Here is a 56,252-nt window from a genome sequence, read left to right as displayed (position 1 = left end):
AGGTGTTGCAGCAACTGGCCGATCTCGTCGCGCAGTTCGGGGTGGAGACCGGCGGTCGGCTCGTCCAGGAGGAGTATGTCGGGGCGGCGGGCCAGGGCACGGGCGAGGGCGACGCGGCGCTGCTGTCCGCCGGAGAGGGCGCCGGGGCGGCGGGCGGCCAGGCGTCCGTCATCGTCGAGGAGTCTGACCTCGGTGAGGAGTGCTGCGACGGCTTCCGCGCTGCGGTCCGCGGCGAGTTCGCGGACAAGGTTGCGGACGCGCATACGGGGGTTGAGGCCGGAGCCGGGGTCCTGGCCGACGTAGGCGAGTCGGGTGCCGCGCAGGGTGCGCAGTTCCGGTTCGGAGAGGGTGAGGACGTCGTGGCCGAGGATGTCGACGTGGCCGGCGGTGCGTGTCGTTCCAGGGGGCAGGAAGCCCGTCAGCGCGCGCAGCAGGGTCGTTTTGCCGGCGCCTGAGGGGCCGGTCAGGGCGACCAGTCGGCCGGGGCGTGCGGTCAGGGACGCCTCGCGCAGCAGGAGGCGGCCGTCCGGCGCGGTCACCGTCAGGCCGGTGACCTGGACGGCGGGTGTGTCGCTCGGCGGGTTCCCGGGCTTCGCGTACCGGTCGGGCATGTGGCTCACAGGACGGTCACCGCCTTCCGGCCGGTCTGGGGAGCGAGGACGGCGGTCGCGAGGTTGACGCTGAGGGCGAGGAGGGCCACGGCGATGCTGGGGGCGACCACGGACCACGGGTTGAGGAGGATGCCCGGGGAGTTCTCGCGGATCATCAACGCCCAGTCGGCGGCCGGGGGTTGCGGACCGACCTGGAGGAAGCCGGCCGTGGCGACGAGGTACACGGCGGCGACGAAGCGCAGCCCGAACAGGGCGAGCAGGGTGGCGCGCAGGTTAGGCAGGATCTCCCGGACGACGAGGTACCAGAGGCGTTCGCCGCCCGCTGCCGCCGCCTCGACGTAACCGGTCTCGGCGATGGGGGCCGCCGCACTGCCCGCGAGTCGGACCGCGTAGGGCGTTCCGAGCACGACGGCGGCGGCGATGACGGCGAACCGGCCGCCGCCCGGCCAGGACAGGGTGACCAGGAGGATGCCCAGGACGGCCGGGAGCAGCATCATCAGGTCGGCGGTCCGCTCCACGAGCCGTCCGACGAGCGGGCGTACGGCGCCGATCGCGCCGAGAACCGCGGCTGTGCCCGTGACCAGGGCCGCGACGAGCAGTGAGGACAGGACGAGGTCGCGTCCGCCGGCCAGCAGTCGGCTCAGCACGTCCCGGCCCAACTGGTCGCCGCCGAGCAGGGTGCCGTCCGCGCCGGATTCCGCGTAGGGCACGGTCACCGGGATGTCCACGGCGTGCGGGGCGATCCAGGGACCGATCAGGGCGAGGCCGATCAGGAGGACTGCTGGCGTGACACGCAGGGCGATCCTCGTACGGGAGGTCTTCGTCATCGGCCTTCCCTCGCCGCGGGGCGGCCCCGCCGACGGCCCCCCATCGCTGCGGGGGGTCTTCGCCGTCGGCCCCCCATCGCCGCCGGGCGGCTTCGCCGTCGGCTCGGTGTCGCGGCCGGAGGTCGTCATCGTCGTCCTCCTGTCACCACGGTGCGTATCAGGTCGGCCAGGAGCAGTACGCCGGTGATGACGGCGCCGGACAGGGCCGTGACGCCGGCGATGACGGGGCTGTCCCGGTCGGTGACCGCCGAGGCGAGCACCGATCCGATGCCTGGGTAGTTGAAGATGGTTTCGACGACGACCGCGCCGCCGAGCAGCATGCCGGTGGAGGTGGCGAGTCCCGCGGCGATGGCGGGCAGGGCGCCGGGCAGTACGTGGTGGGTGAGGACGCGGTGGGGCGGCAGTCCGTCGAGCACGGCGGTCTCCACGTGCGGGGCGCGGGCCTCGTCGGCGAGCGCGGCCCGCACGATCATGGTGTTCCAGCCGACCTGGGGGATCGTCAGGGCGAGGGCGGGCAGCACGAGCATGTCCCAGGAGGCGGGGGTTCCGTCGGCGCCGGTGAGGGTGACCGCGGGCAGCCAGCCGGTCCACAGCGAGAGCACGAGGACCAGGGCGACGGCCACGACGAACTCCGGCAGGGCGAGGACCGCGGTCGCCGAGCCCGACACGACCCGGTCCAGGCGTCCGCCGGGCCTCAGGGCGGCCCAGCAGCCCAGGGCGAGGGACAGGACTGCGGTGAGCAGCAGGGCGACGCCGCCCAGGAGCAGGGTGTTGGGGAAGGCGGCGGAGACCAGGTCGGTGACCTTCTCGCCGCGTGCGGAGATGCCGAGGTCGCCGGTGGGCAGGCCGGTCATCCAGTCCCAGAAGCGTTCCAGGACAGGGCGGTTGAGACCCAGCAGCTCACGGCGTGCCGCGAGGTCGGCCGCGCTCTCGCCACGTTCGGAGGTCGCGTTGGCCGCGTCGCCCGGGAGCAGTTCGACGGCGGCGAAGACCAGCGCGAGCAGGAGCGCCAGCAGGGCCGTCCGTTTCAGCAGCGCGCCGCCGACCCGCGCCAGGAGCAGGGCGAGGGCGCGGGCCGGCCGCTTCTCCGGGGCGGGCGGAGAGGCGGCCGGTGCGACGGGGTCGGAGGTCAACTGGCCAGCCATGCGCCTTCGAGCTGCACCCTTCCGTATCCGGGCAGCGTCGGCAGGCCGTGCACCCTGGCGCCGGCGAGGTCGATGCCGTCGGCCATGCCCCACAGGAGGTAGCCGGAGGTGTCGTACTCGATCTGCTGGAGCTGCTGCAGGAGTTGGGTGCGCCGGGCAGCGTCGGCGGTGCCGATGGCCTTCTGGTACGCGGTGTCGAACTCGGTGGACTTCCAGCCGGCCTCGTTGGTGCCGCTGTCGGAGACCATGGTCTTGCTGGCGAAGAAGACCACGGAGTCGTTGGTGCCCCAGTAGGTGGTGTAGAGGTCGCCCTTGAGCCAGGTCTTGTCCCAGAAGACGGCCGACTCCTGCTTGACGACCTTCACCTTGACGCCGGCCTCGCGGACCTGGGTGGCGAAGAGGGTGGCCGACTCGGCGAGGCCGGATATGTCTTCGGTGGTGAGCAGTTCGTAGGTCTTGGAGGTGTCGAACTTCGCCTCCTTGAGCAGTTCCCTGGCCTTGGCGAGGTCGCGGGCGCGCTGCGGAACGCTTCTGTCGTAGGCGGGGTCGCCGGTGCCGAGGATGTCGTTGGCGACGGTGCCGTAGCCGGACAGGACCTGCTTGACCATGGCCTCGCGGTCGACGGCGAGGCGGAGTGCCTCGCGCACCTTGGGGTCGGCGAAGGGGCCGTCGGCGGTGCGCATGACGATCGGCATGGCCATGTCGTTGGGACGGCGCACGGTCTGGATGTCCTTGCGGGACTCGGCGGTCCGGGCGGCGACGGCACCGACGTTGGAGGCGAGGTCGATCTGTCCGGCCAGCAGGGCGTTGGACATGGCCTGCGGGCTCTCGAAAATCTTGACCTCGATGGCGTCGAGGTACACGTCGCCGCCGTACCAGTCGTCGTTGCGGACCAGGCGGGCGTTGCCGGTGCGGAACCAGTCGAGTTTGAAGGGGCCGGTGCCGGGCGCCTTCGCGATGTCCTTGTCGGTGGTGCCGTCGGGGATGACGAAGGTGGTGAGGCGGGTGAGCAGAGGCAGTTCGGCGTTGGCGTAGTCGGAGACCAGGACGACGGTGTCGGTGCCCTCGGCCGTGATGTTCTTCGCCTGGATGCCGGGGAGCCGGGAGGCGCCGGCAGGTGTGGCGCGCAGGCGCTTGAGGGAGTAGACGACATCCTTGGCGGTGACCGGGGACCCGTCGTGGAACTTCGCCCCTTGGGCGATCGTGAACTTCCAGGTCTTGAGGTCCTCGGAAGGGGTCCAGCTCGCGGCCAGGCGGGGCTCGGTGTTCGGCTTCGTACCGGGCACGGTGAGCGTGTCGTATACGAGGCTGATGATCAGGTAGTCGCTCTCGTTGGCCTGGGAGCCGTGCGGGTCGCGGGTGATGGCGGCGGCCCGGCCGAGGGCGCCCACGCGGAGGGTGCCGCCCTTGCGAGGTTTGGCGGAGCCGGTGGCGGACCCGGTCGGTTCGGCGTCATCGCCGCCGCCGCAGGCGGCCAGCAGAGCGGTCGCGCCGACGGCGCCACCGGCCCACAGGAGTTGACGTCTACTCAGGTCCACTTTGTCCTCGATTTCACGTGCGGCTCGTTTGCTTAGGTTTGCCTATCCTGATTTACAGGGGTCGCACAAGAGGGCACGCACTGTGATCCTGATCAACTTAGGTAAGCCTTGCCTGTTTGTTGTGGGTTGGCTATGTTTCCGTTCGGTCAACACGACCTCTTCATCGACTCCATCGACAGAGGCCCACCGCCCGCCCCTCACCCGCACCGGAACGGACGGTTCACCCATGCCGACGGCAGCCACGCCTGTACGTCAGCTCCACCCCCACGCCGTGACCGAACTGCTCACCACGGCCCGCGCCCTGCTCGACGCCTTCAACGGCGTCTCCACCCACCCCGGGCTGCTCGCCCAAGTCCCCGCTGCCGCAGCCGGGTTGCCCGATGACATCCGGCACGCCTGCCGCCCGGTCGACACCGCCGACGGACTGTTCGTACTGCGCGGCCTCCCGGTCGACGACGAGGCGATCGGCCTCACCCCGGGCCACTGGTCGACCGCCGGGAACGCCGGCGCGCTGCACGACGTGGTTCTCCTTCTGCTCTCCACGGTGATGGGCACGCCGCTGGCCTGGGAGGGCCAGCAGGACGGCCGGTTCGTGCACAACATCGTCCCCTCGCCGGGACACGAGGCCGAACAGACCGGCGCCAGCAGCAGCGTGCTGCTCAGCCCGCACACCGAGGACGCCTTCCACCCCGGCCGCGCTCATCTGCTGGTACTCGGCTGCCTGCGCAACCCGGACGCCGTCGCCACCACCGCCGCGAGCATCCGCCAGGTCCAACTGGACGCACGGGACCATGACTTGCTCAGCCGGCCGATACTCCCGATCCTGCCCGACGACGCCTACGCCGAGGCACAGGGCTACGACGGCACCCCGCCACCCGTGCCGACGGTGTGGCAGTCGCCGCACGGGCCGACCCTGCGCTTCGACCCCGCCTACACGCCCCTGGACGAAGCGCCCGAGGAACACCGCGCGGCCTACGGCCGGCTGGAGGCCGAGCTCTCCAGGGTCTCCGTGGCGGTGGCTCTGACGCCGGGAGACGTCCTGGTCGTCGACAACGACCTCGTCGTGCACGGCCGGGTCCCCTTCAAGGCGCGCTACGACGGCAACGACCGCTGGCTGAAACGTTCCTCCGTGCGGGTGCCGGGCCGCCGCACCCGTCCGCAGGCCGAGCGGTTCGAACACGGCTACGGCCAGGCGGCCGTCGAGGCGTTCGCATGACCGGCACCGACGGCACGGGCACCGACACCGGCATTGACACCGAAACCGACTTCGCGAAGACGGGGAGCACCATGGCGTCCGAGTCCGACGACACGACACTGCGGATCCTCAGCACCAGTGATGTGGCCGGCATCGACATCACCTTGGCCGACGTCGTCTCCGTCGTCGAGCAGGCGTACCGCACGCTGGCCGACGGCAAGTCCGACAACCCGCGCAAGCTCACCGTCAAGCCGCAGGACGGCCACTCGGTGGCGTACGCGATGCTCGGCCGTGACGGCGAGCGGGGCGTGGTAGCGGTGAAGACGTCGTACAAACACGGCCTGCACGAGGCCCGCGACAAGCAGCACTACTACACGACGCTGACCCTGTACGACGACGAGACCGGCCTGCCGGTCGCGATGCTGGACTGCGGCCGGGTCGGCGCACTGCGCACCCCAGCGGTCTCGGCGCTGCTGGCCCGCGAACTGGCCGTGCCCGGCGCCCGAAACGCCCTCGTCATCGGCACCGGCACACAAGGGCGCCTCGCACTGCCGTTCCTGCTGACCACACTGCCGGACCTGGAACGGCTGATGCTCTTCGGCACACATCCGGACGGCATCCGGGCGGTACGCGAACGGCTGCACACGCACTTCCCCGACCGCGACCTGGAGATCGTGACCGATCTGCGCGCGGCGGCCGGCGACGCGGACATCGTGCTCGCCACAGCGGGCCCGAACACCCCCGCGTCCGTGGATGCCGAGTGGCTCAAGCCCGCCGCCCTGTCCGTGCTCATCGGGTACGGCATCGCGCCCTCGACCCTGCACCGGGCCGACAGAGTGATCGCCACCAGCGCGGCACAGATGCGCGTCACAGGCGTCGACATGGCCGACGCGGACGGGCAACTGCGCGATGTGGACGCCGAGTTCCCTGAGGTACTCGCCGGCCGGGCGGAAGGCCGTACGGACGCGAGCCAGCGGATCTTCGCCTACAACAGCGGGCTGGTCGTCACCGACATCGCGCTGGGCCACCGCTTCGCCCAACTGGCCCTCGCCCAGGGGCTGGGCACGGCGGTGCCGCTGTGGAGGTGACGGCGCCGCTCCCCTCGCACACGACACCCGAGGTACGGGCCCTGCTCGCAGACCCGTTGCTCGACGAGCTGAGTCATGGACTCGGCGGCCCCTGTCACGTACTGCTCCCCGAGCGTTTCGACGCGAACGCCGCCGCGTTCGAGAAGGTGTTCGCCGAGGCGGATGTGCACGGCCGCGTGTACTACGCGAAGAAGGCCAACAAAGCCGCCGTGTACACCGAACGAGCCGCCGTGACCGGCCAGGGCGTCGACGTGGCGAGCCACGGGGAACTGCGCGAGGCCCTGTCGGCCGGGGTGCGCGGCGAGGACCTGGTGGTGACCGGTCCGGCCAAGACGGACAGACTGCTGCAAGTCGCCGTGCTCCAGGGCGCGTTGATCGCGGTGGACGCACTGGACGAACTGGACCGGCTGATCGCCCTGTGTTGCGAACTCCGGCGTACGGCAAGCGTGTTGCTGCGCAGACTGCCTCCGGAGCAACCGCACAGCCGCTTCGGTCTGGACGACGGAGAGTTGGCGGCAGCCCTGCGTCGATGCGTCGACGCGTCCGTCGGCGTGGCGGGATTCAGCTTCCACCTCTCCGGCTACGACGTCCGCCAACGCACCGACCTGGCCGCCGAGTTGGTCGGCCTGTGCACGCGCGCCCGGGCTCTCGGACTGCGCGCCGACCGGATCAGCATCGGCGGCGGCTTCGCCGTGGACTACGTGGCGGCGGACGACTGGCGGCGCTTCGAGGCGAGCCGCCGCTCCGAGCACTTCCATGCGGGGAAGTCCTTCGGCGGCTTCTATCCGTACCACTCCCCCGTCGCGGGCGCCGATGCCCTGCGTACGATCCTGGCGGCCACCCCGACGGGCCAAGTCACCTCTCTGGCCGAGCTGTTGCGTGCGGCCGGGGTCACCCTTCTCGTCGAGCCGGGCCGGGCGCTGCTGGACCAGGCCGGGTTCACGGTGTTCCGTGTGCAGGGCGTGAAGGAGCGTGACGGGTACGCGATCCTGACCGTGGACGGCACCAGCCTCAGCCTGTCGGAGCAGTGGTTCGACAGCGAGTTCCTGCCGGACCCGGTGCTCGTGCCGGCCGCCGGCCGTCCGGTCGCCGACGCGGGACCGTACCCGGCGTGCGTGGGGGCCGCGACCTGCCTGGAGTCGGACATGCTGACCTGGCGCAAGATCCCCTTCCCGGTGCGGCCGGCCGTCGGTGACCTGCTCGTGTACCTCAACACCGCGGGCTACCAGATGGACTCCAACGAGTCGCCGTTCCACGACCTTCCGCTGCCCCCGAAGGTCGTCGTCGAGCCATCCGGATCCCGTCACCGCTGGCGCCTCGACCGCCCTCCCCACTGAAGACACCGACGACCACTTGACGACCACGTGAAGACCACAGGAGCCCCCATGGACGACCCCCTGTACCGGCCGCCCATCGTGCGACAGGTCTCCGAACTCATCGGCGCCACCCCGCTGTTCGAGCTGGCCCGCACGGAGAGCGACGCCCGGCTGCTGCTGAAGCTGGAGCAGTTCAACCCGACGGGCACAGCCAAGATACGGATGGCCCGGCAGATGGTCGTCGACGCCGAGGAGCGCGGCCTGCTGCGCCCCGGCGGCCGGATCATCGAGTCGACCTCCGGCAACACCGGGCTCGGCCTGGCCGTCGTGGCCGCCGAGCGCGGCTACACCTTCACCGCCGTCGTCGACCACCACGCGGCCGTCGACAAGCTGCGCGCGATGAAGGCGCTCGGCGCGGAGCTGGTGTACGTCGCCGACGACGGGGACGAGGAACTGGCCACCGCCGCCCGCGAGGAGTTCGCGGAGAAGCTGGCCGCCGAGTCGGACAACGCCTACTTCACCGAGCAGCACAACAACATGGCGAACGGCGTGGGTTACCACCCGGTGGCCCGCGAACTCCATGCCGCGCTGGACGGCCGTATCGACATCCTCATCGGCGCGGTCGGCACCGGCGGCGGGCTGTTCGGGACCGGTGGCCCGCTGCGGGAGACGGTGCCCGGGGTACGGATCGTGGGCGTGGAGCCGAAGGGGTCGATCGCGTTCGGGCCGCCCGCGCACGACTACCACCAGTCGGGAACCGGCACGCCCGAGGGCGCGACCATCGGGGCGATGGTCGACTACTCGCTGCTGGACGAAGGCGTGAAGGTCGGCGACGTCGAGGCGTTCGCCACGGCGCGGGCCGTCGCCCGGCGCACCGGCCTGCTCCTCGGCGGCTCGGCGGGCGGAGTCGTGTACGAGGCCCTGGCCCGGCTGTCCGCACTGCCGCCCGGCACGACTATGGTCGCGTTGATCAACGACGGCGGGGAGAAGTACATGGACACCGTCTTCGACGACGACTGGATGGCCGCCCGTGATCTCCTCTCCCCCCAAGTGGAGCGCGAAGTCGACGAGTTGCTGACCAAGCTCCGCCGACTCCCCACCTCGCCGGACACTTCGCGCGACTCTTCGCAGAAACAGGACTGATGCAGCCCGCCCTCGCCCGCCTCCTCACCGACGGCCGTGCCCTCGCCACGCTGGCCGTGCCGCTCGCGCTCACCCAGCTCGCCCAGGTCGCGCTCACCACCACCGACACGATCATGATGGGCCTGATGGGCACCGAGGCCCTGGCGGCCGGCGGCCTCGCCATGGTGATCTTCAACCAGCTGCGCACCATGGGCGTCGGCCTCGTCACGGCCGTCGGCAACCAGGTGGCCGCGGCGGACGCCCGCGCCGAGACGCGAGGCGCGGAGGCGAGAGGCGCCGAGGCGGACGCGGCGCACGAGGAGGTCCGGGATCTCGTCCGGGCGAGCCTGCTGCTGTCCACGCTCGCGGGTCTCGCGGGCGCGCTGCTGATGGTGCTGATCGGGCATGCCGTGGTGTTCCTCGGCCAGGACGCGGACGTGGTCGCCGCGGCGAAGCCGGTGCTGTACACGATGGCGCCCGGTCTGGTGCCCTGCCTGTGGTTCCAGGCGATACGCCAGTTCACGGTCGGTATGCGCCGCCCCCAGGCCCTGCTGCGCATCACGATCGCCTCGATCGCCGTCAACGCGGGGCTCAACTGGATCTTCATCCATGGAACCTGGGGCCTGCCGAAGCTGGGCCTGCCGGGCATCGGGCTCGCGACGAGCTCGGTGTACGCCCTGTCCTTCCTCGCCCTGTACCTCTCCGCCCGCCGCGATCCGCGGCTGGCGCCGGTGCTGTCGCTGAGCATCTGGAAGACCCGCCCGGCCACCCTGCGCCGACTGACGGCACTCGGTACGCCGATCGCCGCCACCTACGGTTCCGAAGCGGGCTTCTTCTCCGTCGTCGCCCTGCTGGTCGGCAGCTTCGGCACGGCCGCGCTGGCCGCGCACACCGCCGTCAACCAGCTCGTCTACATCGTCTTCCAGATCGCCGTCGGCCTCTCCCACGCCGCGTCCCTCGGCGTCAGCCGTGAACTCGCCCTCGGCAACACGGGCGCCGCCCAGCGGCTGAAGGCAACGGCCCTGGCCTGCGCCGCCGCCGTCATGGCGGTCGTGGCGGTCGTCTACGTCGCCCTCCCGGGGCTGGTGCTGGCGCCGTTCTTCGAGGGCGAGAGCCGGACGGCCACCGACCTCGCCACGAACCTCCTGCTGATCGCCGCCGTGATGCAGTTCTTCGACTGCGCCCAGAACATCGGCGTCGGCCTGCTGCGCGGCCTCGACGACACCAAGGGCGGCTTCCGCGTCACCCTCGTCGGCTACTGGCTCGTCGGCCTGCCCGCCGCCGCACTTCTCGGTTTCGCCACCGGCTGGGACACGGTCGGCATCTGGCTGGGCCTGCTCATCGGCCTCGCGACCACCGCGGCCCTCCTGCTGCGCCGCTTCAACCGGGGCGTCGGGCTCCTGCACGGCGTCGCGGCGGCCCGGCCCTGACCCCTCCCTCGACCGGACGCCGCGAACGGTGAGGCCGATGAGGGGTCACGGTTCTCCGAGGTCGGACACTCCCGTACTCGGGGGCCGCACGGAGGGGCGCCGGTCCCGCGAGCCGCTCAGGCCGTCCGCCCGTCGACGCGCCCGGGTTCCGCGACGTCTTTGCGGGTCACCGCCAGGTGCACCACCAGGCCGAGGATGACCGCCAGGAACAGCGCGCTGGTGACAACGGTGCCCAGGCCGATTCCGCCGTCGCCGGTCGGCTGGGAGAGGTAGTCACCGATCGAGGCGCCCAGCGGGCGGGTGAGGACGTAGGCGATCCAGAAGCTCCACACCGCGTCCAGACCCAGGGCGAAGTGCGCGACCGCGACGGCGCCGATGGCCAGGGCGAACAGGACGGCCGCGAGCCAGTAGCCGAGGTCCATGCGCTCGGAGACCAGGTCGCCGGCCGCGGTGCCGAGGGCGAACGTGAACAGTACGGCCAGCCAGTAGAACGCCTCACGGCTGGTGGTGTCGATGCTGTGGATGGACAGGGTCCGCTCACGCCGGTACCAGGCGACGAAGACGACCGCGAGGAGGACCGCGAAAACCGTCGTGGTCGTCTCCAGCGGTACGCCCACGTTGTCGGTGAGGTTGTCGCTGATCAGCGTGCCGACCACGCTGATCAGGGCTACGGCGAGCCAGTAGACGCCCGCGCGGTAGGCGGTCGTACGGAACTGCACGACGAGGACGACCGCGAGCAGCGCGCTCATCAGGACCGACACACCGGTAAGGCCCAGGCCGGCCTTCTCGTTGAGCAGGTCCGCCGCGGTCTCGCCGACCGTCGTGCACAGCACCTTGATGATCCAGAAGTAGGCGGTGACCTCGGGGACCTTGTTCCAGCGCAGGCGGTGGGACGGGCGGGCGGCAGCACTCGTGCCGGGTTCGGCCTCAGGTGTCTCGGAGAGTTCGTAGGTCATGGGACGGGACACTGCCAGCGGTTACCTGAACACATCCTGACTGCCGCGCGGCTTTCCCCGCCTGCCGGAGCTGTCCTGATCACGATGAGTCCATGCACACCCGCGCCGCGTCCTGGCTGCGGCACCGCCTCGGCCGTGCCGTGGTTCTCGCCTATCTCCTCGCTCTGTTCGTGCCCGGACCCGGCCTGTGGCTGCGTCGCCCCCATCTCCTGCCGCTGACCCACCTGACGCTGCACACCGCACCGCTTCTGCTGTCCCTGGTGCTGTTCTCGGCCGGACTCCAGGTGCCCGTCCGCGAGCTGGGCCGCCTCGTGCGGCACCCGAAGGCGCTGCTCGCCGGGCTCGTGCTGCACCTTGCGATCCCGCTGGCGATCGTGCCGTTCGTCGCGTTCCTCCTGCGGCGCACCCCCGACACCGACGGCGGCAGCGGACTGCTCACCGCGATGATCCTCGTCGTGGCGATGCCCGTCGCCGCGGGCGCCACCGTGTGGACCGACAAGGGCGAAGGTGACCAGCCGACGATGGTGGGCCTCGTCCTGGCCTCCACCCTCCTCAGCCCGCTCACCACCCCCTTCCTGCTGGAGACCCTGGCGCCCGTACTGAGAGGCGGCTACGGGCAGGTACTCGTCGACACCGGCAGGCTTGCCCACGGCGGGTTCGGCCTGGCCACCGTGGCCCTGCCCTGCGCGGCCGGCCTCCTGGGCGCACTCGCCCTGCCCGCGCGATGGCTGCGCCGTCTCCACGGGACAGTGATGCCCCTGGCCCTGACCGGCTCGCTGCTGCTGACCTACGTCAACGCCAGTGGCGCCCTCGGAACCGTCCTGACCCGGCCCCGCCCGCTGCTGTTCGCCGCCGCCCTGGCCGTGGCCGCCCTGGTCTGCCTGCTCTCCTTCGCCCTCGGCCGGATCGCCGCCCGCGTCCTGCGGCTGGAGGCGGGTACGGCCTCCTCGCTGACGCTGGCCTGCGGCATGAACAACAGCAGCGCGAGTGCGGTCCTGATCACCGCGTCCCTGCCCGACAAACCGCACCTGCTGCTGCCGGTCCTCGCCTACGGGCTGATGCAGAAGACCGCCGCGAGCCGAATCGTCACCCACCTCCGACCCGATCGCGCTCCCGCTCCGGCAGCCGGCACCTGAACACTCAGCCACGGCCCTCCGGCCCGGCCTCCTCCTGGCGTACGGGGACGAGCAGGGTGAAGGCGGCCGGGCGGCTGCTGGTCAGGGAGAGTCTGCCGCCGAGGGAGACGGCCAGGTCGCGGGCGAGCGACAGCCCGATGCCGGAACCCGCTCCCGCGCCCACCTGACCACGGTCGAACAGCCGGGCTCCCTCGCCCGCCACGGCTCCCTCGTCGGTGACGTCGAAGGCGACCGCGTCGCCCAGGTCGCGTGCCGTGAGGCGGACTGCGCCGTGCCCGTGGACGCGCGCGTTGTCCAGCAGGACGCCGAGAATCTCGGCGACGAGGGCTCCGGGGACACGCAGGTCCTCCGGTGCCTCGCGAGTAGCGCACTCCAGACGTCTGCCGTCGCGGGCGAACAGTCCGTGCCAGCGTTCCTCGGTCTCGTCCAGCAGCCGTGCCACCGACGTGTCCGGCGCGGGCCGGCGCGGCAGGCCACGGGAGCGGGACAGGCGCAGCACCTCCTCCACCGTGGCGTGCAGACGGCGCGTGGTGGCCAGAGCCTCCTCCAGGGCCGGCCGCAGCCGGAAGTCGTCGTCCTGGACGAGCCCCGCTTCCAGGGTGAGCTGGAGTCCGGTGAGCGGGGTGCGCAGCTGGTGCGAGGCGTTGGCGGTGAAGTCCCTTTCGTGACGCAGGAGTTCGGTCAGGCTGTGCAGCATCTCGTTGTGGGTGCGGGCGACCTGGTCGATCTCGGCGACAACGCTGGGTGCCGCCCGGGCGCTCAGGTCGCCGGCGGTGACCGCCCGGCTGTGCCGGGAGAGGTCCTCCAGCGGCGCGGCCAGCGCCCGCGCCTGGCGGCGGGCGACGAGGACGGCCACCGTCAGTGCGAGGACACAGACTCCGGCGAGGACGGCCCAGGCGAGCAGGACCCGGCTGCGTACGGTGGACGCCGGTGAGGAGGCCCGTACGACGCCGATCACCTGCTCGTCGTGTGACACGGGCACGGCGGCGACCAGGTCACCGCCGGCCCGGCCGCGCACGACCTCCGCGGCCAGCGCCCTTCGCACGACTGTGTCACCGGTGCGGGGGCCGGTGCCGGCCCGCAGCCGTAGCGCGGGGTCGTACAGGCCGAGGCGTCCGCCGGCCGGTGGCGCGGGCAGTTCCACGGGGTCTCCGGTCGCGTAGTCCGGGCTGACGCGTACGGCGCCGGACAGGGCCGTCCGTTCCAGGGTGTCGCGCTGGTCGGCGTACAGGGAGGACCTGATGGCCAGGGCCAGTGGGAAGGCGAGGAGGACGACGGCGACCAGGGCGGCGGTGAGGGCGACTCGCACCACGCGCTGTCTCATGCCCCCATCCTGCGGGCTCCCGGCCGGCCCGGGGACGGTCCGCCACGCGCTTTTGCCGTCGCCTAACCGTCGGCGGCCGGGGCGTTAACCGACGGCTCCCTAGCGTCGGAGGCATGACCAGGAAGCAGTTCCCGGCAGTTCCTCGGGAGGGCAGTGGCATGTCGTACGCACGTACTTCCGCCGGCGTCGTCGCCATGACGGTGGTCGCCGCGGTGATCGCGGGATGTTCCGGATCGTCGTCCGGGGCACACTCGGGCTCGGGTTCGGCGGCCCCCGTGCGGGCGAACCCGGCCCCCACCGAGTCGAATCCGCCCGGGGACATCCCCGACAACCAGGTGTTCGTGGCCTATCAGCCCTCGGGCACCTTCACCGGGTTCACGGTGAAGGTGCCCGAGGGCTGGGCCCGCACCGACAGGGGCGGTGCGACCGTGTTCACGGACAAGCTGAACAGCGTCACCATCACGACGGCCACCACCTCCACGGCCCCGACCGTCGCCTCGGTGAAGAACACAGTTGTCCCGCGACTGCGAGGCCAGGTGGTGAAGTTCGCATCGCCGAAGGTGTCGCAGGTGACCCGCAAGGCGGGCCCCGTCGTCCTTCTCACCTACCAGGGCGACTCGACCAAAGACCCGGTCACCGGCAAGGTGGTGCGGGACGCGTTCGAGCGGTACGCCTTCCACCGGCACGGCCATGAGGTGGACCTGACCCTGTCCGGCCCCGTCAACGCCGACAACGTCGACCCGTGGCGAACCGTCAGCGACTCGTTCGCGTGGCGGTGAGTGCGATGCCCGCCGGACCCTCCGCCGACGACGTGGTGCTGGCCGCCCGGGAGCTGTACCGCTTCTACCGGGCCGGTGAGGAGGAGACGCTCGCGTTGCGCGGGGTGTCACTGCGGGTGCGCGGAGGGGAGACGGTCGCCGTCGTCGGCCCGTCGGGGGCCGGCAAGTCGACCCTGCTGGCGTGCCTGGCAGGTCTCGACGAACCGTCGGGCGGCGAGGTCCGCGTGGCAGGCGTGCGCATCAGCCATCGGCCCGAGGCCGAACGCGCCCGGCTGCGCGCCCGGCACGTGGGGGTGCTCCTTCAGTCACGCAACCTGCTCCCGCATCTGGCCGTGCGCGACAACATCCGGCTCGCCCAGCATGCGGTGCGCAGCCGTCCCGCCGTAAAAGCCGAGGCCCTGCTGGAACAGGTGGGGCTGGGGCGAAGGGCCGGCGCGCTGCCGCGGCAGCTGTCCGGCGGTGAGCTGGCCCGCGCGGGGCTCGCCGTGGCGCTGGCCAACTCTCCGGCCGTGCTGCTGGCCGACGAGCCGACCGGTGAACTCGACGGCGGAACGGAGGAGTTGGTGCTGCGGATGCTGCGGGACCGGGCGGCGGACGGCTGCGCGGTGCTGATCGTGACGCACAGCCCGGAGGCGGTGCACGGCTCCGACCGAGTGATCACCCTGGACGACGGCCGAGCCCACGAGGCACACGAGGCACACGAGGGAACCACTCATGCGAAGGAGCACGGCCATGTCCTCCGCTGACCTGCTCGTCTCCTGCCAGGGTGTCGCGCTCACCTTCGGCCAGGGCCCCACCGCCGTGGTGGCGGTGCACGGCGCCGACCTGGACGTCCGCCGCGGCGACCGGCTGGCGGTCGTGGGCCCTTCCGGGTCGGGGAAGTCGTCCCTGCTGCATCTGCTGGCCGGGCTCGAACGCCCCACCGGCGGCACGATCTCCCGGCCCGGACTCGGCGGGTCGCGGGACATCGGCCTGGTCTTCCAGGCCGACAGCCTCATCCCCGCCCTCGACGTCACGGAGAACACCGCGCTGCCGCTCGTCCTCGCGGGACATCCGCCTGCGGAGACCCGCCGTCCGGTCGCCGAGGCGCTGGACGTGGTCGGCGTGGCCGGGCTGGCCGACCGGCTGCCCGACGAGATCTCCGGCGGTCAGGCCCAGCGGGTCGCCGTGGCCCGTGTCCTGGCGCAGGCGCCCCGCCTGATCCTCGCCGACGAACCCACCGGCCGCCTCGACCACGCCACCGGCGCCCGCGTCCTGGACGCCCTGCTCGCCGCCGCCGACCGGACGGGCGCGGCCCTCGTCGTCACCACCCACGACCCGGCCGTCGCCGCCCGGCTCGCCGTACGGCGGAGCATGCGCGACGGCCGACTGCTCGCACCCGAAACGGCGAAAGCGCCGACCCCACCAGGGAGCCCGTCATGATCACCGCCTGGGCGAAGGGACTGACCCGCCACCGCATCGGACGGCTCCTCGCCGCCGTCGCCGGAATCGCCCTCGCCGTCGCACTCGTCGCCGCGCTCGGATCCTTCCTCACCGCGTCCAAGGCGACCATGACCGAGCGGGCGGTCCGCTCGGTCGCCGTGGACTGGCAGGTCGAAGTACAGCCGGGCGCCGACCCGAACGCCGTCGGGTCACTGGTGAGATCCGCCCCCGGCACCCGGGCCGCGCTGCCCGTCGGCTTCGCCCGCACCACGGGTTTCACCGCCACCGTGGGAGGCAGCACCCAGACCACCGGACCGGGGGTCGCGCTCGGCCTGCCGGCCGGCTACCGCAGCCACTTCCCCGACGAACTGCGCACACTCTCCGGCACCGGCACCGGTGTCCTGCTCGCCCAGCAGACCGCGTCCAACCTGCACGCGGCCCCCGGCGACACCGTCGGCGTGCAACTCCCCGGCGCCGGACTGCGGCAGGTGCGGGTGGACGGCGTGGTCGACCTGCCCCAGGCCGACTCGCTGTTCCAGAAGGTCGGCGCGCCCACGCAGTCCCAGCCCACAGCTCCTCCGGACAACGTCGTCCTGCTGCCCGCCGCCCGGTTCGCCTCCCTCACCCGGGGAGCCACCGACGTCACCACCCAGATCCACGTGGCCCGCGACGCGAACCTGCCGCCCGACCCGGCCGCCGCCTTCACCTCGGTCACCGGCGCCGCCCACAACCTGGAGGCCAGATCGGCCGGCACCGCGCTCGTCGGAAACAACCTCGGCGCGGCCCTCGACTCCGCCCGCCAGGACGCCCTCTACGCCCAGATCCTCTTCCTCTTCCTCGGCGTCCCCGGCGCCGTCCTGGCCGCCGCGCTGACCGTGGCGGTCGCCTCGGCCGGCGGCGAACGGCGCCGCCGGGAACAGGGACTGCTGCGGCTGCGCGGGCTGCGCCCCCACCAGATCACCGCACTCGCGGGCCTGGAGGCCGCACTGGTCGGCGTCGGCGGCGGCCTCGCCGGTCTCGGCCTCGCCGCGCTGACCGGACGCCTCGCCTTCGGCAGTACGTCCTTCGGGGCCAGCGCGGGCACCTGGGCGGTCTGGTACGTCATCGCCTTCGTCCTCGGCGTGGTCGTGGCCGCCGGCGCCGTGCTCGTGCCCGCCCTGCGTGATCTGCGCACGGTGACCGTCGCCGACACCAGGCGGGAGCGGCCCGTGTCGCGTTCGCCCTGGTGGCTGCGGTACGGGCTGGACTTCGCGCTGCTGATCGGCTCGTTGCTGGTCTTCCGCGCCTCCTCCGGCAACCAGTACGCCCTGGTCCTCGCCCCCGAGGGCGTGCCCAGTGTCTCCGTCTCCTACTGGGCGTTCCTCGGCCCGGCGCTGCTGTGGCTCGGCGCGGCCCTGCTGCTGTGGCGGCTGACCCTGCTGGCTCTTGCCCACGGCCGACCGGTGCTGGCCCGCCTCGCCAGGCCGCTGACCGCGACCCTCGCCCCGACCACGGCGGCCGTACTGTCCCGCCGTCGGCGCCCGCTGGCCCGCTCGGTGGTGCTGCTCGCCCTCGCCGTGTCGTTCGCGATCTCCACGGCCGTCTTCAACTCCACCTACCGGCAGCAGTCCGAAGTCGACGCCCGCCTCACCAACGGCGCGGACGTCACCGTCACCCAGCCGCCCGGCGCCCCGGTCCCGCCGAGCGCGGCCGGCAAACTGAAGGTCTCCGGCGTCCGGCACGTCGAGCCCCTCCAGCACCGTTACGCCTACGTCGGCGCCGACCTCCAGGACCTCTACGGCATCCGGCCCGCCACCGTCGCGAAGGCGACCTCGCTCCAGGACGCCTACTTCTCGGGCGGCACGGCAGCGCAGCTGATGCGCAGGCTCACCCAGCGCCCCGACAACCTGCTGGTCAGCGCGGAGACCGTGCACGACTTCCAGCTCTCCCCCGGCGACACGGTCAACCTCCGTGTCCAGGACGCCCGTACGAAGGCGCTGCGCACGGTGCCGTTCCACTACGCCGGGATCGTCAAGGAGTTCCCGACCGCGCCGAAGGACAGCTTCTTCGTCGCCAACGCCGCCTACGTGGCGAAGACGACCGGCAGCGACGCGGTCGGCGCCTTCCTGCTCGACACCGGCGGCACCCACCAGAAGCAGATCGCCGACAAGCTGCGCCACCGGTTGGGCACCGGCGCCACTGTCACCGACCTCGCCCAGACCCGCGGCATCGTCGGCACCAGCCTCACCTCCGTGGACCTGTCCGGACTCACCCGCATCGAACTCGCCTTCGCCGTCCTGCTGGCAGCCGGGTCCGGCGGCCTGGTCCTCGCCCTCGGACTCGCAGAACGGCGCCGTACCTTCGCCATCGCCACCGTTCTGGGCGCCCGCGGCGGCCAACTGCGCGGCATGGTCCTCACCGAGGCCCTGCTGCTGGCCACCGGCGGCCTGGCCGGGGGAGCCCTCATCGGCTGGGCACTGTCCGAGATGCTGGTGAAGGTCCTGACGGGCGTCTTCGATCCGCCGCCCGCGAGCCTTTCGGTGCCGGGCGGCTACCTCGCCCTGACCGCGGGCGCGGCCGTCGCCGCCGTACTGGCCGCCGCGCTGAACGGCATCCGCAGCGCAGGCCGGCCCGCCGTGGAGGAGCTGCGTGACCTGTGAGCGGCCGGGCGCGGGCGGGCCGGGCGCCCCGCCCGCTCCTACGCTGTCCAGCATGCGTACGCACGCGACCGCCGACCACAGCCGCCACAGTGTCCTGGTCGTCGAGGACGACGACACCATCGGCCGCCATCTGGCGACCGGCCTGCGCGGCAACGGCTACACGCCGACCTGGAGCCGGACGGGTTCGGCAGCTCTGGCCGAGGCCGCACGCAACCCGTACGACGTGCTGCTGCTCGACCTGGGGCTGCCCGACCTGGACGGTCTGGACGTCGCCCGCACCCTGCGTGCCCACCATCCCGACCTGCTGATCGTCATCCTGACGGCGCGCACGGACGACATCGACATCATCGCCGGACTGGACGCGGGCGCCGACGACTACCTCGTCAAGCCGTTCAGCCTGACCGTGCTGCTCGCCCGGCTCCGCGCCCATCTGCGCCGCCGGGTCGTCGCCGCACCGCAGCAGGAACCCGTCCGGCTGGCCGACCTCGTCCTCGACATCGCGGCCCGCCGCTGCACGCTCCACGACGAGGACATCGAGCTGCGTCCCAAGGAGTTCGACCTGCTCGCCGTCCTGGCCCGGCGTTCAGGCGAGGCCGTGTCCAGGGAGACCCTGATGGCCGAGGTCTGGGACGAGAACTGGTTCGGCTCCACCAAGACGCTGGACGTCACCATGGCCGGCCTACGCCGACGCCTCACCGAAGCCGCCGACATCTCGGCCCGCCCCGCCGGCCTCCCCCGCATCACCACCCTGCGAGGACACGGCTACCGCCTGGAGAGCTGACGGGCCCCTGCTGCACGGCGAACTGCCGCGCTTGCTGCCTCCGGTGCAAGGGCGATGCAAGGCCGGGGCCAACGGGCGGCACGGCCTCCGCCCGCCTTGGTCGGCTCGTTCCGATTCGCGCCCGGTGCCGGGCAGGCAGGCGTCCGTCGGCACCACGGCCGGGCACGGCTCGGCGGCCTCGCGGACAGCCGCCCCCCTCCATCCGCGGCCGACCACCGGCCCCTCGCCGACGGTTCGGCGACGAGGGGCGCTCGTTTCCGCATGCCCACCATCGCGCGTCCTTGTCGTGCGCACCCCGGGCGGGTCCTCAGTGCACTATCCGGTAGCGGTGTTCGGGACGGCCGGTGGTGCCGTAGCGGAGTTCGAGCCGGACCATGCCCTCGCGTACGAGGTAGGAGAGGTACCGCTGCGCCGTGGCGCGGGAGACGCCGGTGAGTTCGGCGGCCTGGGCCGCGGACAGGGCGTCGTGGGCAGTGCGCAGGACCTGGTGCAGGAGGGCGAGGGTCGGCGCGGAGTGGCCCTTGGCCGGGACCCGGGGGACGGCCGGTGGCCGGGCGGCGCTGAAGAGGGCGTCCACGTCGGCCTGGTCGGTTCGGGGTGCCAGGCCGAGGGCGTCCGCGCGGTGCTGGAGTTCGCGGTAGGCGGTGAGCCGTTCGGCCAGGTCGGCGGAGCCGAACGGCTTGACCAGGTAGCCCACGGCGCCGAGCTTCATGGCGGTCCGCACCGAGGTGATGTCCCGGTCGGCGGTGATCATGAGCGCGTCGGGGCGGGCGCCTCCCTCGTCCGCGCTGAGCCGCCGCAGCACGTCGAGTCCGCTGCCGTCCGGCAGGAAGACGTCGAGCAGCAGCAGGTCGGGGTGGAGGGTGCGCACCGCGTCCAGTGTCTCGGCCACAGTCGCGGCCCGGCCCACGACCTCGAAGCCCTCGACGCGGGTCGCGTAGTCGCAGTGGATGTGGCTGACGCGGAAGTCGTCCTCCACCACCAGGGTCCGGATCATCCCCGGTCACCTCCTGTCGGTGAGGCTGTCGTGAGCTGTGCGTCTCGTGGTGCGGGGGTGGCGTCCGACAGCGGCAGTACGACGGTGAAGACCGCGCCCGGCCCCTCGCTGACCGTGATGGTCCCGCCGTGCCGCTGGGCCAGCCGGTGGACGAGGGCCAGCCCCAGTCCGCGCCGGGCGGTGCCCCGGTCGGGCCGGGTCGACCAGCCGTCCTCGAAGATCGACCCGGTGGCGCCCGGCGGAATCCCCGGGCCGCTGTCCGCGACCCGCACGTACACCTGATCGACGGCCTCGACGAGCGAGAGCTCGACCGCGCGGCCGCCCGCCGGGGGCGGTCCGCCGGCTGCGGCGTCGATCGCGTTGTCCAGCAGGTTGCCGACGATGGTCAGCAGCCGGTCCAGGTGCGGCGGGTCCTCGCCGAGCGCGGAGTCGTCGCTGAGCTCCACCGTCACCCCGCGTTCCGCGGCCACCGTGGTCTTGGCGACGATCAGCCCCACGAGCAGCGTGTTGCCGATCCGTTCCCGTACGGACTCGGTCAGCGCCTGGTCGGCGCCGGCCGACTCGACGGCGTACTCGAAGGCGGCGTCGTGGTCGCCGATGTCCAGCAGCCCGGCCACGGTGTGCATACGGTTGGTGAACTCGTGCTGCTGGGCGCGCAGGGCGTCGGTCAGCCCGCGCACCGAGTCCAGTTCGCGGAGCAGTCCGATCAGCTCGGTGCGGTCGCGTACGGTGACCACCGCACCCAGTTCACGGCCCTGCAGTGTCACCGGCATCCGGTTCACCACCAGGCAGTGGTCGTCGGTCAGCACGCTGAGGTCGATGCCGGTGAGGGTGCCGTCCAGGGCGCGGCGCAGCCGCCCGTCGGGCAACACCTCCTCGAGCGTGCTGCCGAGCGCCGTGCCGATGCCGAGCAGGTCGCGCGCCTCGTCGTTGACCACGGTGATCCGGCCGTCGGGAGCGAAGGCGACCACGCCCTCCCGGATGCCGTGGAGCATGGCCTCGCGGTCCTGGAGCAGTCCGGCGATCTCCTCCAGTTCCAGTCCGAACGTCGACCGCTTCAACCGGCCGGCCAGCACGAACGCCGCCGTCGAGCCGAGCGCGACGGCGATCGCGGCGTACAGGCCGAAGGTGGGCAGCTCCCGCCACAGCTCGCCGAGCACATCGCGTTCGGGGATACCGGCCGACACCTCGCCGACCAGCGTGCCCGCGGGCCCCTTCAGCGGGGCCTTGCCGTTGGCGGACCGCCCGGTCGCGCCCTGGTCGGTGCCCACGTGGGTGTGGCCGTCCAGGACCACGATCGGATCGCCCACACCCTCGCCGATCAGCGCCGGGTCGGGGTGCGAGTGGCGGATGCCGTGCAGGTCGATCACGACCACGTACGACGCGCCCGACGCCTTCCGGATCCGTTCGGCGACGGTCTGCACGATGCCGTGGCCTCCCCCGTGTGCCATGGCCTGCCGGATCTGCGGATCGGCGGCGGTGGTCTGCGCGATGTCCAGTGCCCGCTGCTCATAGGCTCGGTCGATCTCGGCCCGCTGGGCGAAGGCGAACAGTACGAAGCCGATGGCTCCGGTGAGGGCCAGGATGACCAGCTGGCTGGCCAGGATCCGCGCGGAGAGCCTCCCCTTCCCGGCGCGGCCGATCCGGATACGCATGGGCATCACAGGTGACTTCGCCCTTGTCGTGCTGCCGGGCCCGGCCCCTTCGCCGTACCCGTGGTGGCGTGATTGTGTCCCACCGAGGACATTCTGCCCACCCCCCGACCTGCTGAGCAGAACGCGCAGAACCCCTCTTAACACGACTAACGCGAGATACGTCTGAAACAGCGACGTAATACCGCGCGGCCTCTAGCGTCTGCCTTCCTCGACCTCCGAGGTGAGGAAAGGAGACGGCCTCAGATGGCTTCGCGAAACGATGTCGCGGTGAGCCCGGCCGCCGAGAAAGTCGGCCGGGACAGCGCGCGAGTCGAGATCTCAGGACTCACCAAACGATTTCTGACGCCTGCGGGAGAGGTGTTCACGGCGCTGCGGGACGTCTCCTTCACCGTGGAACCGGGCCAGTTCTGCGCGGTGGTGGGCCCGACCGGCTGCGGCAAGTCGACGACGCTGAGCATGGTGTCCGGGCTCGACCGGCCCAGTGAGGGCTCGGTCAAGGTGGGCGACCGTGAGGTGGACGGCGTCACTGACGGCGTCAGCTTCATGTTCCAGAGCGATGCGCTGCTGCCCTGGAAGACGGTCCTCGGCAACGTCCTGATGGGCCCGGTCTTCCGCGGCGTCCCCAAACAGCAGGCGCACGCCTCGGCACGCGACTGGCTGCGCCGGGTGGGCCTGACCGGGTTCGAGGACCGCTACCCGCACCAGCTCTCCGGCGGGATGCGCAAGCGCGTGGCGATGGCCGCGGCGCTGATCAACGAACCGAAGATCCTGATCATGGACGAACCGTTCGGCGCCCTGGACGTGCAGACCAAGGCGATCATGTCGACCGAACTGCTCGGCCTGTGGGAGCAGATACGTCCGTCGGTCATCTTCATCACCCATGACCTCGACGAGGCCGTGGCCCTCGCCGACCGGGTCGTCGTCATGACGTCCAGCCCGGGCTCGGTCAAGGCGGTCTTCGACATCGACCTGCCCCGCCCGCGCGGTGCGGTCCAGGAGATCCGCTTCCAGCCCCGCTTCATCGAACTTCAGCACCAGATCTGGGACTCGCTGCGCGAGGAGGTGGAGCGCGCCTACGCACGCACCGCAGGAGGTACGGCATGAGCACGACGTCCGCAGTTTCCGCCGTGCCGGTCGAGGCCGGCGCACCGTCCTCGGCCGCGGACGCCGCCAAGCGCGCCGCCAGGCGGCGCACCGCGCTGGTGTGGGCGGGCCGCGTCGGTCTCGCGGTCTTCGTCATCGGCGGCTGGCAGGCGTTCACGGCCTGGGGGATCGTCGACCCGTTCTTCTTCGGGCAGCCGTCCGGCATCGCCAAGCGGCTGATCGACCTCTTCCGGCACGGCACCGAGTTCGGGTCGTTCTACTCGAACATCTGGACAACGATCCAGGAGGCGCTGGCCGGCTTCGCCCTAGGGGCCGTCACCGGGGTGCTCTTCGGCGTCACTCTCGGCCAGAGCCGCTTCCTCGCCGACGTGCTCGGCCCCTACATCAAGATGGTCAACGCGATCCCACGTATCGTCCTCGGCTCGATCTTCATCGTCGCGTTCGGCATCGGCGTGCTGCCGAAGATCCTGCTCGCCGCGGTGCTGGTGTTCTTCATCGTCTTCTTCAACGCCTTCCAGGGCGTGCGAGAGGTCGACCGCAACATCCTCGCCAACGCGAAGGTGCTCGGTGCCTCACAGACGCAGATCACCCGGCATGTCATCGTGCCGTCCGCGCTCACCTGGATCATCGCCAGTCTGCACAGCGCCTTCGGGTTCGCCATCGTCGGCGCGCTCGTCGGCGAGGTGCTCGGCGCGCAGAGCGGCCTCGGCCTGGTCATCAAGACCGCGCAGAACAACTTCGACCCCGACGGCGTGTTCGCCACGATGCTCGTCATCTCGGTCATCGTGCTCGGCGCCGAGTGGGTGATCGGCAAGCTCGAACACCGGCTGCTGTCCTGGCGCCCGCCGACGCCGACCGAGGCGAACTCCCTCTGACGCCCCCGCACTTCCTCCCTCCTCCATCTCCTTCATCTCATTCATCTCCTTCATCTCGGGACCCCTGCTCAGCAAAGGAATGTGGTCAGCCATGTCCAGACGACCCGTCGCCGTCGCCGCGTCTCTGCTCACCGTTCTCGCCCTCGGCGCGGTCAGCGCCTGTTCCAGCAGCTCGCACGCCGCGAGCGGCAGCGCGGGCGGCACACCGACCGTCAAGCTGATGGCCGGCGGCCTCGACAAGCAGATCTACCTGCCGTACCAGCTCGCCCAGCAGCTCGGCTTCTACAAGAAGTACGGCGTCAACGTCGAGCTGAGCACCGAGCAGGACGGCGGTGTCGGCGCCGAGGAGGCCATGGCCTCGGGGCAGGTCGACATGGCGGGCGCCTGGTACAACCACACGATCGAGTTCCAGGCGAAGGGCAAGGCGGTCGAGGACGTCGTCCAGCTCTCCGGCGCGCCCGGGGAGCGCGAGATGTGCACCGCGAAATCGGGCGTTACCTCGGGCGCCGACTTCAAGGGCAAGACGCTCGGTGTCACCGACCTCGGGTCGGGCACCGACACCCTCACGCAGTTCCTGGCCGCCAAGAAGGGCGTCAGGACCAGCGAGTTCCACCGGATAGCCGTCGGGGCGGGTTCCACCGCCGTGGCCGCGCTACAGAAGGGCAAGGTCGACTGCGTGATGACGACGCAGCCGACGGTGGCCGCGATCCAGAAGAAGGGCGTCGGCACCTCTGCGATCGACCTGGCCAGCACGGCCGGCGCCACGGCGGCGATGGGGGGTGCCTATCCCGCGGCCAGTGTGCTCGCCCGCACCGACTGGGTGAACTCCCACAAGGCCACCGTGCAGAAGGTCGTCGACGCGCTGGTCGCCACCATGCACTGGATCAACACCCACAGCGCGGCCGACATCGCGAACAAGCTGCCGGCGTCGTTCGTGTCGAACCAGCTGGTGACCAAGGCCGACTACATCTCGGCTCTGAACGAGGACAAGGGCCAGTTCCTCCCCGACGGCATCATGCCGGCCGGCGGCCCGAAGACCTCTCTGGCGACGGAGCAGCTGGTCGGCAACGTGAAGGGATCGGTGGACCTCGGCACGACGTTCACCAACGACTTCGCCGTCCAGGCCAACAAGACCGAGGGCTTCAAGACCACCACGACCCCGGCCGGACCGAACGGCTGAGCCCGCGCCGCTCACGGCCGGGGCGGCCCGGGGTCTTCCCCAGGGCCGCCCCGGCCGTGAGCGCGTCCGATGAGCGCGTCCTGCCCGTCCGCCGCCCGTCGGTTCAATCCACGCTGGGCCGGGCGAGGCCGTGGTCGTAGGCGAAGATCACGGCCTGGATGCGGTCGCGGGCGCCGATCTTGGTCAGGACGCGGCCGACGTGGGTCTTGACGGTGGACTCGGACAGCACGAACCGGGTGGCGATCTCCCCGTTGGTCCAGCCCTTGCCGATGGCGACGAGGATTTCGCGTTCGCGTTCGGTGAGAGAGCCCAGCCCCGGGTCCTCGGTGGAGTCCGCGCGGTGGGCGGGGACGTAGCGGGCGTACTCGTCCAGGAGCCGGCGGGTGAGAGCGGGCGCGATGACGGCGTCGCCCACCGCGACGGCACGGATACCGGCGAGGAGTTCCTCGGGGCGCGCGTCCTTGAGGAGGAAGCCGCTGGCGCCGGCGCGGAGAGCGGCGTGGACGTATTCGTCGAGGTCGAAGGTGGTGAGCACGAGGATGCGGGAGCGGCCGCCGGCGGCGACGATGCGGCGGGTGGCCTCGATGCCGTCCATGCCGGGCATGCGGACGTCCATCAGGACGACGTCCGGGCGCAGTTCGGCCGCCTTGCGGACCGCGTCGGCGCCGTGCGCGGCCTCACCGACGACGTCGGTCTCGGGGACGGAGTCCAGGAGCAGGTGGAAGCCATAGCGTTGCAGCGGCTGGTCGTCGACGATGAGCACAGTGGTCACCGGTCACCGCCGCTTCCCCGCGTGAGGTTGAGGACGGCCTCGACGCCCCATCCTCCGCCGCCCGCCGGTCCCGCGCAGACCGTGCCGCCGTACAAGGCCGCTCTCTCCCGCATGCCCACCAGGCCATGTCCTTCCTCGTTCGGCGGTCCGGGCGACGCGGCCGGGCCGGTGTCCTGGACCCGGATGGTCAGCCGGGTGCCCTCGACGAGGATCGCCAGCTGCACCCGGGTGCCGGTGTCGGCGTGCTTCAGGGTGTTGGTGAGGGCTTCCTGGACGATGCGGTACACCGTCAGTTGAACCCCGCCGTCCAGGGCGTCGACGTCGCCGGAGGTCCGGTAGACGACCTCCAGTCCTGCGGCGCGCACCGTGGTGCACAGGGCTCCGACGTCCAGGATGCCGGGCTGCGGGCTGAGCTCGGGCCCGTCCGGTGGGCCTGCCCCGGCCTCGCGCAGTACGCCGAGCACGCGCCGCAGTTCACCGAGGGCCTGCCTGCCGGTGTCACCGATGAGCTCCAGGGCCTCCTTGCCGCGCTCGGGGTCGATGCCGGTGGCGTAGGCGCCGGCGTCGGCCAGCGTGATGATGACGGCCAGGTTGTGGCCGACGATGTCGTGCATCTCGCGGGCCACCCGGGTCCGTTCGGTGGCCGTGGCCAGCCTGCTGCGCTGGTCGCGCTCTATCTCCAGCTGGGCGGCCCGCTCCCGCAGTCCGGCGAGCTGGGCCCGGCGGGCCCGCACCATCAGGCCGAGCGCGAGGGCCGCGGTCGCCGTGCTCAGCAGGAAGAAGAGCGCGTCCCAGACGGACACGACCGAGGACACGCGTACCGCGACCAGCACCATGGCGCCCGCCATGGCCGCGCAGGCCCACGGAAGCTGCCGCAGCAGCCCGTGCAGGGCCAGGCTGTAGAGGGCGACGAACAGGGCGACGTCCGCGCGCAGGGGGACGTTCAGAGACCACTGCAGGACGAACACCGCGGCGACTGCACCGAAGGCCGCCACGGGCTTTCGCCGCCGCCACAACAGCGGCAGCACAAGGCCGACCTGCAAGGCGAGCATCCCCGCCACGGGCAACTGGGTGAACACGAGTCGGAACCGGCGCGGGCCGTCGTCGACGTCGTCGACGCCGCCGTGGATCAGGTCGGGCAGGCAGAACATCAGGAAGACCAGGACGACGACCGCGGTGTCCAGCACCCACGGATGCGCCTGGTCGGCCTGCCGCAGCCGCTGGCCGCCCCGGGACAGCCGGGCGACCAGCGGTCCCGTCCCGCTGATGTCATCGTTGGTCACACACGTCACCTGTCCATGGTGCGGGCGTCAGACGTCGCTGCGCGTGAGCCGGTACGCCGCGCCGCCCAGCGCCAGCGCCGTCCAGGACAGGAAGACCAGCAGGCCGGCGCCCGGCGACAGGGTCGTGGTGTCGTGCGTCAGAGCGAACATCGCCTCCCCCGCGTTGGACGGCAGGTAGGGGCTGACGTCGTCCTGCCAGGAGCTCGGCAGCAGGGAGATCAGTCCCGGGATCAGCATCAGGGCGGCCACCAGCACCGAGATCCCACCGGCCACCGACCGCAGCAGCGCCCCCAGGGCGGCGCCGATCACCCCGACCAGGCCGAGGTACAGCCCCGCGCCCAGGAGGCTTCGTACGACTCCCGCGTGCGTCAGACCCATCGCGGCGGGCGTGCCGGAGACGATACCGCTGCCGAACCCGAAGGCGACGAACGCGCCGAGGGTGCCGACCACCAGTGCGACCAGCCCGAACACGGCAGCCTTGGACCACAGCACGGGCAGCCGTCGGGGCACCGCCGCGAGCGTGGAGCGGATCATGCCGGTCGAGTACTCCCCCGCCGTGACCAGCACGCCGAGCACGCCCAGGGCCAGCTGGGCGAAGTTCGTACCGAAGAGGGACAGACTGACGGCCGTCGCGTCGGCGAAGTCCCGGTCGGTGTGGCCCGAGTTGATCCCCGACCTGTAGTGGTTCGCGGAGATCAGGCCGAAGGCGACAAGGAACAGCAGGCCGAGGCCCAGCGTGATCCAGGTCGAGCGAAGGGACCACAGCTTGGCCCACTCGGAGGCCAGCACGCGCCGTCCGGTCACCCTGTAGACGGGCCTCGCGGGGGTAGTGGTCCGGGGTTCCTCGACGGTTGCGGTGAGGGTGCTCACGCGGTCCTCCCTGCGGCCTCGATGGTCTCGATCCCGGTCGTGGTGCCGTGGTACTCCACGGCGTCCCTGGTCAGGTCCATGAACGCCTCTTCGAGTGACACGGTCCGCGCGCTCAGCTCGAACAGCGCGATCCCGTGCTCGGCCGCCTTCAGTCCGATGTCGCGGGCGCTCAGCCCGGTCACCTGCAGTTCCTCGGAGCCGATCAGTCCGGTGACGTCGACGCCCGGCCCCGCCAGTACGTCCCGCAGCCGCGCCGGGTCCTGCGCCACCACCTTCACCGTGTCGCCGCCCGCCTCGCGGATCAGGTCCGCGACGGTCGTGTCGGCCAGCAGCCGGCCCCGCCCGACGATGATCAGGTGGTCCGCCACCAGGGCCATCTCGCTCATCAGATGGGAGGACACGAATACCGTCCGGCCCTCGTCGGCGAGCCCCTTGAGCAGGTTGCGGATCCAGAGCACGCCTTCCGGGTCCAGCCCGTTGACCGGCTCGTCCAGCATCACCGTCCGCGGATCGCCCAGCAGCGCCGCCGCGATGCCCAGCCGCTGGCCCATCCCGAGGGAGAAGGCACCAGCCCGCTTCTTCGCCACACTGCCGAGGCCGGCGAGGTCGATGACCTCGTCGACCCGGCGGCCCGGGATGCCGTGGGTCAGTGCGAGGGCTCTGAGGTGGTTGTACGCCGAGCGGCCCGGGTGGATCGACTTCGCCTCCAGCAGAGCGCCCACCTCCTGCAGCGGCGCCTGGTGACGGGCGTAGGGATGGCCGTTCACGGTGACGGAGCCGCTCGTCGGTGTGTCGAGCCCGACGATCATGCGCATGGTCGTGGACTTGCCCGCGCCGTTGGGCCCCAGAAAACCCGTCACCGTGCCCGGCTTCACCACGAAGTCCAGCCCGTCGACGGCCGTCTTCTCGCCGTACCTCTTGGTCAGCTGCCGTGCGTCGATCATCCGCGCTCTCCTGTCGGCCTACGGCGTGCGTCGCTCCGACGCCTCACAGGCCACGCTAAGAGCCGAATCACCCCAAACCCGTGGTACCGCGAGGCTGAACCGCGCCGTGCGTGTAGTACCGCGGTACTACACGCCCACCTGCGGTGTCGTTACGGCCCCGTCGCCGGGACGTGGCGACGGGGCCGAGGTGGTGCATCTGACGTTCAGGCCGCGGCTGGCTCCGGTTTTGGCTCGGTGTCGGGGGTGGCGAGCCGGAACCGGCTGTCCATGGTCAGTCGCACCTCGTCGTAGGGAGATTTTTCTGGGCCTTCCAGGTCGCGGTCATGGCCTTCGGGTGGCCCGGTGCACGAAGGCGGGCGGCAGATTCGACCAGACCGTCTCCGAGCGTTCCAACCGGTCAAAACGGCGGGCCAGTTCGGCGGTGAAGTGGCGGGCGGGCGGAGTCCGGGCCGCGTGCAGGTAGGCGAAGGTGGTGAACCGGCCGCCGGGCGCGAGGACTTCGGTCACCGCGTCCAGGATGTGCCCGCGTCTTTCCTGCGGCATGACCGTCCACGGCAGCCCGGAGACCACCGCGTCGACCGGTTCCCCCACCGCGGCGGCCAGCTCGGCGGCCGAGCCCTGCACCACGGTCAGCCGTGTGTCGCGCCGGGTGGCCGACAGCCGGGTGGCGAGCACCGGGTTGAGCTCGACGGCGACGAGCCGTGCGCCGGGGGCGAGCCGGGCGAGGATCGCATCGGTGAACACCCCGGTCCCCGGGCCGAGTTCGGTGACGAGCCGGGCCCGCTCCAGGCCGATGCCCTCAGTCATCGCATACGCCAGCCGCCGTGAACTGGCTGCCACGGCACCGGTCATGAGGGGCCGTCTGAGGAACTCGGTGGTGATCGACATGGCGGCCATGTTGGAAGCACCCCGGGTGGCCTCACGTCGTATCCCCGGCCAGTGCTTGTACGACTGCGGGAGGACCCCGTGACGCCCGCCAGGACGATGCCGGGGAGCGGGCCCCGGCCGTAGCGTGAGGCGGTGCAACGGCTGATCGAGACCCTGACCCGCCTGCGGCGCGGACATCCGTGGCTGACGGACCTGCTGCTGGTCGTGCTGGTGGCCGTGCCCCCGGTGATCCGCCCGCAGCCAGGCTGGCGACCCGTCTGGGTACAGGCAGTCGTGTACGCCGCGCTGGTGCTGCCCCTGCTGTGGCGGCGCCGTCGGCCGCTGCTCGTCGCGGCCCTGGTGACGGCCGCGTTCTGGGCGCAGTACCTCGGGCAGGTCTGGGGACAGGAGCCGGGACGCGGCGCCGTCGCCCTGGCCGCGGTCGTGGCCACCCTCACGGTGCGCGGGCTGCGCCGGGCCGCCGCGACGACGGTGCTCTGTGCCGCGGGCTGCGTACTGCTGTGGATTCCCGCCTGGCAGCGGGACTACGGGGGCCCGGGTGCCCGCGGTACCTGGCTCACCCCGCTCGCCGTGGCGCTCCTGCTGGCCGGGGCCTGGGTGTTCGGCGAGTACGTCCGTGCCCGGCGCGCCTACGTCGCCGAGTTCGAGCGGCGGGCCGCGCTCGCCGAGTCGGAACGCCTCGCCCTGGCCCGGTTCGCCGTCGCCGAGGAGCGGGCCCGCATCGCCCGCGAGATCCACGACGTCCTCGCACACAGCGTGAGCGTGATGGTGCTGAACGCCGAGGGCGGCAGGCTGATGCGGCACAAAGACCCCACGGTCGTGGACCGCACCCTCGGCGTCATCAGCGCGACCGGCCGCGAGGCCCTGGACGAACTGCGCCGACTGCTGGACGTGCTCCGCACCCCCGACGCGGACGCCTCCGACAGCCCCGGACCCCGACCCGGCAACGGTGGGGCCGTCGAGTCCCTCTCGGCCGATCTGCGGCGGCTGGTCGGGCGCCTCAACACGAACGGCACGCGAGCCCGGCTGGACCTGCGCGGAGAGTCAGGCGGCCTTCCCGCGGATCTCACCGCGCAGATGTACCGCATCGTGCAGGAGTCGCTCACCAACGTCGTCAAGCACGCGCCGCCGAACGCCACGATCCATGTACGGGTCGACACCGGTACCCAGGGGCCTGGACGGCTTGTCATCGTCCGGGTGGAGAACTCGGCCGGAGCGGAAGCGCGACCCGTCCCGGAGCGCCCTGACCCGCTTCTCTCCTGCGGTCACGGACTCACCGGCATGCGCGAACGCACTGCACGATACGGCGGGAGCATCGACGCCGGTCCCACACCCGACGGGGGCTACCGGGTCACCGCCTCCCTGCGCCCCACCGAGCCCGAGCCCACCACGGCGACACCATGACCGGCCCGACCCCCACCCCGTCGTCGTCGCGGGTGCTGATCTGCGACGACCAGGAGCTGATCCGGATGGGACTGCGCATGGTCATCGACAGTCAGCCCGACCTCACCGTGGTGGGCGAGGCCGCCGACGGCGGCGCGGCGATCGACGGTGTGGCCGCCCTGGAGCCGGACCTCGTGCTGATGGACGTACGCATGCCCGGCCTGGACGGGCTCGCCGCGACCGAACGCCTCTGCGCGCAGCCCCGCGGACCCCGGATCCTCGTCGTCACCACCTTCGACCTCGACGAGTACGCCTACGCGGCCCTGCGCGCCGGTGCGAACGGCTTCCTCGTCAAGGACGCCCCCGCCGAGGAGATCCTGGTGACCGTCCGCGCGGTGCTGCGGGGCGAGGTCATGGTGGCGCCCTCGCTCACCCGGCGCCTGGTCGAACGCTTCGTCCTGCAATCCCCCACATCCGTGCCCGCCCAGCGCAGCCGCCTGGCCGCGCTCACCGACCGAGAACAGGAAGTCCTCGCCCTGGTCGCCCGGGGACTGGCCAACGGCGAGATCGCCGACCGCCTCTTCGTCGGGGAGACGACCGTCAAGACCCACCTAGGCCGCATCCTGACCAAACTCGGCCTCCGCGACCGCGTCCACGCAGTGATCTTTGCCTACGAGAGCGGGCTGATACGGGCTGGGGACTGAACAGCGCCGGGGGCCGGCGATCGGCGGATGCGCTCGTACTCGGCGGCCCTTTCCGGTGTCCCGAGGAAGTCGTCGAGGACGGCGAAGACCTCGTGGTCGACGTCCTCGACGGAACGGATGGCCAGTCCGCAGAGCTCGCCGCTACTTGTCACTGGTTCGCTATTCGTCAACGGCACCCCTACCTGCGGTGCTTACCGTGTTCGCCGGCTCCGCTGGGGTGCGGCGCGGCGGCGGAGCCAGCAGGGCCTGCACCCCTTCGCGGACCCCCTCGGTCTCCGGCCGGGATCACAGGACGGAGCGGCGGGCCAAGAATACGAGCACCAGCAGACCCGGGAACAACGGCAGCCAGCCCGTCAGCAGCCGGTAGCCGAGGACCGCCGGCATGGCCACGGCCGCGGGCGCCCCGGCCGCGGTGAGCGTCAGCACGAGCGCGGCGTCGAGCGAACCCAGGCCGCCCGGAGTGGGCAGCAGTACGGCGGCGCCGCTGGCCAGGAGGTACGCCAGCAGGACGTGACCGGCGGGCACGGTCACGTCCAGTGCCCGCACCACAGCGACCAGCACGGCGGCGTGCAGCAGGGCGAAGCCGAGGGACCCACCCCACAGCGCGCAGGCCCTGGACCGCCTGCTGTGCACCGCCCGCACGTCCGCCAGGACGCGCCTGGCCCCGCGCCCGGCACGGTCACGCACCGGCCGGCTCGACACGACGACCAGGGCGGCGACCACGACGCAGCCGAGGACCGGAACCACCACGGAAGCGCGGGGGAGGGCCGGCGCGAGCCGCAGGGTCCGGTGCGAGGCCAGGAGCAGCGCGACGGCCAGTACGAAGCGGACTAGCCCGCCGGCAGCGGCCTTGACCGCCAGGGCGGTCGCCGACCGGGCGGTGGACAGCCCGCAGCGGGTGAGGAACCGCAGGTTGACCGCGCTCGCGCCGACCCCGGCGGGCAGCACGTGGTTGGCCGCGCACGCCGCGAACTGAGCCGCCACCAGCCTCCCGGCCGGCAGCCGTTCGGCCACCGCTCCCTGCTGGGCGACGGCCGCGCACACCCAGGTCGCCAGAGCGGCCGCGCAGGCCGCCAGCAACCAGGCGCGATCGGCGACGGCGAGCCGGTCGGCGCCGGCGTCCACCATGTGCCGGTGTGCGGCCAGTACCCAGACGGCCGCCACCACCACGGCCGCGGTGACGGCGAGCTGCCAGGGCCTGCCGAGGCCGCGGACCGGCGGAACACCGACGGCGCTCACCACCGTCCTCCCGCCGGCGGGGCGGGTGCGACGTACACGCGCAGGCCGGCCACCCGGTGCGGGGTCCATGAGCGGGCATAGCCGGGCGGGCCGCCGCCCGGTGCCACGAGGGTGGCGGTCGGCAGGTGCCGGGCGGTCCGCCGGATACCGGCCGCCGTGGTGTTGGCGTCGTGGCCTCCGGTCGCCGCGGACGAGCAGCCCGCGTAGTAGGCGATCGGGACGTCGTTCTCTCCGGTGACCAGACAGGGCGGGCGCACACCCAGCCGATGCAGCCCGGCGGCGACGTCCGCCCACTCGCGGTGGGCCGCAGTGGTGCGCCGCACGGTGTGCTCCAGTACGGCGAACTGCCCGGCCAGGTGCCCGGCCAGAGCCAGGGTCAGCAGCGTCACGATCAGCGGCCGACGGATCCGTCCGGGCGCCTGGACCAGGTGCACCAGAAGGCCGGCGACCGGGACAGAGAGCAGTGCGTAGGCGGGCAGCAGGAAGCGGGGTGCCGCGTAGCCGATCAGGAAGAGGTACGGGAAGGCCGCCGAGGCGGCGCAGGTCAGTGGTACGAGCGTGGCGACAGGCCGGCGGGCGCGGATGGCGGCCACCGCCGTGAGGGCGGCGAGCAGCGGCAGGAGGCACCACCACAGGGTCTCCAGGACAGGGGGCGCGGCGCTGGTGCACGGGCGGCACAGCGTACGTCCGCCCAGAGCGCGCAGTTGGTCTCCGACGGCCATGTTCCAGCCGAGGCCGCCCTGGATGCGGGACGCGTCGGACAGTCGCTGCGCCAGTCCGCCGTAGGAGACGTACGCCTCGATCACCCACTCGGCCGCCCCGGCCGCGAGGCCGCCGACCAGCGTCATCAGCAGTGCGGGGTGCCGCCAACGGCGTACACACACCAGCAGGACGAGCGGGGGAAGGGTCGCCCAGACCGCGTCCGTGGGACGCATCCAGGCCATCAGGGCCGCGCTCAGGCCCACGCCCCACAGAGCCGCGCGGTCGGAGCGGTTCGCCTGAGCGCGCAGGAAGCAGCCCGTGCCGGCCAGGGCGCCGACGGCGACCCAGTAGTTGGGCATGGCCTGCGGGCCGTAGAACAGCGTCACCCACAAGGTGGCGAACAAGGCGCCCGCGGTCGCCAGTACCCGGGCGGGGAACAGGCCCCGCCAGGCACGGAGCGCGAGGAAGAGGGCGAGGCCGGACAGGCCGGCCAGGTAGATCCGCAGCAGCGCGGTGGACGACGACCAGGCGGCGACGGGCGCCACCAGCAGCGGGACGCCACGGGCACGCGGGGCGCTGAAGAACGAGGCCGGTGCGTGGGAGGCGACCTGGCTGACGTAGACCGACTCGTCCCAGCCGAGACCCATCCCCGGCCGTACGAGGAGGAGTTGGGCCAGCACGAACGCGCCGGCCACGATCCCGAGCGGCACCTCGCCCCGGGACCGCCGGGCGGAGCGGACGGCCATCGGCGGCCCGAAGCGACGCGGACGCGCCGACGAGACCGACGCGCTGTCCGTGGCCTGCGGCCCGTCGCTCATCACTCTCTCCCATCCCTTACAGCCTGTAGGGCCCAGTCAACCCTACAGACTGTAGGGTTCCGGTGAATCGGCCGGACCCTGAAACCCCTACACGCTGTAAGGTTTCAGTCATGGCTGGCACGGGCCCGCGGGGCAGAGCCGAACGGCGTAACGCCGGCGAGCTGGAGAGCGAGGTGCTCGCCGCGCTGTGGGCGGCGGACAGGGCACTGACTCCGGCGGAGGTCCAGGCCGAACTCGGCGGCGACCTCGCCTACAACACCGTCCACACCATCCTCAAGCGCCTGTACGACAAGGAGCTCGTCCTGCGGGACGCGGACGGACGGCGCGGTGCCTACCGGCCCGCCATGGACGCCGCGGAGCTGACCGCACAGGCCATGCACGACGCGCTCGACCGGGGGCCGGACCCCATCGCGGCGCTCCAGCAGTTCGTCACCGGTTTGAGTGCCGAGGAGGAGCGGGCGCTGCGCGAGTTGCTGGGGGGAGGGAACCGGTGAGAGTCGACGTCTACACCCCGTTCCTGCTGTCGCTCTTGTTTGCCGGGGCAGGTCCGCTGATCGGCGGCCGGGTCGCACCCGCGCTCGCCGCCCGTGTGCTGGCCGGCGCCACGGTCGTGAGCGCGGTGGCGACCACCTGGTCCCTGCTCCTGCTGGCCGTCACCCTCCTCGACGCCGCTCCCCCGGTCGTCGCGGATGCCCGCGAGGACGGCCTCCGGCTTCCCGAACCGGTACCGGCGGTCGTCGCGTTCGCCGCGTGCGTGTTGCTCCTCGTCGTGGCCCACCGGTTGTACGGAGCCGCCCGCGCCGAGTACCTCACCCGCCGGGCTCTACGGCTGCTGTGCGAGGGGCAGCCGACGGACACCGAGCTGATCGTGGCCGCCTCCTCCGCCCCCATGGCGTTCGCCATCCCGGCAAGCGCGGGTTCACCGGGCCGGATCTTTGTCACCAGCACCATGCTCGGCGCGCTCTCGGCCGAGGAACGCCGCGTCCTGCTCGCCCATGAGCGGGCGCACCTGACCCACCGCCACGCACGGTTGTGCACCGCCGTGACCCTGGCCGCCGCGGCCAACCCGCTCCTCACCCCGACCCGGCACACGGTCGCCTTCCTTCTGGAACGCTGGGCCGACGAACATGCGGCCGCTGCGGTCGGGGATCGCGCGTCCACCGCCCGAGCCCTCGCTCGGGCCGCACTCGCGGCCGGCCGCCGGGAACCGTCGGGCAGACTCGGCTTCACCGACCGCGCGGTCACCCGCCGCATCGCCGCCCTCCAGGCGGACCCGCCGCCGCGTCTGTGGCCGCTGACGGCGGCCGTTCTGGCGTTCGGCGCCCTCACCGCGCTGGGCGCCGCCGACGCCACCGGAGACCTGCTCCGGCTGCTGGGGCCGGTTCTCGCCTGAGGCCGATCACTCGGCGGGCGGGCCGAGCCCCAGGTGGTGAGCGGCCGGAACCGAACCGCTCAGGGACTCTCTTCGCCCTGGGCGATCTCGACCTGGTGGTGGAAGTCGACGACGCCTGCTGTTCCGGCGGCGACGGACAGGACCGTGCAGGCCACGAGGAGCAGCGCGGCAGGCCGCCTGGCGCTGGCACGTGAACGCGCCGGGGCGGGTGCGAGGAGGGCGGCGACGCGTTGCGGAACCGGGCCGGTCGTCGCCGCGGGCGCGAAGTCCGGACGGGTGGACGGGGAGTCGTGGCCGGCGAGGGCGGCCCGGGCGATGGCCGTGGCGATGAGGCGCCGGTCACCGACGGCGGTGGCGGCGCTCTCGTCGGCGGCCCGCTCGGCGGCGAGCCGGATGGTGTCACGGACGGCGCGCAGGGCGGGGTGGCAGTGGGCGGCGAGTTCGGCGACGGCCAGGAAGTAGTGGTGGCCGGCCCGGTTGTGGGCGCGTTCGTGAGCGAAGAGAGCCTCGCGCTCGGCGGGGCCGAGGCTGCGCAGCATCGCGGTGGTGACGACGATGCGGTGGGGCCGTCCGGGCAGGGCGTACGCGTCCGGGTGGGGCGAGTCGACGACGCACAGGTCGCCGGCGGCGGGGCGGCGATCGGCTTGTGCGCGGGCGGTACGGAAGGCGCCGGCCTGCCGGAAGGCCGAGCGTGCGAGGGTCAGCGCGCCGAGGCTGAGCACTCCGGTGGCCGCGACGGCCGCGGGGAGGACGAGATAGTCCGACGGGGTACGCAGGGGGTGGACGAGTTCGCCGAGGGCGGCCAGGGTCGGCAGCTTGAGCAGTCCGGTCAGGACCAGGGCGCCGAGTGCGGCCACGCAGGCTCCGGCCAGCGCCAGGGCGGATGCGGTGAGGACCCACAGCGCGGTGGCGGGGGCCAGGCGGTCCAGGGTTCGGCGGGCCAGTGCGGGCGCGAGGAAGGCCAGGACCAGCGGAACGAGCAGCAGCGCGGTCATCACTCATCGCCCTCCAGCAGTCGGCGCAGGAGCAGCTCGTCGCCGGGGTTGAGCTGGGCGACGAACCGGGCCAGGACCGTTTCGCGGTCGGTGTCCCGGTCGAGTTCGGTGTGCATGCGCCGGGCGGTCAGACCGGGAGCGTCCTGCACGGGGAAGTAGGCGTAGCCCCTGCCTTGCCTCTCACGGCTGACGACGCCCTTCTCGTGCAGCCGGGTCAGGATTGTCGTCACCGTCGTCCGGGCGAGGCCGGATCCGAGCTCGGTCTGTACCCGACCCGCACTGAGCGGCACCCCGGCCGCCCACAGCGCGGCCATGACAGCGGCTTCGAGCTCACCTGCCGGCCGCCTCTCGTCCTTCGCGTCGGTCATGGAACCTTCCTCACCCCCGCTATCGTCTACAGTTCAGTAGACCGTCTACAGAATTGTAGTCAGTCATCGGGTGCGCCGTTCCGCCGCGTCCGAAGGTCCGGAAGATGGATGAAGCATGAAGGGCACTCGACGATGACCACAGCCGTGCACCTATCGTCGCAGCTCGCCGTGAACGTGCTGGATGCCCGGTCCCTGCTGTCCGCGTTCGGCGTGCTGGGCGTGGGTGTGGTGCTGTTCGCCGAGACCGGGCTGCTGATCGGGTTCTTCCTCCCGGGCGACTCGTTGCTGTTCACCGCGGGGCTGCTGTGCACCGGCGCCGCCGACCACGGACTGAAGCTGTCGCTCGCCCCGCTCCTGGTCGCCGCGGCGGTCGGGGCACTGGCGGGCTCGCAGTGCGGATATCTCCTGGGCCGGAGAGCGGGCGGCGCCCTGCTCGCCCGCAGCCGTTCGGCCCGCCTGCACGAGGGCGCGAAACGCGCGGAGGAGCTGTTGGAGCGGTACGGGTACGCGAAGGCGATCGTGCTGGCCCGCTTCGTCCCGGTGGTGCGTACGGTCCTGAATCCGATGGCGGGCGCCCTGGGGGTGCCGGTACGGACATTCACCCTCTGGCAGGTGACCGGCGGGCTGGTGTGGAGCCTGGGTCTCACGCTGGCGGGATACGCGCTGGGCTCCTCCGTGCCGAACGTGGACCGCTACCTGTTGCCGATCGTCGCGGTCATCGTCGCCCTGTCGCTCATCCCGGTCGCCTCCGAGGTGTACCGCTCGCGCCGGGACGCGAAGGCGAACGCCAAAGCGAAGGAGTCGCGCGGATGATCCTCGCCCTCAACGGCTCGTCGGTCGACGGCCCGGCCTACACCGACGTCGTGAACCTCGCACGGCATGCTCCCGCGTGGCTGAACGACACGGTGGCCGCGTGGTCGACGTACGGGCTCGCGCTGTTCGCCGTGCTCATGGCCGTCGGCTGGTGGCAGGCCCGGCGGGTGGGCGCCGCCGCCTCGGTGACGGCTCTCGCCGTGCCGATCATCGTGGTCCTGGCCTACGGCGTGGACGCGGTACTGAAGCTGCTGGTGCGCGAGGACCGGCCCTGCCAGAGCCTGCGAGTGACCACGCTGGAGGCGTGTCCGGCGTCCGGCGACTGGTCGTTCCCCAGCAACCACGCGGCCATCGCCGCCGCGGCGGCCGTCGCCCTGCTGTTCGTCTCCCGCCGGCTCGGCACGGTCGCCGCCGTGGCCGCCGCCGCAATGGCGGCCTCGCGGGTCTGGGTCGGCGCGCACTACCCCCACGACGTACTGGCAGGGTGCCTGGTGGGCGCACTCACCGTGCTGCTGGCCATGTCCGCCCTGCGCAGGCGCACAGAGACCCTCGCCCGTCTGCTCGCCGCGACCCGACTGCGTCCGCTGCTCGCGGTGGAGTCATGAGGCGCGGCGACACCGCCGAACTGGCCGGCAGCTGCGGAGTCGGCGCGTGGACCGCGTTCGGCGTACTGACCATGGTCGTGGTGGGCCACGACGGCATACCGCTGTTCACGGACAGCGACCTCCTCTCGTGGTCCGTCGGCCACCGACCGGACGTCGCGGTGGCGTTCGCCCGCGGCCTGACCGCCACCGGAACAGGAATCATCCCGTTCGCGCTGGCCGCGCTGGCCGGAGTCATCGTCGGGCGCACCCTCCGGCAACGCATGCTGGCAGCCGCGCTCTGCCTGGCCTGCCTCGGGGCGGGGCAGACGCTGCGGTACGCGGTGATGGCGCTCGTCGCCCGGCCACGGCCACCGCAGGCCGATTGGAACACGCATGCCTCGGGATGGGCGTTCCCGTCCGGCCACGCCACCACGGCGGCCCTCACCGCGGGGCTGCTGATCATCGCCATCTGTGTGCGGAGGCCGCGCGGCAGGGTCCCACTGGCCCTGATCATCGGCGGCTGGGGCGCTGCGGTCGGGCTGACCCGCGTCTACCTCGGAGTGCACTGGTTCACCGACGTCGTCGGCGGCTGGCTGTTCGCCCTCGGGTGGCTGGGGATGTGTCTGTGCGCCGTGGCCAGTCGGCTGCCCGAACGATGGACCCCCGGGACGACCGACACCGACCGCGCGCGCGGGACAACAGAAGCGGCGAGCACCGCCGAACTCCGAACGGACCCGGCACGAGAACAGGGGAAGCCCCATGCGTCAGACGATCCTGATCGTCGAGGACGATCACGCCCTGCGTGATGTGCTGATGCGCGGGCTGCGCGACGAGGACTTCGACACCGTGCCCGCACCGGACGGCGCCACAGCTCTGCGGCTGGCCACCGCGGACATCTCCGCCGCCGTACTCGACATCGGGCTGCCCGACGCCGACGGGCGCGACGTGTGCCAGGCGATGCGCGCGAACGGATTCCTCTCCCCCGTCATCTTCCTGACCGCCCATCACCGGCTGACCGACCGGCTGTCCGGGTTCTCCGCCGGAGGCGACGACTACCTGCCCAAGCCGTTCCATCTCGCCGAACTCGCCGCCCGCCTGCGGGCAGCCCTCAAACGGACCGCACCGCCGCCCACCTCCACAGCAGGAGACCTGGCACTGGACGCCGTCCAGCACGTGTTCACCGTCCGGGACACGCGGGTCGAACTGACCCCGACCGAATTCCGCCTTCTCGCCGCCCTCATGACGGCCTCCGGTGGAATCGTGCGCCGCCGCGAGCTGGTCCGGGCCGGCTGGCCCGAAGGCGCTCAGGTGCACGACAACACCCTCGACCAGTACCTGACCCGGCTGCGCCGCAAGCTGCGCGAGGCGGGCAGCGACCGCACGATCGGCACAGCCCGCGGAATCGGCCACCACCTGTCATGACCGGTGTCCGCCACTGGTCACGACCGGCCGTGACAGCAGTTCTCCACCCTCTGGCGCCCCGCACCCTGCGCGGCCGGCTCTCACTCGTGGCCCTCACCACGGCCACCCTGCTGATGCTGGTCCTCACCGTCGCCTTCAACGCCGTGGCCCAGCGCCGCCTCCAGCACCAGGCGGACGACGAGCTGCGCACCCGCGCCGCCGCCGTCGCGACGACCATCGACACCAGCGGCACGACCGTACGCGTCCTGGAGACCTCCCACGACGACCTCCTCGACACCAACGTGTGGATCTACGCCGCCGGACGCCTGCTGGAAGAGCCACCGAACGCCGGACCTGTGACCCGTGTCGCCGACGCGCTCGCCGGGCGCGGCGGGCGGCCGTGCGTCACCGCCGACGTCGACGGCCCCCTCAGGTTGTGCTCGCAGCCGGTGTCCGGGGACAAGAGCCGGGCCACGGTGGTCACCGCGCTCGCCCTCTCCCCCTACCGCAGTTCGGCCGACACCCTGCTGCTGGGATCACTCGCCCTGGATGCCGTGATGCTCACCTGTACCTACGCCCTCACCCGGCTGGCGGTCGGCCGTGCGCTGCGGCCCGTCCGCACGATGACCGACCAGGCCATCCAGTGGAGCGCCGTAGCCTCCGAGGAACGCTTCGGCAGCATGCGCCACCCGGCCGAACTGGCCCGCCTCGGCACGTCGCTGGACGCGATACTGGACCGCATCCGTACCCTGCTGCGCCACGAGCAACAGCTCACCGGGGAACTCTCGCACGAACTACGGACACCTCTGAGCCGGATCATCGCCGAACTCGACTGGTGGCAGACCCACCCCCGAACCGACGACCAGACCCGCACCACCCACAAGGTCATCGCGGATGCCGCCGAGTCCATGCGCACCATCTGCGACACCCTCCTGGACAACGCCCGGGGCGCCACCCTCACCACTCCGGGCACCGCCGACGTCCTGCCCGCGCTGCGTCACCTCACCGAACTTCTGGACCTACCAGGCCACTTGACGCTCACCACCGCCGGCCCGCACCTCCGGGCCGGCATCCCGCCCGCCCTCCTCGAACGCATCGTCAGCCCACTCCTCGCCAACGCATGCCGCTACGCCCGCTCCAGCGTCACCGTCCGGGCGTACCGCACACCCGACGGCGTACGCATCGACGTCACCGACGACGGGCCCGGCGTACCGGGCCCGTTCGCCTCACGGCTCTTCGAGCCCGGGCAACGTGCGGATCCCGGCGACGGACACAGCGGAGCGGGCCTGGGACTCCCTCTGGCGCGACGCCTGGCCCGCTCCGCCGGAGGCGAGGTGACGTACGACCCCGGGCACACGCCCGGGACGCGCTTCGTCGTCAGCCTGCCCGCCGGCTGAGAGCTGCTTTCCACGCGCCGGCACCGGCAAGTAACGGCCCGTCAGGGCCGATCACAGCGTAACTTCGTGCCGGATGTCCTTGCGTGAGGCGGCCAGATAGCCGACGAAGCCGAGGATGGCCACCGTCCAGGACAGCGTCACCGGCCCCAGGCCCAGGTCGAGCCCGCCCCGGGCGTGACCGACGGCCATCCAGTCGGCGACAGACGCACCGAGCGGGCGGGTGATGACGTACGCCGCCCAGAAAGCGGCGACCGCGTTCAGACTGCCCCAGCGGTGCGCGACGGCCGGAACGGCGATCGCGGCGGCGTACAGGACTGCGGAACCCAGGTAACCGAAGCCGATCGTGGCGGTGAGGTCGCCCGCGGCGGTACCCAGCGCGAAGGTGGCCAGCACGGCGGCCCAGTAGAAGGTCTCGCGGCGCCGGGTGTGGATGCTGTGGATGGACAGGGTGCCTTCGCTGCGGTACCAGAGGGCGAAGACGGCAGCCAGCGTGACCATGAAGAAGGGTGTCGAGAGCGCATAGGGCACACCGAGGCCGACATGCAGCACGTCGGCGGCCATCGTGCCGAACACGCTGACCATGACTATCGCCGTCCAGTAGATCCAGGCCACATACCGCCGGACAGCGAACTGCACCACCAGAGCAGCCACCAGAGCGATGCCGCCAAGGCCGACAGCGGGGATCGGGCCGAACAGGTGGGCCAGCCAGTCGGAGGCCGTCTCACCCATGCCGGTCGTCAGCACCTTGATGATCCAGAAGTAGACGGTCACCTCCGGCACCTTGCTCGCCACGTGTCGTGCGTGGTGGCGCGGAGGCCGGTTGTCAGTGAGGTGATCTGTCGTCATGGCAGGCACGATGACATGGGGCCCGACGATTGCCCCAGACCCCTTTGCAAGAGCTTTTGCGCTTCTGGAGCCTGAATTGCCCAAGGCCCTCCCGAGCCTGAACACAACCTGAACAGGGTGGCCGATGAGCTGGTCAGCGGCGTGCGGCCAGTGATAACGGCAATCTCCCGACGTTGCCACAACGACCGAGAAGCAGAAACGCGACACCGACCGCCCGAATGCTCAGTGGGCTGGGCAACCCCGTGGCGGCGTTCGGGCTGGCTGGGCAGTGACGTGGCCTATTTCGTCGCCGGGGTGGATTCGGCGGGCCGCTCGCTCCCAAGTCACTGTCCGTCGCGTCGTTCCGGCCTGTAAGCACTCCGCCCCTTCACATATGGTTGGAGTTCCTCCGGCGTCGGTTCGCGCGCGCTCGGCATTCCCGGAAGCCGGGTCAAGGGGTCGATCGCCCGCCTGTAGCCGTACGCCCACTCCAACCAGCGTCGAGCCGAGTCCAGAGCCGACTCGTCCATGACACCGCCCAGCTCACCGAGACGACGTTCCAGTGCCGTGCAGTATTCACCGAGCACAGCGGCCTCTCGCCAGCGGCGGGCCTCCTCGGAAGCACCTCGGCGAGTTAATCCTGAACTGCTCGCGCCTTCGCCTCCTCCACGGCCGCTCGCCACCGAACCGCACAGTCCTCCATGGCCCGCTCTTCGCTGTCTCTACGTTGAGCGTCCTCCAGCACGCGCGCCTCGATCTCCCCGAGAATCAAGCCCAGGGCGCCCTCAGGCACCTGGTCCTTCCGATCCCGCCATCGGCCCGGCCGACCTGACTGGCCGGAACGGCCGTGGTCAAGCTCGACAACAAGACGCGCGGAGCGCTCGGGATTCGTGGACTGTGGAAACTCCTGCCTGACGGTGACCGCATGCGCGAATCCGTCGACGACCACGTCCACGCCCCCTTCACGCTGCGAGTAGTCAACCGGCCGCGCCTGACCTCGTACCCTCGCCGGACCGCCTCGACAGCCAGCGCCTGCAGCATAAGGAGTGACCGGCGACGGAGGTCCGGCGGAATCACCAGCTGGCCCGCGTCGTCCCTGAGCGCAACGACAGCCGGATGGACGGCACTCAGCCGATCAGTGACCGGGGACCACCGACGGATCGTCTTTCGGCCGCCGGCTCCGTGAGTTGGGATGTGGGCCCTCCACAAGACGCATCTCCAGCCCACGTGCGCCGAAGCCCGCCTTTCGATGCGCTTGCCCTGCGGCTCCAAGCCGTCTCGCTTCGCGTAATTGACCACGCGCCGCCACTCCACAACCTCGCCGTCATCGGGGTCCGCGATGCGCATACACCCCTCGGCAACCAGTCGCTCGATCAACTCCCGCGCCTTCGCCTGTCGAGCGCGTGCGACGGACCGCTCACTGTAGGGCGTCAGGCTGCGCCTTCGGCTCGTGGCCTCGCGCCGCCCTCCCCCTTCTTTCGCCGACGCGGCAGGTCCGGCGGACACCCCGTGAATACCGACGTCCGCGAACGCCGGATCGTCAGGATGATGATCACGCCGAAGGCAGAACCGGCCAGCCTCAGTGACCTCGATACGCACGTCACCGCCACCGCGGCTGACCCTCAGGGGCCCGTGATCACGCAGAGCATAAACCGAGAGCCATTCACCCGGTGCCCAGGCTCCGGGGCCGCCGTCAGCGTCGCTCGCCCCAGACGCCCCTTCGTCGCTCCCCCCTTCAACAGACGCCCCTATAACGGGGGAGGATCACCGGAGCGCTCAGCCCTCGATGTGACAGCGGCTCTGGGACACGACGGCTTGGCGGATATTGGTGGTGAAGTCGGCGGTATTGGCGATCCGGTCCACCCGTCGGCCTTGTTACGACGCAGGACGCTTTTGAAGATCTGCTCCAGCGTTCCTGTCATGCGGAACATCAAGCGGAGCAGGCATCGCTTCAGGCATCTCCCGAGGCGTTCGATTTTGCAGAAGCGAAGGCTTTGACTTGCTGGCCGCCAAGGGCCCTGGGCCGCATCTACTGCAGGCGCGTGTCATCACCACGCCCACGCGTCAAGTACTCGTTAGGGGAGAACCCAGGGGGTGCGGTGCCACCGCCGGAGCTGCAGCACACCCGCTCGGAAGCACCCTCCGACCGCATCTGCAAGGCTTGCCGTCGAACGCCTCCCTCACCGGCGCTATCACACGTCTGTCACCAACTATGCCGACTCCCCCGGACTGCGATGCCCTGACCTGCCACTACGCCCCCGCCCTGGACTGACGTGGACGCCCGAAGACGGTCTCTACAACCTGTGCCAGGTGGTGCCCAGTGAGGGACCGAGGATCAGAACGGGGGCGTCTTCTGGCCCGTCAAAGCGGTACTGCAGGGTGTTCACCGGTGTCTCACTCACCCGCCCGACCCTCTCATCTGTCACGAGATGTCACATCGCCGGGGTGGATCTGCCTGGAAACCTTCCCGACTCCCACCCAACAGCGGCTTGAACACCACATGGTGAACAGGATCTGTCCTCGCCCTTACGACGGGGCGCTGAGGGGCACCCGGGGGCGCGCTAGGCTGCGGTTCCTCGGGGGATGGGGGCATACATGCGACGCCAAGGAACACGGGTGGTCGTGCTCGGCGCGGCCCTGGCAGTCCTCGCCGGCTGCGGTACGGAGACCGCCGACGAGACGACAGACGCGGGCACGGCCACGGCCACGGCATCCGGCTGGACGCTCGCCGCTCCGATTCGCATCGACGGCATCCGTACCGCCGACGGCGGCCGGTCTCTGGTGGTCGAGGCCGAAGTGCCCGACGGGGGACGCGACTGCGTGCGCGGCCTGCGCGGTGAGCTCGACACCGTCGAGCACGGCACGGTGTACGTGAAGGTCACGTACGAGACCCGTTCCCTGGACGAGGACTCCGGCTGCACCGGCACGCGGCGGGTCGGAGCGACGGTGAAGCTGGGCGAGCCCCTGGGCGCCCGCAGGGTCATGGCGAACAGCATGGACGTGTACACCCCCGTCGGTGCCACGCCACCCGCCCTGCGGCAGTGCGGTGAGAACGGCTGCGATCCCACGCCGCCGCGTTGCACCCCGGCCTCGTACCAGCAGGCGGTCAACGACACGGACATCCCCCAGCACACGAGCTGGGAGGAACGCGGCTGCGACGACACGTGGCTGGTGCTGGACCTGTCGACCCGGATGGGCCCCGCGTGCGGCGACCCCGGCGACGGATGCTCCTCCTCCGGTGTCTCCCAGCGCTGGTTCTACCGCGCCGGGTCCACGGGCTGGCGACCGGTCGCCACGAACGGCGGTGCGGGGTGCGCCGGGATCCACGAAGTCCTGCCGAAGTTGCCCGAGCACCTGTGCGCGTGGCTGCCGGGGCTCGATCGCGGCTGATTCGGCGGAGGGGTCCGCATCCGGCCGGCCCCGAGCATTCACTCCCAGCCCGGGCACGGGTATGTCGATCTCCCGAACCGGGGATCAATACAGGCACATGACGGGGGAATGTACGGGGGCGGGGGGATGTGCCATGGGGCCGGGAGCCGGTGTGCCCGGGGCCGCTGAGGGCGGGGGGTTCTGGGGAGGTTTCTGGGAGCAGAGTGGTGGCACCGCCGTGTGGGTGCTCGGCATCTTCGCGCTCACCGTGGTCGTCGTCACCGTACGGCTGGGGTCCGGTTTACTGCTGCGTCACCAGAGCAACCGGCTGCTGCCGGTGGTGGTGGGCGAGGACCGTGGTCTGCTCGGCGGGCAGGGGGCCGCGCACCGGGGCAACGGCAACGGGCACGGCGGCGCGGACCACGGTCCCCAGTCCGCGCGCACCGCGGAACTGGCCGCCTACATCACCGAGCACATGGCCGCCGACGGGCTCGGCCCGCGCGTCCTGACCCCCGGCAGCGGCACCACCACGGGACCCGACCCGGCTCCGGAGACCGCCTCGTCCCCGCACGGCTGGGTGGATGTGATGAAACGGCTCGCCTTCTTCCAGCCCCGGGCGTACCACGTGATGCTGCACTGCATGTCGGCCGACAGGACACAGCCCCGCTTCTCCGTGCGGATCATGTACATGCCGAAGAACATCATGGTGGCCGCCACCATCATGGAAGGCGAGCCCATCACGCGCGGGGCGACCAACGAGGAGAGGCGCAAACGCGACAAGAAACTGTACGAGCGGATCGCCTGCTACTGCACCGTCAAGATCCTCGGCGACCCGCGCTCGCAGGACCGCATCCCCCGCTGGGAGAGCTGGGGCGACGACCTCGACTCGTACCGCTTCTACCGCATGGGCATCAGAGCACAGGAGCGGGCGCTGGCCGCGAAGAAGCGCCGCGACCCCGATCAGGAGCGCGCGCACTACCAGCACGCCCTCAAGCACTACGACGAGGCCGCGGCACTGGTCCCCGGCAACCTCACCGTCCGGCTCCAGCAAGCCGGCGTCCGCGAACTCATGGGCCAGGACGGCGATACGGAGGAACCCGCCACCCACATCCAGCGTGCCATCGAGATCTACGAGGACTGCGTCCAGCTGTGGCCCGAGCACATCGAGACCGCCTACCGGCTGTCCATCGCCTGCGGCGAGCAGCACCGGTACCGGGGCCAGGGGCTGCACTGGCCCGCGGACTACGAACGCGATTCGCGCGAGCATCTGAGGCTGCTGCTCAAACGCCTGTCCTGGCCGGTCATGGCCCGCCGCTACGCCCGCACCTGGCTTCCCGGCCGCCGCAACCTCGGCGAACGCCGTTACTGGCGGCAGTGGTTCGCCTTCGAGCGGCCCCACCCCTCGCTGCGCAGTCGCCGCCGGGCCTTCCTCGCGGCCGTACGCATCGCCGAGGCGGCCGACGAACTGCGGATGAACCGCCAGCCCGAGCCCGAGAAGCTGCGTGAGGCCTTCCGCACCGTCGCCAAGGAAGTGACCGGCGGCGTCTGGGCCCGCTGGGGCCGGCTCTGGGGCGGGCCCGACTGGGGGATACGCCGTCTGCTCCACGCCGACCACCGACGCGGCGGCGACCACGCCGGAGAGGGCTCCCCCGCGCCGCCTGCCTGGCACCGGGGAGCGCGTACGTACACCCACGCCGAGGCGCTGATCGCCGGCCCGGCGCCCCGGCATCGCGTGCCCACCCGTGCCTCCACCGGATATCTCGTCTACTACAACGCCGCCTGCTTTCTCAGCCTCGCGCTGAGCGTGGAGCCTCCCACGGGTTCCGTGACCTGGTCCGGCGACGAATGGCGGGAGGACTGCGCGAGAGCGGCCGTGGCCCACCTCAACAGCAGCCTGCGGGTCACGCGCAGCCAGTTCTCCGCGGCCTGGGCGGAACGCGACACCGACCTGCGCCCGCTGTTCACGGGCCGCCTGCGCGACGACCCGGCGACCGACCCACCGCGCTGGGTGCGGATCGGACGCAACTGGGCCGGTTTCGCGGGGATACACGTCCCGGACTGAGGGGCCCGATTTCGAGGGGGGACCTGCCGGCTGTCCCGGCAGTGCGCCGGATGCGTCCCGGATACGTTCCGGATACTTTCCGACAGCGCACCACGCGAACTCGCGTCCACCGCCGCTTGATCCCGACACGGGCGCCGGTGAGCTGGGGACGCCAACCCGGCTGCGGGGAGGCGACCGGCCCTGCCGTCGGGTTGCCGGGGTTCCGGAGGTTCCGACGGCAGGACCGCTGTCCTCCGGCCTACTCCGCCCGGGATCCGGTGGAGCGGGTCCTGATCACGGCGAAGACCGCCGCCGCCAGCCCGAGCACGCCCACGACCAGCCCGGCGATGCCGAGCCCACGGGCGGTCGAGTCACTGCTGGACGCGGTGGCCGAGGCGGCCGAGGTGACGGCGGCGCCGGTGGCGTCGGCCTTGGCCGCGCTCCCCGAGCCGTCCGAACTCGCCGAGCCATCCGCACCCTTCGCGGTGAGCTTCAGCATCGGCGCCGGGTTCTCCGGCTCGTCCGCGCCGGGCTGTGCCTCCTCGATCCAGCGGACAGTCTTGCCGTCGGAGTACGTCTGCAGGGTCTTGAAGGTCAACTGGTCGGCGTCGTCGGGGAGTTGCCCGAAGGCCACGTCGAAGTCCTCGAACTGCCCGGCGCCGATCCTCCCCCCGGTCCAGGTGATCTCGGAGACGGCGTCGGTGATGGTGCCGTCGTCGGTCTTGACCGGCGTCTTCAGCTTCGTGTCGGTGACCTTGGCCGTCCAGCCGTCCCTCGGCGAGACGAGCACGCCGAGCACCGGGTGGTCGGTCGGCAGGAACACCTGGACCTTCGTGGTGCTCGCGGTGTCCTCCTCGTTGGGGACCCGGAAGGTCAGGACGCCGTCCGTGGCGCCCTTGGCGTAGCTCTCGGGGTGCACGGTGACATGAGCGGAGGCGGCACCGGCGGCGGCGAGGACTCCGGCGGCGGCGAGGGCGGCGACGACGCCGGCCCGGCGCAGAGTGGTGGTGGTGGTGGTGGTGCGAGTCGTGGACATGGCGAGTGGATCTCCGTACTGAGGAGAAGGGATGTCGGGTCTCAGATCGCGTACGACATCCCCGCCGGCGGCCCGCGCCGGTGCACCGCGTACCGCAGCTCCACCTGTCGCGGCCGCCAGGCCCCCTCGGCGGCGGAACACGCGGAACCCGGCACCCTCGAAGCGCCCCGGAATCCCCGCACCAGCTGCCACCAGGCGGCGAGCCCCGGCAGGAACGCGACCGCCCGGCGCAGCAGCGACCACAACGCGGCCTCACCGCACCGCAGCCACCAGGTCAGCAGCAGGGCGGCCCCGATGTGCGCGGCGGTGGCGTGCGAGGTCAGCGCGTGGGAGTGCGCGTTGGACATCCGCATGCCGTGCATGACCATCGCGGTATGCGGCCGGGCGGCGTCAAAGGTCAGATGCAGTCCGCCTTGGGAGGCCAGCGTCCCGCCGCCGATCCCGGTCAGGGTCCGCTCCCGTCCACCGAGCAGCCAGCCGACCGCGAAGACCGGAAGACCCCCGACGACCTGCGCCCACACCGGCGGCGCCGCTCCCACGGCCAGCGCGTGTCCCCCTGTGGCGAGCAGCACGCACAGCACGGCGAACACCGCCGCGCGCAGGCTCCGTACCGCCGGGGAAGCACTCACGTCGCACGATGCTGCCATGCGGCGCGCGGGTCTCTTCCCCTGCCCCCGCATACGCACCACGACACGGCCGATGAGCGGGACTTCAGTACCGGTGACCTACCGCCGAAGGCCACGGGACACGGGACGTCACAGCCGGCGCACCGACTGCCGGATGACCAACTGCGTGCCCAGCACCACGTGGTCGTCGCCCCCGAGGGACTCCTCGCGCTCCAGGGCCAGGCGTACGGCGGTACGGCCGAGCTCCTCGTAGGGCACCCGGACGGTGGTGAGGGCCGGGGTCAGGTCGGTGGCGAAGGGTACGTCGTCGAAGCCGATCACGGACACGTCGTCCGGTACTCCGAGCCCGGCCTCGCGCAGTGCGGCCAGTGCCCCCAGCGCGACCATGTCGGAGGAGGCGAACACCCCCGTGAACTCGAGCCCGGCGCGCAGCGCGTCCCGGGTGCGGACATAGCCCGAGGATCGGGTGTACGTCCCCGTGGTGTCGAGTTCCTCGACATGGTCGGCGCCGTGCGCGCGCAGCGCGTCCCGGTAGCCGGCGCGTCGCTCGTCCCCGCTGCTCAGCCCCGCCTCTCCACCGAGGAAGAGCACCCGGCGGTGCCCGGACGCCAGCAGATGCGAGGCGGCCTGGAAGGCGCCGCCACGGTTGTCGTAGTCGACGACCGTCACCGGCAGGCCCGGCGCCGGAGCCGGGCGGCCGACCAGCACCAGGCGCGACCCCGCCGCGTCCAGCGCCCGCGCGTAACCGACCATCCGCGCCTCGTACGCCGCGTCCGGCACGACGCTGCCCACGAGGAGGACGGCCGCCGCGTGCTGCTCCCGCATGAGCTGGACCAGGGCATCCTCACGGGTCGCGTCGTCGTGCGTGGCGCACACCAGGCTGAGCCTGCCCCGGTCGGCGGCCTCCTGCTCCACCCCGGCGGCGACATGGGCGAGGGAGGGGCCGGTGATGTCCTTGATGACCAGGGCGACCGGGCCGGCCACCCGCCCGGACAGCGCCTTGGCGTGCACGTTCACCACGTAGTGCAGTGTCTCGACGGCGGCCATGACCCGGGCCCTGGCCTCCTCGGAGACCGGGTAGTTTCCGGCGAGGGTACGGGAAACGGTTGCTACCGAGACGCCCGCCTGTTGGGCGACATCCCGGATCGTGCTGGGACGCTCCTTGCCCGCCTGCTGGGCGCCGGTCCGCTTCCGCTTGCCAGGACGGCCCGCCCGGGTGGCCGACCGTCCGCTGTTCCCGTTGTCCGTCACAGCCCGACGTTACTTCATGTCGGGCACCTTGCGGAGTCCCCGGGAGAGCAGCGGAGGCCCCGAACGTGGTAAACGTTTCCTGCTCCGCTCAGTCCTCCGTCGGGTTGCCGAGGCCCGTGAGGGCGCCGACCGGGTCCAGGTCGGGGGTGCCGCGCGGCCACCAGTCGTCGTGGCCCGGTTCGGACTCGTACGCGTACCAGTAGCCGTCGCGGCCCAGGCGCAGCTGTATGTGGCCGCGTGGGTGGGTGAGGTGGTTGCGCCAGGGCCTGAAGGCGGGGAGGTCGGCGGCTCGGAGGAGGGGGCGGGCACGGTCGAACCGTCCGGCCGGTGGATCCCAGGCCTCTTCGAGGACCGCGAGGCCGTCGAGCCCGCCCTGCCGCCAGGCGGCCACCGCGCGCGCCAGTTCGGCCGGGGTACGGCCGGCTGCTCGGGCGAGCGAGGAGTACAGGGCGCGGGTGCCGGCGGTGAGGCCGGAACCGGGGCGGGCCGCGGCGAGCCGTACGGCGTCCTGCCACAGGGTCAGCTCGCCGACCGGGTCGTGGCCGGCCGTGAGCAGGGTGTGGGCGCGGGCGGCGGCGTCCGTCGCCAACTGGTCCAGCGCGAAGGGGTCGGGGCCGCCCGGGGACGCGGGGTAGGCGGGGGGCGGCTCCGGGTGCGGGCGGGGTGGCAGCGGGGCGGGGAGCGGCGGCAGGGGGCGCGGGGTGAGCGCCTCGGAGGCACGTACCCCGGGGAAGGACGCCGGTCGCTGCTCCTGAGCGGCACGGGCGGCGTGCGCGGCGTTGCGCCGGGACAACTCGTCCAGCACCTGCCGTTCGCCCCGGCCTCGCAGCAGGAGCAGGACGAAGGGGTCGGCGTCGAGAAGGCGGGCGGTCTGGTAGCAGAGGGCGGCGGCGTGCTTGCAGGGGTGGCCGGAGTCGGGGCAGCTGCATCGGGGGTCGAGGTCGCCCGGGGCGGGCAGCAGTGGAACCCCGCACTCGGCGAGGGACTGGGGCATCTCCTTGTCGAGCAGCGCGGCGATGTGTCCGGGCCGTGCCACGGCGGCGTCCAGGAACCGTTCCCACTCCTGGTCGCCGAGGGTGCGCAGCCGCACCTGGACGCGGTACGGGCGCGGCCGGGTGCCCTGCACGTAGGCGAGCACGAGTCCGGGCGTCACGGTGATGGCGTCGACATGCCCCTTCGCGGCGTATCCGCGCCCTCGCACCAGCCGGGCGGCGTCCAGCGCCCCCTCCTCCAGGGCGGCCACCCAGGCGTTCCCCCACCAGCTCTCCGCGAATCCTTCGCGGCTCCCCGAGGCGGGCAGGGCAGGGAAGGTACGACGCAGCTCACCGTCGCGGCCGGGGGCAGCCATGGAGGAGGTGGTTTGGGGGTTGGGGGTGGCTGGGGTGCCCGGGGTTGTTGTCGGCGTTCCGGGGGCGCCGGGAACGTGCCGGGTGCCCAAGGCCCTCGGCGCGTCCGGGACGTGCGGCGACGCGCCCGAGGATGTCTCCGTCGCCTCGGCACCCGCGATGGCGTGCCGCACAGCCGGTGGCGCGACGGCACGCAGGACCTCGCCGACGGTCATCGGCGACGACGTGTCCATGTGCGGCTCGTCGTCCGGAGTCTTCGGCGCCCTGGGTTCTGCCGCCGGGGACTTGTCGGTCGGCGGCTGGAAGGTACCGGCGAGCAGTTCCCGTACGTCGTGCGGCAGGTCGCCAGGACTCCGCGTGGGCGGGGCGGGACGCCGGGCGGCGGCCTCGGCTGCCGCCCTTTCCGCGTCGAGGCGGGCCCGTAGGGCCTCTCCGCGCGCGGCGCGCAGCGCCTCTCGGGCGACGTCCCCGGGACGCCCGCCCTTGCGATCGCCGGTGCCGGGACGCCCCGCCGGGGCGGCACCGGCGGGGCGAGCGGTGTCGTCCGCCGGAGCGGTGTCGTCCGCCGTCCGCGCCTCGTCGGCCCGGCTCACGGTCGGCGGTGTCGCGCGCCGCAGGGCCGCACGGGCCGCGTCTCCCGGCCGGGCCTCGCGCCCGGGGGTCTCGGCCGTGCTCCTCGTCCCGGTCGCCTCCTGGCCCGCGCGCTCGCGGGCGGCGCGCAACGCCCTGCGCGCGGCATCGGCGGGCCGGTCCTGCTCGGGTCCGTCCGGCAGAGGGTGCCCGCCCGCCGTCGACTCCTCCCCCACCGCGTCGCCACCTTCCCGGCCTTCCTGGCGCTCCTCCGACGTCATCACACCGTCCCCCGCAGCGAGACCAGGTCGGACAGCGCCCGGTCCGTCAGTTCCGTGAAGGACGACTCGCCCGACGCCAGGATCGCGTCGGCCAGGGCCCGCTTGGACTCCAGCATCTCCGCGATGCGGTCCTCGACCGTGCCCTCGGTGATCAGGCGGTGCACCTGCACCGGCTGGGTCTGGCCGATGCGGTAGGCGCGGTCCGTGGCCTGTTCCTCGACCGCCGGGTTCCACCAGCGGTCGAAGTGGATGACATGGCCCGCGCGCGTGAGGTTCAGGCCGGTGCCGGCGGCCTTGAGGGAGAGGACCAGGATCGGGGTCGCCCCGCTCTGGAAGCGGTCCACCATGCGTTCCCGTTCCAGGACCGGAGTGCCGCCGTGGAGCAGTTCCACCGGGACGGCGCGGGCCGCGAGGTGGGCCGTGATCAGGCGGGCCATCCCCACGTACTGGGTGAACACCAGGGCCGAGCCGTCCTCGGCGAGCAGGGTGTCCAACAGCTCGTCCAGCAGGGCGAGTTTGCCGGAACGGGCGGCCAGCCGGTCGCCCGCGGCCGGTCCCGGGGCGTCCTCCTTCAGATACAGGGCGGGGTGGTCGCAGATCTGCTTGAGGGAGGTCAGCAGCTTCAGCACCAGGCCTCGGCGGGCCATGCCGTCCGCCGTCTCGATGGCGAGCAGCGACTCGCGCACCACCGCCTCGTACAGCGCGGCCTGTTCGCGGGTCAGGGGGACCGGGTGGTCCGTCTCCGTCTTCGGCGGCAGTTCCGGCACGATGCCGGGGTCGGACTTCTTGCGGCGCAGCAGGAACGGGCGGACCAGCCGGGCGAGTCGGGCCACCGCCTCCTCGTCCTCACCGGTCTCCACCGCGCGCGCGTGCCGGGCGCGGAACGACTTCAGGGGGCCCAGGAGGCCGGGCGTCGTCCAGTCGAGCAGGGCCCACAGTTCGGAGAGGTTGTTCTCCACGGGTGTGCCGGTGAGCGCCACGCGCGCGGGGGTGGGGATCGTACGAAGGGCTTTCGCCGTCGCCGAGTACGGGTTCTTGACGTGCTGCGCCTCGTCCGCGACGACCATCCCCCACCGCTGCTCGGCCAGCCGGGGTGCCGCCGACCGCATGGTGCCGTACGTCGTGAGAACGAAGCCGCCCGGCAGCATGTCCTCGAGGGTGCGGTCGGGGCCGTGGTAGCGGCGGACGGGGACACCGGGGGCGAACCTCGTGATCTCGCGCTGCCAGTTGCCCATCAGGGAGGCCGGGCAGACCACCAGGGTCGGTTCGTCGCGGGCCCGCCGCAGATGCAGGGCGATGACGGTGATCGTCTTGCCGAGCCCCATGTCGTCGGCAAGGCAGCCGCCGAGGCCGAGCGAGGTCATGAGGTCGAGCCAGGCCAGTCCCCTGAGTTGGTAGTCCCGCAGCCGGGCCCGCAGCTCCGGGGGCGGCTCCACGGGGGTGACGCCCGCCGTCAGCCGGTCGCGCAGGGCGGCCAGCGCGCCGACGGGGACCGCCTCGACGCTCTCCCCGTCGACCTCCACGCGGCCGGTGAGTGCCGCGGAGAGCGCGTCGACCGGGTCCAGCAGGCCCAGTTCACGCTTACGGGCCTTGCGCACGAGGGCGGGGTCGACGAGCACCCACTGGTCCTTGAGGCGTACGACGGGACGGTGGGCCTCCGCCAGTACGTCCATCTCGGCCTCGGTGAGAGGGTCACCGCCGAGCGCCAACTGCCAGCGGAACTGGAGGAGTTCCTCGCTCTCGAAGAACCCGGTGCCGTCCTTCGCCGAGCCGGGCGCCGGACGGACGACGGCCTGGGCGGTGAGGTCCTGGGCGAGGTCCCGTGGCCAGTGCACGGCGACTCCGGCCGCGGCGAGCCTGGTCGCGACCACCCCGAGCAGGTCGTACAGCTCCTCCTCGGTCAGGGCCAGGACGTCGGGCGCGTCCTGCTCGGTGAGGCGGTCGAGCGGGGGCCAGACGCGGGCCGCGCGGCGTACCGCCAGGGCGGCGTCCACGCGTGCGCGTGCCCCGAAGGCCGCGTCCGCGGTGCCCGCCCACAGGGTCGCCGCGTCGGTCACGAGGGTGGGGTCGGCGAGGCTGTGCACCTGGACGACCGCCGCACCGGCGGTGCGCACCCGGTCGGGGTCGTCGAACAGCTCGTACGCCGACAGGTCGAGGCGGAGCGAGATCCGCACGCCCGCGTCCATGCCCGCGGCGACCTCCGCAGCCCAGTCCTGGGCGTCCGGCAGCCGCTGGGCCGGGCGCGCGGCGAAGGGCAGCCCCGACGCGTAGGGCGCCGCCGGAGTGCGCGGCAGGGTGTCCGCGACGGCGTCCAGGAAGGCGCGCAGCAGTGCCTCCGGTTCGGGCAGCAGCAGGGGGCCGGAACCGGGCAGAGGCACCGCGTGGCCCTCGTGGGGCAGGGCCGCGGCGATGGCCCTGAGGTGGGCGATGTCGTCGGGGTCCAGCGGGCCCGCGCGCCAGGCGTCGTGGCCTGCGGGGGTCAGCCCGGGGAGCAGACGGCCGCGGGCGGTGAGGCGGAGGGCGTGCAGTGCGGCGGCGCCCCAGCAGGCCGTGGCGGGGTGGGCGGCGGGGTCGCGGCGGGCCCGCACGAGCAGCGGCAGCGCCGCGTCGACGGGCAGCGTCAGCGCGGGGGTGGTGCGGCGGCGGACGCCGGTGCCGTGCTGTCGTACGACCGTGAGTTCCGTACGCAGGTCCGTGGAACCGTTGCCCCCGTCGGGGAGACCGGTGTCCCCGGCCGGGTCCCAGAAGGCGATGCGGCCCTCGCGCGGGAGGGGGGCGGGGAGGAAGACGGCCGCGAGGCGCACGGACACGTCCGCCGTCGCCGTCGCCGTCGCCGACGTCTCGTCGCTCATCCGTACGTCACCTCCCGCCCTCGTGTCGTGTCCGTCGAGTCGGACGTCTTCGACTGTACGGGCGGGGTCTGACAATCGGTCCTGGAAACAGGTCGAAACCCGTCAACACGGCCGGTCAGGGGGTGGTTCGCGAGACGACGTACACCATGTAGTGGTTGGCGCGCGCCCACTTCACGACGATGTGCTGCGTGGGTGCCGGGTTCTTCTGCGGGTGGGCCAGACCCCACCACGAGCCCGGTTCCTTGAACTCCCAGCCGACGATCTTCTGGTCGCGGGCACTGATGGGGAACGTGTTCTTCTTCAGGCTGGTCCGGGGGACGCCCATGGCCTGGAAGAAGTAGTCGAGCCCCGCGTTCGTGGTCATGAACTGGACGTACAGGC

Annotated in this window: 51 protein-coding genes and 1 pseudogene (2 of these 52 only partly in view); 25 read left to right on the top strand and 27 right to left on the bottom strand. The window is 72.0% G+C overall.

Translation table 11 applies throughout. From position 1 onward, the window contains the following. The 4 genes from ABZ855_RS08845 to ABZ855_RS08830 form a co-directional block, all read right to left on the bottom strand. Positions 1-611, bottom strand: partial view of an ATP-binding cassette domain-containing protein gene (locus ABZ855_RS08845; RefSeq protein ID WP_360803444.1) — the start only. The gene continues 928 nt to the left of window position 1, outside the view; the window shows 611 of its 1,539 coding nt (coding positions 1-611); it begins with the start codon at positions 609-611; its stop codon lies beyond the left edge, outside the window. 5 nt (positions 612-616) lie between these two features. Beyond that, a complete protein-coding gene (locus tag ABZ855_RS08840) occupies positions 617-1,438 on the bottom strand; it encodes an ABC transporter permease (protein ID WP_360803202.1) in 822 nt (273 codons plus the stop codon). 125 nt (positions 1,439-1,563) lie between these two features. After that, the gene (locus ABZ855_RS08835; protein ID WP_360803199.1) at positions 1,564-2,583 is read right to left on the bottom strand and encodes an ABC transporter permease; all 1,020 of its coding nucleotides are present in this window, start codon (positions 2,581-2,583) and stop codon (positions 1,564-1,566) included. Next, positions 2,568-4,121 carry an ABC transporter substrate-binding protein gene (locus tag ABZ855_RS08830; RefSeq protein ID WP_360803196.1) on the bottom strand — a complete coding sequence of 518 codons (1,554 nt, stop codon included), beginning with the start codon at positions 4,119-4,121 and terminating at the stop codon, positions 2,568-2,570. Before ABZ855_RS08830 ends, ABZ855_RS08835 begins: the two co-directional genes overlap by 16 nt. Before the next feature lie 226 nt (positions 4,122-4,347). On the opposite strand from ABZ855_RS08830, the gene ABZ855_RS08825 reads away from it, so the two are divergent. The 5 genes from ABZ855_RS08825 (at position 4,348) to ABZ855_RS08805 (ending at position 10,272) form a co-directional block, all read left to right on the top strand. Next, positions 4,348-5,337 (top strand): TauD/TfdA family dioxygenase, encoded by a 990-nt coding sequence (locus ABZ855_RS08825; RefSeq protein ID WP_360803193.1) that lies wholly within the window; start codon positions 4,348-4,350, stop codon positions 5,335-5,337. Positions 5,338-5,408: 71 nt separating this feature from the next. Further along, the gene (locus tag ABZ855_RS08820; RefSeq protein WP_360803441.1) at positions 5,409-6,404 is read left to right on the top strand and encodes an ornithine cyclodeaminase family protein; all 996 of its coding nucleotides are present in this window, start codon (positions 5,409-5,411) and stop codon (positions 6,402-6,404) included. Next, complete coding sequence (locus tag ABZ855_RS08815) at positions 6,401-7,741, top strand: Y4yA family PLP-dependent enzyme (protein ID WP_360803190.1); 1,341 nt, start codon at positions 6,401-6,403, stop codon at positions 7,739-7,741. The genes ABZ855_RS08820 and ABZ855_RS08815 overlap by 4 nt, the downstream gene beginning before the upstream one ends. A 48-nt stretch (positions 7,742-7,789) precedes the next feature. Next, positions 7,790-8,863 (top strand): cysteine synthase family protein, encoded by a 1,074-nt coding sequence (locus ABZ855_RS08810; RefSeq protein ID WP_360803187.1) that lies wholly within the window; start codon positions 7,790-7,792, stop codon positions 8,861-8,863. After that, positions 8,863-10,272: an MATE family efflux transporter gene (locus ABZ855_RS08805; RefSeq protein WP_360803184.1), complete on the top strand. Its 1,410-nt coding sequence runs from the start codon at positions 8,863-8,865 to the stop codon at positions 10,270-10,272. Before ABZ855_RS08810 ends, ABZ855_RS08805 begins: the two co-directional genes overlap by 1 nt. 116 nt (positions 10,273-10,388) lie before the next feature. Here the strand turns inward: ABZ855_RS08805 and ABZ855_RS08800 are convergent, their stop codons facing one another. After that, positions 10,389-11,228 carry a hypothetical protein gene (locus ABZ855_RS08800; protein ID WP_360803181.1) on the bottom strand — a complete coding sequence of 280 codons (840 nt, stop codon included), beginning with the start codon at positions 11,226-11,228 and terminating at the stop codon, positions 10,389-10,391. Positions 11,229-11,320: 92 nt separating this feature from the next. On the opposite strand from ABZ855_RS08800, the gene ABZ855_RS08795 reads away from it, so the two are divergent. Next, positions 11,321-12,364, top strand: coding sequence for a sodium-dependent transporter (locus tag ABZ855_RS08795; protein ID WP_360803178.1), 1,044 nt, complete (start codon positions 11,321-11,323; stop codon positions 12,362-12,364). Positions 12,365-12,368: 4 nt separating this feature from the next. On the opposite strand, the gene ABZ855_RS08790 is transcribed toward ABZ855_RS08795, so the two are convergent. After that, positions 12,369-13,688 (bottom strand): HAMP domain-containing sensor histidine kinase, encoded by a 1,320-nt coding sequence (locus ABZ855_RS08790; RefSeq protein WP_360803175.1) that lies wholly within the window; start codon positions 13,686-13,688, stop codon positions 12,369-12,371. Between the two features lie 113 nt (positions 13,689-13,801). Here ABZ855_RS08790 and ABZ855_RS08785 point away from each other — a divergent pair, with 113 nt between their 5' ends. From ABZ855_RS08785 to ABZ855_RS08765, 5 genes are read left to right on the top strand one after another with little or no spacing between them, the layout of a single operon-like run. Further along, positions 13,802-14,467, top strand: a complete 666-nt coding sequence (locus ABZ855_RS08785; protein ID WP_360803172.1) for a hypothetical protein — start codon at positions 13,802-13,804, stop codon at positions 14,465-14,467. A gap of 5 nt (positions 14,468-14,472) precedes the next feature. Continuing rightward, positions 14,473-15,213 (top strand): ABC transporter ATP-binding protein, encoded by a 741-nt coding sequence (locus ABZ855_RS08780; RefSeq protein WP_360803169.1) that lies wholly within the window; start codon positions 14,473-14,475, stop codon positions 15,211-15,213. After that, entirely contained in the window at positions 15,200-15,889 is a 690-nt protein-coding gene (locus ABZ855_RS08775) for an ATP-binding cassette domain-containing protein (protein WP_360803166.1), read from the top strand. The genes ABZ855_RS08780 and ABZ855_RS08775 overlap by 14 nt, the downstream gene beginning before the upstream one ends. Continuing rightward, positions 15,886-18,528, top strand: coding sequence for an FtsX-like permease family protein (locus ABZ855_RS08770; RefSeq protein WP_360803163.1), 2,643 nt, complete (start codon positions 15,886-15,888; stop codon positions 18,526-18,528). Before ABZ855_RS08775 ends, ABZ855_RS08770 begins: the two co-directional genes overlap by 4 nt. 52 nt (positions 18,529-18,580) lie before the next feature. Then, positions 18,581-19,309 (top strand): response regulator transcription factor, encoded by a 729-nt coding sequence (locus ABZ855_RS08765; protein ID WP_360803160.1) that lies wholly within the window; start codon positions 18,581-18,583, stop codon positions 19,307-19,309. A gap of 307 nt (positions 19,310-19,616) precedes the next feature. Here the strand turns inward: ABZ855_RS08765 and ABZ855_RS08760 are convergent, their stop codons facing one another. Continuing rightward, positions 19,617-20,306 (bottom strand): response regulator, encoded by a 690-nt coding sequence (locus tag ABZ855_RS08760; RefSeq protein WP_360803157.1) that lies wholly within the window; start codon positions 20,304-20,306, stop codon positions 19,617-19,619. Continuing rightward, complete coding sequence (locus ABZ855_RS08755) at positions 20,303-21,967, bottom strand: sensor histidine kinase (RefSeq protein WP_360803154.1); 1,665 nt, start codon at positions 21,965-21,967, stop codon at positions 20,303-20,305. The genes ABZ855_RS08760 and ABZ855_RS08755 overlap by 4 nt, the downstream gene beginning before the upstream one ends. A gap of 237 nt (positions 21,968-22,204) precedes the next feature. Between ABZ855_RS08755 and ABZ855_RS08750 the strand changes: the two genes are divergently transcribed. The 3 genes from ABZ855_RS08750 (at position 22,205) to ABZ855_RS08740 (ending at position 25,120) form a co-directional block, all read left to right on the top strand. Beyond that, positions 22,205-23,065 (top strand): ABC transporter ATP-binding protein, encoded by an 861-nt coding sequence (locus tag ABZ855_RS08750; RefSeq protein ID WP_360803151.1) that lies wholly within the window; start codon positions 22,205-22,207, stop codon positions 23,063-23,065. After that, positions 23,062-23,940 (top strand): ABC transporter permease, encoded by an 879-nt coding sequence (locus ABZ855_RS08745; protein WP_360803148.1) that lies wholly within the window; start codon positions 23,062-23,064, stop codon positions 23,938-23,940. The genes ABZ855_RS08750 and ABZ855_RS08745 overlap by 4 nt, the downstream gene beginning before the upstream one ends. Positions 23,941-24,031: 91 nt before the next feature. After that, positions 24,032-25,120, top strand: coding sequence for an ABC transporter substrate-binding protein (locus ABZ855_RS08740; protein WP_360803145.1), 1,089 nt, complete (start codon positions 24,032-24,034; stop codon positions 25,118-25,120). A gap of 103 nt (positions 25,121-25,223) precedes the next feature. Here ABZ855_RS08740 and ABZ855_RS08735 read toward each other — a convergent pair whose 3' ends face one another. The 5 genes from ABZ855_RS08735 to ABZ855_RS08715 all read right to left on the bottom strand — a co-directional run bounded on the left by ABZ855_RS08735 (position 25,224) and on the right by ABZ855_RS08715 (position 29,877). After that, positions 25,224-25,892, bottom strand: coding sequence for a response regulator transcription factor (locus ABZ855_RS08735; RefSeq protein ID WP_360803142.1), 669 nt, complete (start codon positions 25,890-25,892; stop codon positions 25,224-25,226). Then, positions 25,889-27,175, bottom strand: a complete 1,287-nt coding sequence (locus ABZ855_RS08730; RefSeq protein ID WP_360803139.1) for a histidine kinase — start codon at positions 27,173-27,175, stop codon at positions 25,889-25,891. Before ABZ855_RS08730 ends, ABZ855_RS08735 begins: the two co-directional genes overlap by 4 nt. A 27-nt stretch (positions 27,176-27,202) precedes the next feature. Next, positions 27,203-28,045, bottom strand: a complete 843-nt coding sequence (locus ABZ855_RS08725) for an ABC transporter permease (RefSeq protein WP_360803136.1) — start codon at positions 28,043-28,045, stop codon at positions 27,203-27,205. After that, positions 28,042-28,989 carry an ATP-binding cassette domain-containing protein gene (locus ABZ855_RS08720; protein WP_360803133.1) on the bottom strand — a complete coding sequence of 316 codons (948 nt, stop codon included), beginning with the start codon at positions 28,987-28,989 and terminating at the stop codon, positions 28,042-28,044. The genes ABZ855_RS08725 and ABZ855_RS08720 overlap by 4 nt, the downstream gene beginning before the upstream one ends. Positions 28,990-29,310: 321 nt before the next feature. After that, complete coding sequence (locus tag ABZ855_RS08715; protein WP_360803130.1) at positions 29,311-29,877, bottom strand: methyltransferase domain-containing protein; 567 nt, start codon at positions 29,875-29,877, stop codon at positions 29,311-29,313. A gap of 132 nt (positions 29,878-30,009) precedes the next feature. Here ABZ855_RS08715 and ABZ855_RS08710 point away from each other — a divergent pair, with 132 nt between their 5' ends. Then, on the top strand, positions 30,010-31,281 hold the full coding sequence (locus tag ABZ855_RS08710; RefSeq protein WP_360803128.1) for a histidine kinase: 1,272 nt from the start codon (positions 30,010-30,012) through the stop codon (positions 31,279-31,281). Next, on the top strand, positions 31,278-31,964 hold the full coding sequence (locus tag ABZ855_RS08705; RefSeq protein ID WP_360803126.1) for a response regulator transcription factor: 687 nt from the start codon (positions 31,278-31,280) through the stop codon (positions 31,962-31,964). Before ABZ855_RS08710 ends, ABZ855_RS08705 begins: the two co-directional genes overlap by 4 nt. Here the strand turns inward: ABZ855_RS08705 and ABZ855_RS08700 are convergent. The 3 genes from ABZ855_RS08700 to ABZ855_RS08690 all read right to left on the bottom strand — a co-directional run bounded on the left by ABZ855_RS08700 (position 31,931) and on the right by ABZ855_RS08690 (position 34,651). Continuing rightward, the gene (locus ABZ855_RS08700) at positions 31,931-32,116 is read right to left on the bottom strand and encodes a hypothetical protein (RefSeq protein ID WP_360803123.1); all 186 of its coding nucleotides are present in this window, start codon (positions 32,114-32,116) and stop codon (positions 31,931-31,933) included. The genes ABZ855_RS08705 and ABZ855_RS08700 overlap by 34 nt on opposite strands. Positions 32,117-32,249: 133 nt before the next feature. Then, positions 32,250-33,203, bottom strand: a complete 954-nt coding sequence (locus ABZ855_RS08695; RefSeq protein WP_360803120.1) for a lysylphosphatidylglycerol synthase domain-containing protein — start codon at positions 33,201-33,203, stop codon at positions 32,250-32,252. Then, positions 33,200-34,651: a hypothetical protein gene (locus ABZ855_RS08690; protein ID WP_360803438.1), complete on the bottom strand. Its 1,452-nt coding sequence runs from the start codon at positions 34,649-34,651 to the stop codon at positions 33,200-33,202. The genes ABZ855_RS08695 and ABZ855_RS08690 overlap by 4 nt, the downstream gene beginning before the upstream one ends. A 182-nt stretch (positions 34,652-34,833) precedes the next feature. Between ABZ855_RS08690 and ABZ855_RS08685 the strand changes: the two genes are divergently transcribed. Then, positions 34,834-35,217, top strand: coding sequence for a BlaI/MecI/CopY family transcriptional regulator (locus ABZ855_RS08685; RefSeq protein ID WP_360803117.1), 384 nt, complete (start codon positions 34,834-34,836; stop codon positions 35,215-35,217). Next, positions 35,214-36,116: a M48 family metalloprotease gene (locus ABZ855_RS08680; RefSeq protein WP_360803114.1), complete on the top strand. Its 903-nt coding sequence runs from the start codon at positions 35,214-35,216 to the stop codon at positions 36,114-36,116. The genes ABZ855_RS08685 and ABZ855_RS08680 overlap by 4 nt, the downstream gene beginning before the upstream one ends. A 59-nt stretch (positions 36,117-36,175) precedes the next feature. Here the strand turns inward: ABZ855_RS08680 and ABZ855_RS08675 are convergent, their stop codons facing one another. Then, positions 36,176-37,111 (bottom strand): M56 family metallopeptidase, encoded by a 936-nt coding sequence (locus tag ABZ855_RS08675; protein WP_360803112.1) that lies wholly within the window; start codon positions 37,109-37,111, stop codon positions 36,176-36,178. Then, complete coding sequence (locus ABZ855_RS08670; protein ID WP_360803110.1) at positions 37,111-37,479, bottom strand: BlaI/MecI/CopY family transcriptional regulator; 369 nt, start codon at positions 37,477-37,479, stop codon at positions 37,111-37,113. The genes ABZ855_RS08675 and ABZ855_RS08670 overlap by 1 nt, the downstream gene beginning before the upstream one ends. 132 nt (positions 37,480-37,611) lie before the next feature. On the opposite strand from ABZ855_RS08670, the gene ABZ855_RS08665 reads away from it, so the two are divergent. From ABZ855_RS08665 to ABZ855_RS08645, 5 genes are read left to right on the top strand one after another with little or no spacing between them, the layout of a single operon-like run. Beyond that, positions 37,612-38,292, top strand: a complete 681-nt coding sequence (locus ABZ855_RS08665; RefSeq protein WP_360803106.1) for a DedA family protein — start codon at positions 37,612-37,614, stop codon at positions 38,290-38,292. Then, complete coding sequence (locus tag ABZ855_RS08660) at positions 38,289-38,897, top strand: phosphatase PAP2 family protein (protein ID WP_360803103.1); 609 nt, start codon at positions 38,289-38,291, stop codon at positions 38,895-38,897. Before ABZ855_RS08665 ends, ABZ855_RS08660 begins: the two co-directional genes overlap by 4 nt. Further along, on the top strand, positions 38,894-39,682 hold the full coding sequence (locus tag ABZ855_RS08655; RefSeq protein WP_360803100.1) for a phosphatase PAP2 family protein: 789 nt from the start codon (positions 38,894-38,896) through the stop codon (positions 39,680-39,682). The genes ABZ855_RS08660 and ABZ855_RS08655 overlap by 4 nt, the downstream gene beginning before the upstream one ends. Next, complete coding sequence (locus tag ABZ855_RS08650) at positions 39,636-40,298, top strand: response regulator transcription factor (RefSeq protein WP_360803097.1); 663 nt, start codon at positions 39,636-39,638, stop codon at positions 40,296-40,298. Before ABZ855_RS08655 ends, ABZ855_RS08650 begins: the two co-directional genes overlap by 47 nt. Beyond that, complete coding sequence (locus tag ABZ855_RS08645; RefSeq protein ID WP_360803094.1) at positions 40,295-41,674, top strand: HAMP domain-containing sensor histidine kinase; 1,380 nt, start codon at positions 40,295-40,297, stop codon at positions 41,672-41,674. The genes ABZ855_RS08650 and ABZ855_RS08645 overlap by 4 nt, the downstream gene beginning before the upstream one ends. A 51-nt stretch (positions 41,675-41,725) precedes the next feature. On the opposite strand, the gene ABZ855_RS08640 is transcribed toward ABZ855_RS08645, so the two are convergent. The 3 genes and pseudogenes from ABZ855_RS08640 to ABZ855_RS08630 form a co-directional block, all read right to left on the bottom strand. Further along, positions 41,726-42,520, bottom strand: coding sequence for a hypothetical protein (locus ABZ855_RS08640; RefSeq protein ID WP_360803091.1), 795 nt, complete (start codon positions 42,518-42,520; stop codon positions 41,726-41,728). Positions 42,521-43,133: 613 nt separating this feature from the next. Beyond that, a complete protein-coding gene (locus ABZ855_RS08635; protein WP_360803088.1) occupies positions 43,134-43,454 on the bottom strand; it encodes a hypothetical protein in 321 nt (106 codons plus the stop codon). A gap of 1,348 nt (positions 43,455-44,802) precedes the next feature. After that, a pseudogene (locus tag ABZ855_RS08630) lies at positions 44,803-44,901 on the bottom strand (3-oxoadipate enol-lactone hydrolase); the annotation flags it as partial. 193 nt (positions 44,902-45,094) lie between these two features. Between ABZ855_RS08630 and ABZ855_RS08625 the strand changes: the two are divergent. Next, positions 45,095-45,889, top strand: a complete 795-nt coding sequence (locus ABZ855_RS08625) for a hypothetical protein (RefSeq protein ID WP_360803085.1) — start codon at positions 45,095-45,097, stop codon at positions 45,887-45,889. Between the two features lie 151 nt (positions 45,890-46,040). Next, complete coding sequence (locus ABZ855_RS08620; RefSeq protein WP_360803082.1) at positions 46,041-47,930, top strand: tetratricopeptide repeat protein; 1,890 nt, start codon at positions 46,041-46,043, stop codon at positions 47,928-47,930. 238 nt (positions 47,931-48,168) lie between these two features. Here the strand turns inward: ABZ855_RS08620 and ABZ855_RS08615 are convergent, their stop codons facing one another. The 6 genes from ABZ855_RS08615 to ABZ855_RS08590 form a co-directional block, all read right to left on the bottom strand. Then, positions 48,169-48,945, bottom strand: coding sequence for a YcnI family protein (locus ABZ855_RS08615; RefSeq protein ID WP_360803079.1), 777 nt, complete (start codon positions 48,943-48,945; stop codon positions 48,169-48,171). A 41-nt stretch (positions 48,946-48,986) separates the two neighbouring features. Beyond that, positions 48,987-49,574 carry a hypothetical protein gene (locus ABZ855_RS08610; protein ID WP_360803076.1) on the bottom strand — a complete coding sequence of 196 codons (588 nt, stop codon included), beginning with the start codon at positions 49,572-49,574 and terminating at the stop codon, positions 48,987-48,989. 126 nt (positions 49,575-49,700) lie between these two features. Beyond that, positions 49,701-50,822, bottom strand: coding sequence for a LacI family DNA-binding transcriptional regulator (locus ABZ855_RS08605; RefSeq protein ID WP_360803073.1), 1,122 nt, complete (start codon positions 50,820-50,822; stop codon positions 49,701-49,703). An 88-nt stretch (positions 50,823-50,910) separates the two neighbouring features. Continuing rightward, positions 50,911-53,019, bottom strand: coding sequence for an SWIM zinc finger family protein (locus tag ABZ855_RS08600; RefSeq protein WP_360803070.1), 2,109 nt, complete (start codon positions 53,017-53,019; stop codon positions 50,911-50,913). Then, the gene (locus tag ABZ855_RS08595; protein WP_360803067.1) at positions 53,019-55,871 is read right to left on the bottom strand and encodes a DEAD/DEAH box helicase; all 2,853 of its coding nucleotides are present in this window, start codon (positions 55,869-55,871) and stop codon (positions 53,019-53,021) included. The genes ABZ855_RS08600 and ABZ855_RS08595 overlap by 1 nt, the downstream gene beginning before the upstream one ends. 115 nt (positions 55,872-55,986) lie before the next feature. Next, on the bottom strand, positions 55,987-56,252 hold the final stretch of the coding sequence (locus ABZ855_RS08590) for a sugar kinase (protein ID WP_360803064.1). Its footprint extends 337 nt past the window's final position; only the last 266 of its 603 coding nucleotides appear in the window; its start codon lies beyond the right edge, outside the window — the gene reads right to left on this strand; the stop codon is at positions 55,987-55,989.

Origin of the sequence: Streptomyces sp. NPDC047042, from assembly GCF_040644035.1 — a bacterium.
Taxonomy (GTDB): Bacteria; Actinomycetota; Actinomycetes; order Streptomycetales; family Streptomycetaceae; genus Streptomyces.
Note: the sequence above shows the minus strand (reverse complement) of the source record. Positions and strands in the feature narration are given on the sequence as shown.

Coding starts and splice junctions, on each gene's coding strand:
- ABZ855_RS08785 (WP_360803172.1), top strand. CDS start 13,802: ATGACCAGGAAGCAGTTCCCGGCAGTTCCTCGGGAGGGCAGTGGCATG.
- ABZ855_RS08745 (WP_360803148.1), top strand. CDS start 23,062: ATGAGCACGACGTCCGCAGTTTCCGCCGTGCCGGTCGAGGCCGGCGCA.
- ABZ855_RS08640 (WP_360803091.1), bottom strand. CDS start 42,520: ATGACGACAGATCACCTCACTGACAACCGGCCTCCGCGCCACCACGCA.
- ABZ855_RS08825 (WP_360803193.1), top strand. CDS start 4,348: ATGCCGACGGCAGCCACGCCTGTACGTCAGCTCCACCCCCACGCCGTG.
- ABZ855_RS08780 (WP_360803169.1), top strand. CDS start 14,473: ATGCCCGCCGGACCCTCCGCCGACGACGTGGTGCTGGCCGCCCGGGAG.
- ABZ855_RS08835 (WP_360803199.1), bottom strand. CDS start 2,583: ATGGCTGGCCAGTTGACCTCCGACCCCGTCGCACCGGCCGCCTCTCCG.
- ABZ855_RS08755 (WP_360803154.1), bottom strand. CDS start 21,967: ATGCCCATGCGTATCCGGATCGGCCGCGCCGGGAAGGGGAGGCTCTCC.
- ABZ855_RS08795 (WP_360803178.1), top strand. CDS start 11,321: ATGCACACCCGCGCCGCGTCCTGGCTGCGGCACCGCCTCGGCCGTGCC.
- ABZ855_RS08660 (WP_360803103.1), top strand. CDS start 38,289: ATGATCCTCGCCCTCAACGGCTCGTCGGTCGACGGCCCGGCCTACACC.
- ABZ855_RS08740 (WP_360803145.1), top strand. CDS start 24,032: ATGTCCAGACGACCCGTCGCCGTCGCCGCGTCTCTGCTCACCGTTCTC.
- ABZ855_RS08775 (WP_360803166.1), top strand. CDS start 15,200: ATGTCCTCCGCTGACCTGCTCGTCTCCTGCCAGGGTGTCGCGCTCACC.
- ABZ855_RS08650 (WP_360803097.1), top strand. CDS start 39,636: ATGCGTCAGACGATCCTGATCGTCGAGGACGATCACGCCCTGCGTGAT.
- ABZ855_RS08645 (WP_360803094.1), top strand. CDS start 40,295: ATGACCGGTGTCCGCCACTGGTCACGACCGGCCGTGACAGCAGTTCTC.
- ABZ855_RS08705 (WP_360803126.1), top strand. CDS start 31,278: ATGACCGGCCCGACCCCCACCCCGTCGTCGTCGCGGGTGCTGATCTGC.
- ABZ855_RS08720 (WP_360803133.1), bottom strand. CDS start 28,989: ATGATCGACGCACGGCAGCTGACCAAGAGGTACGGCGAGAAGACGGCC.
- ABZ855_RS08675 (WP_360803112.1), bottom strand. CDS start 37,111: ATGACCGCGCTGCTGCTCGTTCCGCTGGTCCTGGCCTTCCTCGCGCCC.
- ABZ855_RS08670 (WP_360803110.1), bottom strand. CDS start 37,479: ATGACCGACGCGAAGGACGAGAGGCGGCCGGCAGGTGAGCTCGAAGCC.
- ABZ855_RS08690 (WP_360803438.1), bottom strand. CDS start 34,651: ATGGCCGTCCGCTCCGCCCGGCGGTCCCGGGGCGAGGTGCCGCTCGGG.
- ABZ855_RS08770 (WP_360803163.1), top strand. CDS start 15,886: ATGATCACCGCCTGGGCGAAGGGACTGACCCGCCACCGCATCGGACGG.
- ABZ855_RS08820 (WP_360803441.1), top strand. CDS start 5,409: ATGGCGTCCGAGTCCGACGACACGACACTGCGGATCCTCAGCACCAGT.
- ABZ855_RS08595 (WP_360803067.1), bottom strand. CDS start 55,871: ATGAGCGACGAGACGTCGGCGACGGCGACGGCGACGGCGGACGTGTCC.
- ABZ855_RS08790 (WP_360803175.1), bottom strand. CDS start 13,688: ATGAGACAGCGCGTGGTGCGAGTCGCCCTCACCGCCGCCCTGGTCGCC.
- ABZ855_RS08685 (WP_360803117.1), top strand. CDS start 34,834: ATGGCTGGCACGGGCCCGCGGGGCAGAGCCGAACGGCGTAACGCCGGC.
- ABZ855_RS08805 (WP_360803184.1), top strand. CDS start 8,863: ATGCAGCCCGCCCTCGCCCGCCTCCTCACCGACGGCCGTGCCCTCGCC.
- ABZ855_RS08600 (WP_360803070.1), bottom strand. CDS start 53,019: ATGACGTCGGAGGAGCGCCAGGAAGGCCGGGAAGGTGGCGACGCGGTG.
- ABZ855_RS08615 (WP_360803079.1), bottom strand. CDS start 48,945: ATGTCCACGACTCGCACCACCACCACCACCACCACTCTGCGCCGGGCC.
- ABZ855_RS08840 (WP_360803202.1), bottom strand. CDS start 1,438: ATGACGAAGACCTCCCGTACGAGGATCGCCCTGCGTGTCACGCCAGCA.
- ABZ855_RS08750 (WP_360803151.1), top strand. CDS start 22,205: ATGGCTTCGCGAAACGATGTCGCGGTGAGCCCGGCCGCCGAGAAAGTC.
- ABZ855_RS08655 (WP_360803100.1), top strand. CDS start 38,894: ATGAGGCGCGGCGACACCGCCGAACTGGCCGGCAGCTGCGGAGTCGGC.
- ABZ855_RS08625 (WP_360803085.1), top strand. CDS start 45,095: ATGCGACGCCAAGGAACACGGGTGGTCGTGCTCGGCGCGGCCCTGGCA.
- ABZ855_RS08800 (WP_360803181.1), bottom strand. CDS start 11,228: ATGACCTACGAACTCTCCGAGACACCTGAGGCCGAACCCGGCACGAGT.
- ABZ855_RS08810 (WP_360803187.1), top strand. CDS start 7,790: ATGGACGACCCCCTGTACCGGCCGCCCATCGTGCGACAGGTCTCCGAA.
- ABZ855_RS08765 (WP_360803160.1), top strand. CDS start 18,581: ATGCGTACGCACGCGACCGCCGACCACAGCCGCCACAGTGTCCTGGTC.
- ABZ855_RS08760 (WP_360803157.1), bottom strand. CDS start 20,306: ATGATCCGGACCCTGGTGGTGGAGGACGACTTCCGCGTCAGCCACATC.
- ABZ855_RS08665 (WP_360803106.1), top strand. CDS start 37,612: ATGACCACAGCCGTGCACCTATCGTCGCAGCTCGCCGTGAACGTGCTG.
- ABZ855_RS08715 (WP_360803130.1), bottom strand. CDS start 29,877: ATGTCGATCACCACCGAGTTCCTCAGACGGCCCCTCATGACCGGTGCC.